General features: G+C 63.1%; 53 protein-coding genes and 2 pseudogenes (2 of these 55 cut by a window edge). 40 read left to right on the top strand and 15 right to left on the bottom strand.

Going from position 1 to position 56,086, the window contains the following annotated elements; genetic code table 11:
* The 10 genes in view from gspF to gspD are tightly spaced (at most 20 nt apart) and all read left to right on the top strand, a layout consistent with a single transcriptional unit that may run on beyond the window.
* Positions 1-43 carry the 3' end of a type II secretion system inner membrane protein GspF gene (gene gspF / locus DNK50_RS20770; RefSeq protein WP_112196084.1) on the top strand. 1,160 nt of this gene lie to the left of the window's left edge, so the window shows 43 of its 1,203 coding nt (coding positions 1,161-1,203); its start codon lies off the left edge, out of view; its stop codon occupies positions 41-43.
* A 20-nt stretch (positions 44-63) separates the two neighbouring features.
* Positions 64-480 (top strand): type II secretion system major pseudopilin GspG, encoded by a 417-nt coding sequence (gene gspG / locus DNK50_RS20765; protein ID WP_095185610.1) that lies wholly within the window; start codon positions 64-66, stop codon positions 478-480.
* Positions 481-483: 3 nt separating this feature from the next.
* Entirely contained in the window at positions 484-915 is a 432-nt protein-coding gene (locus DNK50_RS20760) for a type II secretion system protein (protein ID WP_112196083.1), read from the top strand.
* Complete coding sequence (locus tag DNK50_RS20755) at positions 912-1,274, top strand: prepilin-type N-terminal cleavage/methylation domain-containing protein (protein WP_099586538.1); 363 nt, start codon at positions 912-914, stop codon at positions 1,272-1,274. Before DNK50_RS20760 ends, DNK50_RS20755 begins: the two co-directional genes overlap by 4 nt.
* On the top strand, positions 1,271-1,900 hold the full coding sequence (locus DNK50_RS20750; protein WP_112196082.1) for a prepilin-type N-terminal cleavage/methylation domain-containing protein: 630 nt from the start codon (positions 1,271-1,273) through the stop codon (positions 1,898-1,900). Before DNK50_RS20755 ends, DNK50_RS20750 begins: the two co-directional genes overlap by 4 nt.
* On the top strand, positions 1,897-2,622 hold the full coding sequence (locus DNK50_RS20745) for a general secretion pathway protein GspK (RefSeq protein WP_112196081.1): 726 nt from the start codon (positions 1,897-1,899) through the stop codon (positions 2,620-2,622). Before DNK50_RS20750 ends, DNK50_RS20745 begins: the two co-directional genes overlap by 4 nt.
* Positions 2,619-3,638, top strand: coding sequence for a PilN domain-containing protein (locus tag DNK50_RS20740; RefSeq protein WP_112196080.1), 1,020 nt, complete (start codon positions 2,619-2,621; stop codon positions 3,636-3,638). The genes DNK50_RS20745 and DNK50_RS20740 overlap by 4 nt, the downstream gene beginning before the upstream one ends.
* Entirely contained in the window at positions 3,613-4,224 is a 612-nt protein-coding gene (gspM, locus tag DNK50_RS20735) for a type II secretion system protein GspM (RefSeq protein ID WP_112196079.1), read from the top strand. Before DNK50_RS20740 ends, gspM begins: the two co-directional genes overlap by 26 nt.
* Complete coding sequence (locus DNK50_RS20730; RefSeq protein ID WP_099586542.1) at positions 4,221-4,745, top strand: general secretion pathway protein GspN; 525 nt, start codon at positions 4,221-4,223, stop codon at positions 4,743-4,745. The genes gspM and DNK50_RS20730 overlap by 4 nt, the downstream gene beginning before the upstream one ends.
* The gene (gene gspD, locus DNK50_RS20725) at positions 4,742-6,949 is read left to right on the top strand and encodes a type II secretion system secretin GspD (protein WP_112196078.1); all 2,208 of its coding nucleotides are present in this window, start codon (positions 4,742-4,744) and stop codon (positions 6,947-6,949) included. The genes DNK50_RS20730 and gspD overlap by 4 nt, the downstream gene beginning before the upstream one ends.
* Before the next feature lie 264 nt (positions 6,950-7,213).
* Here gspD and DNK50_RS20720 read toward each other — a convergent pair whose 3' ends face one another.
* Together DNK50_RS20720 and DNK50_RS20715 are read right to left on the bottom strand one after the other, a co-directional pair.
* Positions 7,214-7,735, bottom strand: coding sequence for a GNAT family N-acetyltransferase (locus DNK50_RS20720; protein WP_112196077.1), 522 nt, complete (start codon positions 7,733-7,735; stop codon positions 7,214-7,216).
* A complete protein-coding gene (locus DNK50_RS20715) occupies positions 7,693-7,977 on the bottom strand; it encodes a DUF1778 domain-containing protein (RefSeq protein ID WP_099586545.1) in 285 nt (94 codons plus the stop codon). Before DNK50_RS20715 ends, DNK50_RS20720 begins: the two co-directional genes overlap by 43 nt.
* A gap of 582 nt (positions 7,978-8,559) precedes the next feature.
* Between DNK50_RS20715 and DNK50_RS20710 the strand changes: the two genes are divergently transcribed.
* The 6 genes from DNK50_RS20710 to DNK50_RS20685 are packed head-to-tail and all read left to right on the top strand — an operon-like array spanning position 8,560 to position 15,676.
* Entirely contained in the window at positions 8,560-10,953 is a 2,394-nt protein-coding gene (locus tag DNK50_RS20710; protein WP_112196076.1) for a TonB-dependent siderophore receptor, read from the top strand.
* A gap of 16 nt (positions 10,954-10,969) precedes the next feature.
* Positions 10,970-11,935, top strand: a complete 966-nt coding sequence (locus DNK50_RS20705; protein WP_112196075.1) for an amino acid ABC transporter permease — start codon at positions 10,970-10,972, stop codon at positions 11,933-11,935.
* Complete coding sequence (locus DNK50_RS20700) at positions 11,928-12,701, top strand: amino acid ABC transporter ATP-binding protein (protein WP_112196074.1); 774 nt, start codon at positions 11,928-11,930, stop codon at positions 12,699-12,701. The genes DNK50_RS20705 and DNK50_RS20700 overlap by 8 nt, the downstream gene beginning before the upstream one ends.
* An 18-nt stretch (positions 12,702-12,719) precedes the next feature.
* Positions 12,720-13,643, top strand: a complete 924-nt coding sequence (locus tag DNK50_RS20695) for an ABC transporter substrate-binding protein (RefSeq protein WP_099586549.1) — start codon at positions 12,720-12,722, stop codon at positions 13,641-13,643.
* A gap of 12 nt (positions 13,644-13,655) precedes the next feature.
* Positions 13,656-15,239 (top strand): FAD-dependent oxidoreductase, encoded by a 1,584-nt coding sequence (locus DNK50_RS20690; RefSeq protein ID WP_112196073.1) that lies wholly within the window; start codon positions 13,656-13,658, stop codon positions 15,237-15,239.
* An 11-nt stretch (positions 15,240-15,250) separates the two neighbouring features.
* Positions 15,251-15,676 (top strand): RidA family protein, encoded by a 426-nt coding sequence (locus DNK50_RS20685; RefSeq protein WP_112196072.1) that lies wholly within the window; start codon positions 15,251-15,253, stop codon positions 15,674-15,676.
* A 127-nt stretch (positions 15,677-15,803) separates the two neighbouring features.
* On the opposite strand, the gene DNK50_RS20680 is transcribed toward DNK50_RS20685, so the two are convergent.
* Both DNK50_RS20680 and DNK50_RS20675 read right to left on the bottom strand, forming a co-directional pair.
* A complete protein-coding gene (locus DNK50_RS20680; RefSeq protein WP_256592885.1) occupies positions 15,804-16,289 on the bottom strand; it encodes a hypothetical protein in 486 nt (161 codons plus the stop codon).
* On the bottom strand, positions 16,286-17,200 hold the full coding sequence (locus DNK50_RS20675; protein ID WP_112196071.1) for an NAD synthetase: 915 nt from the start codon (positions 17,198-17,200) through the stop codon (positions 16,286-16,288). Before DNK50_RS20675 ends, DNK50_RS20680 begins: the two co-directional genes overlap by 4 nt.
* 183 nt (positions 17,201-17,383) lie before the next feature.
* On the opposite strand from DNK50_RS20675, the gene DNK50_RS20670 reads away from it, so the two are divergent.
* Positions 17,384-17,872: a type VI secretion system tube protein Hcp gene (locus DNK50_RS20670; RefSeq protein ID WP_112196070.1), complete on the top strand. Its 489-nt coding sequence runs from the start codon at positions 17,384-17,386 to the stop codon at positions 17,870-17,872.
* Positions 17,873-17,939: 67 nt separating this feature from the next.
* Here the strand turns inward: DNK50_RS20670 and DNK50_RS20665 are convergent, their stop codons facing one another.
* The 4 genes and pseudogenes from DNK50_RS20665 to DNK50_RS20650 form a co-directional block, all read right to left on the bottom strand.
* Positions 17,940-18,446: a hypothetical protein gene (locus tag DNK50_RS20665; protein WP_112196069.1), complete on the bottom strand. Its 507-nt coding sequence runs from the start codon at positions 18,444-18,446 to the stop codon at positions 17,940-17,942.
* Complete coding sequence (locus DNK50_RS20660) at positions 18,443-19,357, bottom strand: NAD synthetase (RefSeq protein WP_112196068.1); 915 nt, start codon at positions 19,355-19,357, stop codon at positions 18,443-18,445. The genes DNK50_RS20665 and DNK50_RS20660 overlap by 4 nt, the downstream gene beginning before the upstream one ends.
* Before the next feature lie 158 nt (positions 19,358-19,515).
* Positions 19,516-20,979: an aldehyde dehydrogenase family protein gene (locus DNK50_RS20655; protein ID WP_112196067.1), complete on the bottom strand. Its 1,464-nt coding sequence runs from the start codon at positions 20,977-20,979 to the stop codon at positions 19,516-19,518.
* A 188-nt stretch (positions 20,980-21,167) separates the two neighbouring features.
* Positions 21,168-21,338 (bottom strand): annotated as a pseudogene (locus tag DNK50_RS20650) (sarcosine oxidase subunit beta); the annotation flags it as partial.
* Between DNK50_RS20650 and DNK50_RS20645 the strand changes: the two are divergent.
* Positions 21,318-21,551 (top strand): annotated as a pseudogene (locus tag DNK50_RS20645) (LysR substrate-binding domain-containing protein); the annotation flags it as partial. The pseudogenes DNK50_RS20650 and DNK50_RS20645 overlap by 21 nt on opposite strands.
* 8 nt (positions 21,552-21,559) lie before the next feature.
* Here the strand turns inward: DNK50_RS20645 and DNK50_RS20640 are convergent.
* From DNK50_RS20640 to DNK50_RS28840, 3 genes are all read right to left on the bottom strand, one after another.
* Positions 21,560-22,273 carry a cupin domain-containing protein gene (locus DNK50_RS20640; protein WP_112196066.1) on the bottom strand — a complete coding sequence of 238 codons (714 nt, stop codon included), beginning with the start codon at positions 22,271-22,273 and terminating at the stop codon, positions 21,560-21,562.
* A gap of 22 nt (positions 22,274-22,295) precedes the next feature.
* A complete protein-coding gene (locus tag DNK50_RS20635; RefSeq protein WP_112196065.1) occupies positions 22,296-23,147 on the bottom strand; it encodes a GNAT family N-acetyltransferase in 852 nt (283 codons plus the stop codon).
* Between the two features lie 304 nt (positions 23,148-23,451).
* Entirely contained in the window at positions 23,452-23,643 is a 192-nt protein-coding gene (locus tag DNK50_RS28840; protein ID WP_162633355.1) for a hypothetical protein, read from the bottom strand.
* Between the two features lie 585 nt (positions 23,644-24,228).
* On the opposite strand from DNK50_RS28840, the gene DNK50_RS20625 reads away from it, so the two are divergent.
* The 12 genes from DNK50_RS20625 (at position 24,229) to DNK50_RS20570 (ending at position 38,259) form a co-directional block, all read left to right on the top strand.
* Positions 24,229-24,897: a haloacid dehalogenase type II gene (locus DNK50_RS20625; protein ID WP_099586560.1), complete on the top strand. Its 669-nt coding sequence runs from the start codon at positions 24,229-24,231 to the stop codon at positions 24,895-24,897.
* A gap of 19 nt (positions 24,898-24,916) precedes the next feature.
* Positions 24,917-26,191 carry an FAD-binding oxidoreductase gene (locus DNK50_RS20620; RefSeq protein WP_112196063.1) on the top strand — a complete coding sequence of 425 codons (1,275 nt, stop codon included), beginning with the start codon at positions 24,917-24,919 and terminating at the stop codon, positions 26,189-26,191.
* A 95-nt stretch (positions 26,192-26,286) separates the two neighbouring features.
* Complete coding sequence (locus DNK50_RS20615; RefSeq protein ID WP_112196062.1) at positions 26,287-27,924, top strand: ABC transporter substrate-binding protein; 1,638 nt, start codon at positions 26,287-26,289, stop codon at positions 27,922-27,924.
* Between the two features lie 13 nt (positions 27,925-27,937).
* Positions 27,938-28,894 carry an ABC transporter permease gene (locus tag DNK50_RS20610; protein WP_099586563.1) on the top strand — a complete coding sequence of 319 codons (957 nt, stop codon included), beginning with the start codon at positions 27,938-27,940 and terminating at the stop codon, positions 28,892-28,894.
* Positions 28,891-29,766, top strand: coding sequence for an ABC transporter permease (locus tag DNK50_RS20605; RefSeq protein ID WP_112196061.1), 876 nt, complete (start codon positions 28,891-28,893; stop codon positions 29,764-29,766). Before DNK50_RS20610 ends, DNK50_RS20605 begins: the two co-directional genes overlap by 4 nt.
* 1 nt (position 29,767) lies before the next feature.
* Complete coding sequence (locus DNK50_RS20600; protein ID WP_099586565.1) at positions 29,768-31,609, top strand: ABC transporter ATP-binding protein; 1,842 nt, start codon at positions 29,768-29,770, stop codon at positions 31,607-31,609.
* Positions 31,606-31,914 (top strand): (2Fe-2S)-binding protein, encoded by a 309-nt coding sequence (locus DNK50_RS20595; RefSeq protein ID WP_099586566.1) that lies wholly within the window; start codon positions 31,606-31,608, stop codon positions 31,912-31,914. The genes DNK50_RS20600 and DNK50_RS20595 overlap by 4 nt, the downstream gene beginning before the upstream one ends.
* Positions 31,896-33,275, top strand: coding sequence for an NAD(P)/FAD-dependent oxidoreductase (locus tag DNK50_RS20590; protein ID WP_112196060.1), 1,380 nt, complete (start codon positions 31,896-31,898; stop codon positions 33,273-33,275). The genes DNK50_RS20595 and DNK50_RS20590 overlap by 19 nt, the downstream gene beginning before the upstream one ends.
* A complete protein-coding gene (locus tag DNK50_RS20585) occupies positions 33,272-34,426 on the top strand; it encodes an FAD-binding oxidoreductase (protein WP_112196059.1) in 1,155 nt (384 codons plus the stop codon). The genes DNK50_RS20590 and DNK50_RS20585 overlap by 4 nt, the downstream gene beginning before the upstream one ends.
* Positions 34,423-35,580: an acetylornithine deacetylase gene (gene argE, locus DNK50_RS20580; RefSeq protein WP_112196058.1), complete on the top strand. Its 1,158-nt coding sequence runs from the start codon at positions 34,423-34,425 to the stop codon at positions 35,578-35,580. Before DNK50_RS20585 ends, argE begins: the two co-directional genes overlap by 4 nt.
* A 118-nt stretch (positions 35,581-35,698) precedes the next feature.
* Complete coding sequence (locus DNK50_RS20575) at positions 35,699-37,159, top strand: NAD-dependent succinate-semialdehyde dehydrogenase (protein ID WP_112196057.1); 1,461 nt, start codon at positions 35,699-35,701, stop codon at positions 37,157-37,159.
* A 14-nt stretch (positions 37,160-37,173) separates the two neighbouring features.
* Entirely contained in the window at positions 37,174-38,259 is a 1,086-nt protein-coding gene (locus DNK50_RS20570; protein ID WP_099586571.1) for a tartrate dehydrogenase, read from the top strand.
* Positions 38,260-38,451: 192 nt separating this feature from the next.
* Here the strand turns inward: DNK50_RS20570 and DNK50_RS20565 are convergent, their stop codons facing one another.
* Positions 38,452-39,378, bottom strand: a complete 927-nt coding sequence (locus tag DNK50_RS20565; RefSeq protein ID WP_112196056.1) for a glyoxylate/hydroxypyruvate reductase A — start codon at positions 39,376-39,378, stop codon at positions 38,452-38,454.
* A gap of 194 nt (positions 39,379-39,572) precedes the next feature.
* Between DNK50_RS20565 and gabT the strand changes: the two genes are divergently transcribed.
* From gabT to DNK50_RS20550, 3 genes are read left to right on the top strand one after another with little or no spacing between them, the layout of a single operon-like run.
* Entirely contained in the window at positions 39,573-40,865 is a 1,293-nt protein-coding gene (gabT, locus tag DNK50_RS20560; protein WP_112196055.1) for a 4-aminobutyrate--2-oxoglutarate transaminase, read from the top strand.
* Between the two features lie 48 nt (positions 40,866-40,913).
* Entirely contained in the window at positions 40,914-41,558 is a 645-nt protein-coding gene (locus DNK50_RS20555; RefSeq protein ID WP_099586574.1) for a 2-haloalkanoic acid dehalogenase, read from the top strand.
* Between the two features lie 44 nt (positions 41,559-41,602).
* Positions 41,603-42,091 carry an Lrp/AsnC family transcriptional regulator gene (locus DNK50_RS20550; protein ID WP_010449292.1) on the top strand — a complete coding sequence of 163 codons (489 nt, stop codon included), beginning with the start codon at positions 41,603-41,605 and terminating at the stop codon, positions 42,089-42,091.
* 123 nt (positions 42,092-42,214) lie between these two features.
* On the opposite strand, the gene DNK50_RS20545 is transcribed toward DNK50_RS20550, so the two are convergent.
* Positions 42,215-43,426 (bottom strand): DUF1835 domain-containing protein, encoded by a 1,212-nt coding sequence (locus DNK50_RS20545; protein ID WP_112196054.1) that lies wholly within the window; start codon positions 43,424-43,426, stop codon positions 42,215-42,217.
* A gap of 175 nt (positions 43,427-43,601) precedes the next feature.
* Between DNK50_RS20545 and DNK50_RS20540 the strand changes: the two genes are divergently transcribed.
* The 6 genes from DNK50_RS20540 to DNK50_RS20515 all read left to right on the top strand — a co-directional run bounded on the left by DNK50_RS20540 (position 43,602) and on the right by DNK50_RS20515 (position 48,779).
* Positions 43,602-44,285, top strand: a complete 684-nt coding sequence (locus DNK50_RS20540) for an ATP-binding cassette domain-containing protein (protein WP_099586576.1) — start codon at positions 43,602-43,604, stop codon at positions 44,283-44,285.
* Positions 44,282-45,076 (top strand): iron export ABC transporter permease subunit FetB, encoded by a 795-nt coding sequence (gene fetB / locus DNK50_RS20535; protein ID WP_099586577.1) that lies wholly within the window; start codon positions 44,282-44,284, stop codon positions 45,074-45,076. The genes DNK50_RS20540 and fetB overlap by 4 nt, the downstream gene beginning before the upstream one ends.
* 105 nt (positions 45,077-45,181) lie before the next feature.
* Positions 45,182-45,814, top strand: coding sequence for a glutathione S-transferase family protein (locus DNK50_RS20530; RefSeq protein WP_112196053.1), 633 nt, complete (start codon positions 45,182-45,184; stop codon positions 45,812-45,814).
* Positions 45,815-45,971: 157 nt separating this feature from the next.
* The gene (locus DNK50_RS20525; protein ID WP_112196052.1) at positions 45,972-46,883 is read left to right on the top strand and encodes a LysR family transcriptional regulator; all 912 of its coding nucleotides are present in this window, start codon (positions 45,972-45,974) and stop codon (positions 46,881-46,883) included.
* A complete protein-coding gene (locus tag DNK50_RS20520) occupies positions 46,883-47,767 on the top strand; it encodes a LysR family transcriptional regulator (RefSeq protein ID WP_112196051.1) in 885 nt (294 codons plus the stop codon). The genes DNK50_RS20525 and DNK50_RS20520 overlap by 1 nt, the downstream gene beginning before the upstream one ends.
* A 79-nt stretch (positions 47,768-47,846) precedes the next feature.
* The gene (locus tag DNK50_RS20515) at positions 47,847-48,779 is read left to right on the top strand and encodes a pyridoxamine 5'-phosphate oxidase family protein (protein ID WP_112196050.1); all 933 of its coding nucleotides are present in this window, start codon (positions 47,847-47,849) and stop codon (positions 48,777-48,779) included.
* Positions 48,780-49,039: 260 nt separating this feature from the next.
* On the opposite strand, the gene adeC is transcribed toward DNK50_RS20515, so the two are convergent.
* On the bottom strand, positions 49,040-50,458 hold the full coding sequence (adeC, locus tag DNK50_RS20505; RefSeq protein ID WP_112196048.1) for an AdeC/AdeK/OprM family multidrug efflux complex outer membrane factor: 1,419 nt from the start codon (positions 50,456-50,458) through the stop codon (positions 49,040-49,042).
* On the bottom strand, positions 50,458-51,252 hold the full coding sequence (locus tag DNK50_RS20500; RefSeq protein WP_099586583.1) for a helix-turn-helix transcriptional regulator: 795 nt from the start codon (positions 51,250-51,252) through the stop codon (positions 50,458-50,460). The genes adeC and DNK50_RS20500 overlap by 1 nt, the downstream gene beginning before the upstream one ends.
* Before the next feature lie 488 nt (positions 51,253-51,740).
* Between DNK50_RS20500 and DNK50_RS20495 the strand changes: the two genes are divergently transcribed.
* A protein-coding gene (locus DNK50_RS20495; protein ID WP_112196047.1) for a non-ribosomal peptide synthetase crosses the window boundary here: on the top strand, positions 51,741-56,086 show its 5' portion. 1,918 nt of this gene lie beyond the right edge of the window; only the first 4,346 of its 6,264 coding nucleotides appear in the window; the start codon lies at positions 51,741-51,743; its stop codon lies off the right edge, out of view.

The raw sequence follows: 56,086 nt of genomic DNA, 5'->3' as shown, positions 1-56,086 counted from the left end.
GGCGATCATGCTGCCGCTGATGAGCCTGACCAGCAATATATGAACCCCCGAGGACCCACCCCCATGCGCTCAAAACCTGCACGCCGCCAAAGCGGTTTCACCCTGTTGGAAATGCTTGCCGTCATCGTGCTGCTGGGCATCGTCGCGACCATTGTGGTGCGCCAGGTCGGCGGTAACGTCGACAAGGGCAAATACGGCGCGGGCAAAGCGCAACTGGCCAGCCTGTCGATGAAAATCGAAAGCTACGGGCTGGATGTCGGCTCACCGCCCAAGACCCTGCAGCAGCTGGTCGAAAAACCCGGCAACAGCGCCGGTTGGGCCGGGCCATACGCCAAGCCGTCGGACCTCAAGGACCCGTTCGGCCATGCCTTCGGCTATCGCTTCCCCGGCGAGCACGGCGCGTTCGACCTGATCTTCTACGGCCAGGACGGCCAACCCGGCGGCGAAGGCTACAGCGCCGACCTGGGCAACTGGGAATAACCCATGGCCAGCGCCCAACGCGGCTTTACCCTGCTGGAGATGCTGGTGGTGATCGTCTTGATCAGCATCGCGGCCGGGTTAGTCGGGTTTGGCCTGCAACAAGGTCTGCGCGCAGCGAAAGAGCGCCAGGCGGTGGGGCAGATCGTCGAGGCGCTGCGCAGCACGCGGGCGCGGGCGATTGTCAGTGGCACCACGGAAAGTACCGTTTTCGATTTGCGCAACTTGAGCGTCCAGGCGCCCGGTCGCCCGAAACAGCACTGGCCGGCCGGTTTGCAAGTGACCCTGCACACCGCCGAGCAAGCGGGCTCGGCAGTGGATTTCTATCCCGATGGCAGCTCCACCGGCGGCAACCTGCTACTGGCCAACGGCAGCCGGCGTTGGCGCATCGACATTGGCTGGCTGACCGGCAGCGTCCAGTCCAGGGCCCTGCCATGAAGCACCAGCGCGGTTTCACCCTGCTGGAAATGCTCGCCGCGCTGACGCTGATGGCGATCTGTAGCACGGTGCTGCTGGTCGCCTTTGGCCAAAGTGCACGCTCGCTGTTGCAGGTGGCCCATAGCGACCGCCTCACCCATGCGGCCTTGAGCGTGATGGATCAGGAGGGCACGGGCCCGCTGGCGAGCGGCACGCGCCAGGGCGAAATGGACGGCGTCGCCTGGCAACTGCGCATTGCCCAACAGCCGAGCCGCATCGGCCAGGCGCACCTGTTTCGCCTGGACCTGAGCGTCAGCGAAGGCCCGCGCCAGGCGCAGTTCAGCACCCTGAAACTGCGTGCTGCCGGGGCCGGTTTGTGAAGCCTCGCCAGCAGGGTTTTACCCTGCTCGAAATCATGATTGTGCTCAGCCTGCTGGGGGTGTTGCTGACGTTGGTTGGCGGCGCGTTGCTCGGTGCCAATCGCGCGGTGCTCAAGGCCCAGCGTTACACGGTCAGCCTGGACGAAATGCGTGCCGCCCAGCAGTTTTTGCGCACCGCCATCAGCGAGGCGTTACCGCTGGATGTGACCGAGGACGACAGCCAGGTCGATGGTTTTTTCACAGGCGAGCCGCAGCGCATGCAGTTTGTCGCGACCCTGCCCGGTGTGCTCGGCGGCGGCATTCAGCGTTTCACCCTGCAACTGACCGGGCCCGATGCGCCGCGTGATTTGCAGGTGGCGTTCGCCCGGTTTGAGTCCCTGGCGCAAGTCAGCGTACCGGCCTCGCGCAGCGAGCCACAGGTGTTGCTCAGGGGCGTCGAAGACCTGCAATTGAGCTATCGCGGCCTGTCGCCCAAGGGTCAGGCCACCGGCTGGATCAGCGCGTGGCCGTGGCCCAAGCGCCTGCCCTACGCGGTGCGGATTGCCGCCCGGGTCAACGGTCCGGTGCCGTGGGTGACCCAGGTGGTGGCCTTGCGCTTGAACCTGTCCGGCGGGGCGCCCGAATGATCAGGCATCAACGCGGTGTGGCGCTGTTGCTGGTGCTGTGGGTGCTGGCCTTGCTCAGCCTGTTGCTCGGCGGATTGGCCGGCTGGGTGCAGTTGGAAACCCGCCAGGCCGCGTGGCATCGCCAGCATACCCAGGCGGTGCTGGCGGCAGAGGCGGGCGTGGCGCTGGCGATGCAAGCCGTGGCCGACCCGTCGCAGCGCAAGCAATGGATTGCCGACGGGCGTGAAATCCCGCTGGTGTTTGACGACGCGCAGTTGCACGTAAGCCTGCGCAGCGAGCGCGGTAAGTTGTACCTCAACAGCGCTGAGGTGGGCGATTTTGCTCGCCTGGCCCTGGCCTGCGGTGCCACCCAGGCCCAGGCCAAGCAATTGGCCAGGGACCTGGAGATGCGCCGCAACCAAGGCCTGGCGCCGTTTCGGGTGGTGGAAGAAGTCCGGCAGTTGCCGGGCATGACCCAGGCGCTGTACAGCGCGCTGGTGCCGGAAATCAGCCTGTGGAGTGGCCTGGACCGGCCCGACCCGGCCTTCGCCAGCCCGTTGATGCGCCACGCCCTCAACCTGCCACACGCCAGCGCGGTGGGTGCCGACCCCGGTGATGTGCTGGTGGTCAGCAGCCGCGCCCAACGCCCCGGCGGTTACCACGCCGAGCTGCAAGCCACGGTGTTATTGAGCCCCGCGCAAGGCAGCGCACAACCTTATCGAGTCCTACGTTGGCAAGAATGAATAAATACCTGGAGCCCGCCGTGCAGCGTTGGCAAGGCAGCCTGTTGCAACAGGGCTGGGACCTGTGGCTCAAGGAGCTGCGTGGCTGCCTGCCTGGCTGGTTATTGCCCCATGACATGCCCGAGCGCGTCTACCCGTGGCCGCTCACTGCGCCTGTGCAAAAGCTCCCTGGCGAGGCACGCCAGGTGTTGTTGCTGGCACCAGACGCGGTGCTGGTGCAGAGCCTGCAATTGCCGGTGGCCGCCGCGCGCAACCTGTCGACGGTGGTCGGTTATGAACTGGACCGCTTCACCCCGTTCGACGCCGCCCAGCTGTACTTTGTCGCCCGTCAGGAACGCCGCACAGCCACCCATCTGCAGGTGACGCTGGTGGCAATCCTGCGCGAGCGCCTGGACCAGATCCTCGACGACTGCGCGGCACTTGGCTTGCAACCCCACGCCGTGGATGTCTGCGACAGCGCCGGCGTGCCCATGGGCATCGACCTGCTGCCGGCGCCGTTGCGTCCGCGCCAGCGCCCGGCGGGCAAGGGCCTGCAACGCAGCCTGCCGTGGCTGTGCGGCGCCTTGCTGATTGCCGCCATGCTGCTGTGGCTCAACGATCGCCAGCGGGTACTCGACGCCATGCAACACAGCGTGCAGTCCCAGCGCGCCCAGGTCGCCGAAGTCCAGGCCCTGCGCCAGCAACTGCTCAATACCCGCGGCGCCGCGCAGTACTTGATCCGCCGCAAGGCCGCGCAGCCGCCCCTGGCCGCGCTGCTCAGCGAGCTGACCGCCTGCCTGCCGCCCGACACCTGGATCGACCAGTTGGAAGTCAACGACGGCGCCGACGTGTCCTTCTCCGGGCAAAGCGCCAAGGCCAGCGCGTTGATCACCCGCATCAAGAACTGCCGCAGCCTGGAAAACGCCCAGTTCGAAGGGGTGATCCAACCCGATGCGCAAACCGGCAAGGATCAGTTTTCCTTGCGCGCCCACCTGCACCAGGAGGCCGCCGATGCGCCGACCACTGACACCCCGTGAACGCCGTGGCGCCGCGTTGATCGCCCTCGCGCTGGTGCTCGGCGCCGCCTATTGGCTGTTGATCGACAGCTGGTTTGCCGGCCCGTTGCGCACCTTGGGCGAACAGGCCGAGCAACTGCGCGAACAGCAGCAGCGCTACGCCGGCGTGTTGCGCCAGGGCGACAGCCTGCGCCAGCAACTCGAAGAAGCGCGCCAGGACCCGGCCAGCAGCACCAGCCTGTTGCCCGGCGATGACCCCAGCGCGGTGGCCGCCGACTTGATGCAGCGCATCGCCGACCTGATCAACAGCCGCGCCGGCCTCGGTGGCGGCTGCAGCCTGACCCAGCGCATGCCCATCACCCCTGAGCAAGACGATGCCGAGCCCTATCGCCAAGTCAAAGTCAGCCTGACCCTCAACTGCGCCATCGAGCCCTTGACCGCGATCCTGCATGAGCTGGAATACCAGCGGCCGTTTCTGTTTGTCGATGAAATGAGCATCCGCCGCGCCCCGAACGCCCCCGCCAGTGGCGGCGCCGGTAAGCTGGTGGTGCACCTGTTGGTGCGCGGCTACCTGCAACCGGCCGCCGCCGCGCAGGTGCGCCGATGATCAGCACCTTGCGTCCCCTGGAATGGGGTTTGATCGGCGTGGCCGGGCTGTTGGGTGTGCTCATGGCCGGCATCCTCAGCAGCCTCGGCGACGCGCCGCAGTGGTTACCGCCGCCCGCGCCCGATAGCCGCGCCAATGCCTCGGCCAAGGTGCTGGTGGCCCCGAGCGCGACCCTGGACAGCCTGGCCGGTACGTGGCAGGCGCCGTTGTTCAGCCCCGACCGCAGCCCCGACCGCGCGGTGGGCCAAGGCGCTGTCTCCAGCCTGTCGAGCCTCACGCTGACTGGTATCGTCCTCGACGGTGACCTGCGCGTGGCGTTGCTCAAGCGCGCCGATGGCCCACCCTTGAAAGTCCACCAGGACCAGACCCTGCCCAACGGCTGGCGCCTGGAACACCTGACCCCCCGCGACGCCCGTTTCGTACTTGACGGCCGCAGCCAGACCTTGAGCCTGCGGGCCCTGCGTTTGCCGCCGCCGTCCAGCACACCGCCGATTACCCTTCCTCACGAGTCCACCCCTTGATCGATACTTTCCCTGGCGCCTTGCGCACCACCGCATTTTGCCTGGCCACCGCCGTCGCCCTCGGTGGCTGCGGGACATTCCCCGAGCACCTCGACCCGGACGACGCCCTGTTGCACGAAGCGATGCAGGGCACCGGCTCACAACGTCCGCCCGTGGACCCGGCCAGTGAACAGACCCCGGTCGACAACGGCCAGCCCCAGGCAAAAACGCCGCCTCAGCGCCAACTGATTCGCGGCAATCAGCAGTTCGTGCGCCAACCGGTTGCGGCGGCGTCTGCGAAGGAGGAGGGCGGCGGCGACATCGTGTTCAACTTTGCCGACCAGCCGATTGAAGCGGTGATCAACAGCGTGATGGGCGATCTGCTGCACGAGAACTACAGCATCGCCCAGGGCGTGAAGGGCAACGTCAGCTTCTCCACCTCCAAACCGGTGAACAAACAGCAGGCATTGTCGATTCTGGAAACCCTGCTGTCCTGGACCGACAACGCGATGATCAAGCAGGGCAGTCGTTATGTGATCCTGCCGGCCAACCAGGCGGTGGCGGGCAAGCTGGTGCCGGAAATGCGTGTGTCGCAACCGTCCAGCGGCCTGTCGGCGCGGCTGTTTCCACTGCGCTACATCTCTGCCACTGAAATGCAGAAACTGCTCAAGCCGTTCGCCCGGGAAAATGCATTCTTGCTGGTGGACCCGGCGCGCAATGTGCTGAGCCTGGCCGGTACCCCCGAGGAACTGGCCAACTACCAGGACACCATCGACACCTTTGACGTGGATTGGCTCAAAGGCATGTCCGTCGGCGTGTTCGGCCTGCAACGGGCCTCGGTGGCCGAGCTGATGCCCGAACTGCAAAAGATGTTCGGCCCCGACAGCGGCATGCCGTTGGCGGGCATGGTGCGATTCCTGCCGATCGAGCGCACCAACTCGGTGGTAGCGATTTCTTCGCAACCGCAATACTTGAGTGAAGTCGGCGACTGGATTCACACCATCGACGAAGGCGGCGGCAACGAGCCGCAAATGTACGTGTACGACGTGCGCAACATGAAGGCCAGCGACCTCGCCAAGTACCTGCGGCAGATCTACGGCAGCGGCGCGATCAAGGACGACACCCCGGCCAAGGTCGCCCCCGGTTTGCGCACCGCGACCTTGTCGTCGCCGGGCACCAACAGCACGTCCGGCAGCACACCGGGTGGGCTGAACACTACCCAGCCGGTGGTCGATGACGAAGCGCAGGAGCCCGAAGCCGAGGACAGCGCCGAACCGCAAACCACCGAAGGCGCCCCGGCCAAAAGCCTCGACGCCGGCACGCGCATTACCGCGCAGAAAAGCAGTAACCAACTGCTGGTGCGCACCCGTCCGGTGCAGTGGAAAGAGATCGAATCGGCGATCAAACGCCTCGACAATCCGCCGCTGCAAGTGCAGATCGAGACGCGCATTCTTGAGGTCAAACTCAGCGGTGAACTGGACCTCGGCGTGCAGTGGTACCTGGGACGCCTGGCGGGCAATTCCACCAGCACCACCGTGGCCAACGCCTCCGGCAGCCAAGGTGCACTGGGCGGTGGCGGGGCCGGGTTGGGGGCGGCGGATTCGTTGTTCTATTCCTTCGTCAGCTCCAACCTGCAAGTGGCGCTGCATGCCCTGGAAACCAACGGCCGCACCCAGGTGCTGTCGGCGCCGTCGCTGGTGGTGATGAACAACCAGCCGGCGCAGATTCAGGTGGGGGACAACATTCCCATCAGCCAGACCACTGTGAATACCGGTACTTCAGATACCACGTTGAGCAGTGTTGAATATGTGCAGACCGGGGTGATCCTGGATGTAGTGCCGAGGATCAATCCGGGTGGGTTGGTGTACATGGATATTCAACAACAGGTCAGTGATGCACAGGACCAGGCGTCCACTGGCAGCGATACGCCGACGAACCCGCGTATCTCCACGCGTTCGGTGTCGACCCAGGTGGCGGTGCAGAGTGGGCAGACGGTGTTGTTGGGGGGGTTGATCAAGCAGGACAACGCGGAGTCGGTGAGTGCGGTGCCGTATCTGGGCAAGATTCCTGGGTTGCGGTGGTTGTTTGGGAATACCAGCAAGTCCAAGGATCGGACCGAACTGATCGTTTTGATTACACCTAGGGTGATTACCAGCAGCAGCCAGGCCAGGCAGGTGACGGATGATTATCGGCAGCAGATGCAGCTGTTGAAGCCGGCTAACTGAAGGAACGTAGTCAAAAGTGTGGGAGGGGGCTTGCCCCCGATAACGGTGTGTCAGTTGATGCAGACGGTGACTGAACCACCGCTATCGGGGGCAAGCCCCCTCCCACATTTTTAACCGAGTACACCAGACACACACACGCGGCCTGACAGCCGACCAGGATGTTGGATCTGACCGAGTACATATCCGTTGCTGCGGTAACGGCTATCTACGGATTATCCTGATGAAGTTGCGTAGAGATCTATGTTGCGATGGCAATGTCATTGGCTAGCGAAGCGGCAACATCAACGTAATCGGCGATAGCCCTGGGCACGGTATGAACCCTGCGTACTTGGTATAAAAGCTCGAAAGGCGCTCGTTCAGTGGATGAACAATCAGTGCGCTGGACCCGATGGCATTCGAGGCGCTGATGGCGCGCTCAATGGCGTCCTGCAGCAGGTCGATGGCATAGCCCTGGCCTTGAGCCGCTTGAGTAATACCCATGCGCCCCAGCAGGGTTACAGGATGAACGCTTGGCGAATTGCGTTGATGGTTCTTCGGGGCGACATTCGCGCGGGCGATGGAACCACTCGAGAGCGTGTAATACCCCATGACAATCGAGGTGTCCTTGCGGCAGACGACGTAAACCACAGCTTGTTTGGCTGCCTGAGCCTTACGCGCCTGCATGTGCAGGTAATCGTCGATCGACCGTTCACCTGAATCGAATTGATCCAGGATGTGTTCGCCGTTCAGCTTTTCGGGGGCCCTCAGCTCCACCTTTTGGGTCTTTCGAGAAGTTGATGCAGGCATTCGTTACCTCGTATCGGGTTGGCATCCATGGCCTGTTCGAATGCGTCAAATGCGACGTCGTCAAGAAGGAACAGACGCTTATCCAGGATGACTTCTTCTGCTTTTTGGCAAGCAGCCTCCAGAATGAAGCTGGTCCGATCCCGACCGGACAGGGCCGCCGCCAGATCGATCAGGTTGCGCTTTCTTTCGTCCGCTCTCATGTTGATCGGAACGGGTTTGGGTTTTTCAATAATTGCAGCCATGCTGGGTTCCCACCTTGGAAGGGTTGTTTTCAGGTCTTAGCCTCCTCGGGTGGATAGTAAGGTGCCTGTGTATCTTATGTCTATACGAGTATATCTGTTGGATATACGTTTCTGCGTGTCAGATAGACGTTCAACTGCGCTTTCAATCCGCCGAAAACGCAGCAATTCTCCATAAACTCATTGCCTTTTCCTGATGGAATTCTCCCTTCAATGCGTTGTTGATCATGCTGGATCCCAAAAAAACATTATTTAAATGAATAAAAAATATAAAAAATAATAAAATTAGAGAATATTAGCTTATACCAAAACAGCATTATATTTCCCCAACCCATTCCGTTATGTTTGATCGCAACAGCCTACCCCTGACCTCGGATGGTACCCAGCGTAATCAAGATTCTGCGCGCCATAACCGGGTGATCATCCCCCGCAGCAGAATCGTTGGAAGGGAGTTCAACGTATGTTGCCAATTCAACCCCCGCACTCGCCCTAACCCCAAATCGCCGCAACACGCCCAAAAAAACCGAGCACCGCGCCCCGCCGCGTGAGTGCCCGACTTCGCGATTTGGAAAGACAGGCACGCCCATGAAACAAACGCTGAAACCCACCACCCTCCTGACACTGGCCGTCCTGGCCAACGCCGCCCACGCCCAGGACGACAGCACCCTGTCCACAGTGGTGGTCACCGGCAACCGTGGCGCCGAGCAGCGCACGGTCACCAGCAGCCCGGTGCCGATTGATGTGGTCAGCGCCAAGCAACTGCAAAGCACCGGCAAGCCCGGTTTGATGGAGGCGTTGAGCGCGGTGATCCCATCGCTCACCCTGCCGGAAAAAACCGGTTGGGACGCCAGCGGCATTGCCCGCGCTCCCAACCTGCGGGGCATGAGTGCCGCCGAAGTGCTGGTGCTGGTCAATGGCAAACGTCGCCACACCGCGGCCACGTTGAACATCAACGGCATCAACACCGGCGCCGCGCCGGCCGACCTGGACCTGATCCCCATCAGCGCCATCGACCATGTGGAAGTGCTGCGCGACGGCGCCGCCGCGCAGTACGGCTCCGACGCCATTGCCGGGGTGATCAACGTGATCCTCAAGGCCGATACCAGCGGCACGTCGGTGACCAACGCGGGCCTTGGCTACGACGGCAAAAAGCAGACCGTGCAACAAAGCCTCAACAAGGGTTTTGAAATCGGCAACGGCGGCATCGTGCAACTGGCACTGGATGCGCGCAGCCAGAACGATGACAACAAGGCCAGCGCCAACGGCTACACCTATGCCCAAGCCTATGAGCAGGCGGGGCGTTCCACCTATGGCGGCTACGGCACGCCGAAGACCAACCTGCTGACCCTGGGCTACAACGCCGAGCTGCCGATCGACGACGATTTGAGCCTGTATTCGTTCACCACCTATTCGCGGCGCAAGGCCGAGCAGGGGCAGAATTTCCGCCTGCCGACCATCACCAACACCATCACCACCGGGCCCAATGGCTACCCCGGCGGCTACACGCCGACCTGGTACATCGACGAAGACGACTTCCAGGCCGCGTTCGGCGGCAAAGGCACCGTCGGCGAGTGGGACTGGGATTTGTCCACCACTTACGGGCGCAACGAAGCGGAGCAGGGCACCACCCATAACCAGAACCCGTCGTTGGGCGAGGCCACGCCGAACAGCTTTACCTCCGGTACCTGGATCAGCACCGAGCTGACCACCAACCTCGACTTCAAGCGCGGCTTCGATATCGGCCTGCAAAAGCCGCTGGATGTGAGCTATGGCTTCGAGCATCGGCGCGATACCTATGAAGTGCAGGCCGGTGACTACGAGTCCTACGCCAACGGCGGCTACTGCGTGGCGCCGGGCAATTGCGCCTCAAGCGGGGCGCAGGTCACCAACGGCATTTCACCGGATGAAGAAAGCAGCGCCTCGCGCAACAGCCTGGCCAGCTACGTCGACGTGGGTTTCAACCCGGTGCCGGACTGGTACGTGGGCACCGCGTTTCGCTACGAGCATTACAACCAGGGCGTCGGCGCCACCCGCAGCGGCAAGTTGACCACCCGCTACGATTTCACACCGCAATTCGCGGTGCGTGCCACGGTAAGCAATGGCTTCCGTGCGCCGTCCCTGGCCAACAGCCTGTTCAGTGCGCGTTCCACCACCTATGGCGTGGTGGACGGGGTGTATCAGTCAATCAACTACGGCGTGCTGCCCACCGGCTCGGCGGCGGCCCAGGCCCTGGGCGCCCAGGATCTGAAGCCCGAGCGCTCGACCAACTTCAGCCTCGGTTTCACCCTCACGCCCACCGACCGCCTGAGCTTCACCGCCGACGCCTACGTGATCAACCTGCGTGACCGCATCACCCTGACCGGCACCTTGCTCGGCTCGGAAATTACCCAGGTGCTGCAAGGCAACGGCATCACCTCCACCTCCGGCGGCCAGTACTTTATCAACGGCGCCGACACCCGCACCAAAGGCCTCGATCTGGTCGGTAACTACAGCCAGGACCTGGGCCAATACGGCGCGCTGAAGTGGACCGCAGCGTTCAACTGGAACCAGACCAAAATCCTCAACTACAAGGAATCCACCACGATCCTGGGCACGTCCTACGACCTGATGGATCGCCAGGCACGCAACCTGATCACCGGCGTGCAGCCCAGCACCAAGCTGATCCTGGGCGGTGACTGGAGCTTCGGCCGCTTCAACCTCAACCTGGCCTTGACCCGCTACGGCGCCTACAAAGAGGTCAACGTCTCTGCCGACCGCAGCCTCGACCGGGTCTACGCGGCCAAATGGATCACCGATCTCGACCTTGGCTACAACCTCACCAAAGACCTCAACGTGGCCATCGGCGCCAAGAACCTGTTCGACGTCTACCCCAAGAAACAAGGCGTGCCCAGCAGCACCATGGTCAGCAGCTACGGCACCTATTCGCCCTACGGATTCACCGGCGGGTACTACTACACCCGCTTGACCTATGCCTTCTGAGGCCGAGGAATACACCATGCCTATCGTCGCCAAACCCTATGACCTGATTGACCCACCCCGCGTGGTTCGCCAGGCCCGTGTCTCCACACCGATCAAAGCCCTGCGAGTGGTGCCCGCCCGCCATCCGTGGCGTTGGGCCGGGTCGATCTTTGCTGCGCTGGTGCTGCTCGCCATTGCGCATTCCCTGGCCACCAACCCGCGTTGGGAGTGGGGCGTGTTTGGCCAGTGGTTCTTCTCGCCGTCGGTGCTGCGCGGGCTGGGGCAGACGTTGTTGCTGACGCTGCTGAGCACGGTGTTCAGCGTGATTCTCGGCACGGCGCTGGCCCTGGCGCGGCTGTCGGGCTCGCCGCTGCTGGCGGCACTGGCCTGGGGCTACATCTGGTTTTTCCGTTCGATGCCGGCGTTGCTGGTGCTGATCATCCTGTACAACTTTGCCTACCTGTATGACCACATCGTGCTCGGCGTGCCGTTCACGGGCGTGGTGTTTGCCGAGTGGTCGACGGTGGACGTGCTCAGCCAGTTCACCACGGCGGTCCTCGGTTTGAGCCTGATGCAGGCAGCCTACGCGGCGGAGATCATTCGCGGCGGCCTGATCGGTGTCGACGGCGGCCAGCATGAAGCGGCGGCAGCCTTGGGCTTGCCCGCATCACGACGCATCTTCCGGATCATCCTGCCCCAGGCGCTGCGTTCGATCCTGCCGTCGGGGTTCAACGAAATCATCGGCCTGGTCAAGGGCACGTCCATCGTCTACGTGCTGGCCTTGCCGGAGCTGTTCTACACCGTGCAGGTCATCTACAACCGGACCCAGGCGGTGATCCCGCTGCTGATCGTGGCTACCGTGTGGTACCTGATCATCACCACCGTGCTCACCAGCGCCCAGTATTACGTCGAGCGGCATTTCGCACGGGGCACGGCACGGGTGTTGCCGCCCACGCCGTTGCAGCGCCTGCGCGGCTGGCTCAAGGAGAAATCCCATGAGTGAAGCGCGCGCAGGACGTATCCAGATCCAGGGCGTGGGCAAGCGCTTTGGCAGCCAGCAGGTGCTCAAGGGCATCGACCTGACCATCGACCCGGGCAAGGTCACGGTGATTCTCGGGCCGTCCGGCTCGGGCAAGTCCACCTTGCTGCGCACCATCAACCACCTGGAGAAAATCGACAGCGGCCACATCACCATCGACGGTGAATACGTCGGCTATCGGCGCAAGGGCGACCTGCTGTACGAACTCAAGGAACGCGAGATTCTCAAGCGTCGCATCGACGTGGGTTTCGTGTTCCAGAACTTCAACCTGTTCCCGCACCTCACCGCCTGGGAAAACGTTGCCGAAGCGCCTTTGGCCCACAAACGCTGGAGCAAGGCCGAGGCGCTGGCCAAGGCGGCTGAGCTATTGGCCAAGGTCGGCCTGGGGGACAAGGCCGATGCCTATCCGCGCCAGCTCTCCGGCGGCCAGCAACAGCGCGTCGCCATCGCCCGCGCCCTGGCGCTGGACCCGAAGGTGCTGCTGTTCGACGAGCCCACGTCGGCCCTCGACCCCGAGCTGGTGGGTGAAGTCCTCGACGTGATCAAGGGCCTGACCCAACTGGGCGTGACCCTGGTGATCGTCACCCACGAGATCGGCTTTGCCCGCGAAGTGGCCGACCACGTGGTGTTTCTCTGCGACGGCCAATTGATCGAAGAGGGCCCGCCCGAACAGATCTTCCGCCAACCCCGACATCCCCGCACCCAGGCCTTTCTCGGCAAGGTGCTTTAGTTCAAGGAGTGACTGCCCATGTTTATCACCACTGCTCGCGTGGCCTTGTTGGCGCTTGCCGTCAGTACCGCGCAAAGCGCGTTTGCCGTGCAACAGGTCGACCTCAGCCCCGACCGCGTGCGCATCCATGTGCCACGCAACGAGGCGGCTATCGCGCAGATCCCGCCGGGCTTCAAGTTCGCCCAGCCGGGCAAGTTCACCGTGGCCGTGTCCGGCGTGGCCGGGCCACCCCTGGCGCTGCTGGCCAGCGATGACAAGACCACCATCGGCAGCGAAGCCGACACCGCGCAACTGGTGGCTGACAGCCTCGGCCTGCAACTCAACGTGGTGCAGACCAGTTGGGAGGATTGGCCGCTGGGCGTCAGCTCGGGCAAGTACGACGCGGTGATCAGTAATGTCACCGTGACCGAGGCGCGCAAGAAGCGTTTCGACTTCGCCACTTATCGCCAGGATGTGCTGGGGTTTTACGTAAAGGCCACCAGCAAGATCACCGAGATCAAACAGGCCGAGGACATCGCCGGGCTGAAGATCATCGTCGGCTCCGGCACCAATCAGGAAAAAGTCCTGCTGGCCTGGAACGAAGCAAACGAAAAGGCCGGCCTCAAGCCCGCGCTGTTGCAGTACTTCGACGACCAGGCTGCCGCGCAATTGGCGGTGCAGTCCGGACGCAGCGACGCGCTGTTCGGGCCTAACTCGGTCTACGCCTATTCGGCGGCAATCACCGGCGGCATCAAGCGTGTAGGCACGGTCAACGGTGGCTGGCCGTTGCAGGCCGATATTGCCGTGACCACGCGCAAGGACAACGGCCTGGTCAAACCGATCCACACCGCCCTGGAAGGCGCGATTGCCGGCGGCCAATACGAGCAGGTGCTGCAACGCTGGGGCCTGGACGTGGAGCGCGTCGACAAGTCGCTGATCAACCCACCGGGCCTGCCGGATTAAGGAGCAATCGACATGGGACTGACACGACGTGAAGCGCTGTCGAGCATTGCGGCGGTAGGCGGCGAAACAGCCGTCAAGGATGCACTGGCGGTATTGGGATTGGGGCCGTCATCGCACCGCCGTCCGCAACCGTTGAAGTTGAAGGAAGGCCTGGGGCAGGGCACCCGTGTGCTGGTGCTGGGCGCCGGGATCGCCGGGCTGGTCAGTGCCCTGGAGCTGATCCGCGCCGGGTTTGACGTGCAGGTACTGGAGGCCCGCGAGCGGGTCGGCGGGCGCACCTGGACCCTGCGCCATGGCGACCGCGTGGACTACAAGGATGGTCGCACGCAAACGGCGGCTTTCGACCAGGGGCATTACTTCAACGCAGGTCCTGCACGAATCCCCAGCCAGCACCGTACGATCCTCGACTATTGCAGCGAACTGGGCGTACCCCTGGAAGTGCTGGTCAACAGCAGCCATGGCGCACAAGTGCGGCCCGATGTGCAACAGCCGGCGTTCAGCGTCGGCCAGGCGATCAACGATGCGCGCGGGCACTTGTCCGGTTTGCTGGCCAAAGCGGTGCAGCGTGATGCCCTCGATGATGTGCTGAGTGCTGAGGAACGCACGCGGTTGCTGGCGTTTTTGCGGGTGTATGGCGACTTGTCCCAGGAATTGGCCTTCGAGGGCACGATCCGTTCGGGGCACCTTGAGTCTCCCGCACATCCGGGCGCTTTGCCCGCCAGTCGCAGCCCGTTGTCGCTGGACCAACTGCTGCACCCGGAGCTGTGGGGCGCGTTGCTGCACACCGAGTTTCCGGAGTTTTCGGCGACCATGTTCCAACCGGTCGGCGGCATGGACCGCATCACCGACGCCTTCTACCTGCGCGTGCGTGACCATGTGCAGCCAGGTGCCGTGGTCCGCCAGATCCGTCAATTGGAAGACGGCGTAGCGGTGACCTATCACGACCGGCGCAGCGGCCGCGAACAGGTGGTGCGCGCCGATTATCTGATCTCGACCCTGCCGTTGCCGCTGCTGGCCAAACTCGACACTGACTTCAGCGACCCGATCAAAGCCGCGCTGCGCAGCACCCGCAGCGACCAGGCAACCAAAGTGGCGTGGCAATCCCCGCGCTTCTGGGAAACCGACTACCGCACCTACGGCGGCCTGTCGTGGATCGAGCATCCGGCGCGCCTGCTGTGGTACCCGAGTAACGACCTCAACACCCGCGAGGGCCTGCTGGTGGCGGGCTACGTGACGGGCGAGGGCGCCGATGTATTTGGTGCCAAACCCTTCGCCGAGCAGTACGCCGCGTCCAAGGAATCCGTGGAGCTGCTGCACCCCGGCTACTCCAAACACCTGCGCCACCCCCTGGCGGTGACCTGGGAACAGATCCCCTTCAGCGAGGGCCCATGGCTGCAACGCGAACACTTCCCGGCCGACGCCAGCAGCCTGCTCGAAGCCGGCCACGGCCGCGTGTATTTCGCCGGTGATGGCCTGGTGCAAAGCGGGGTTGGCATCTGGCAGGAATCGGCGGCCAACTCGGCGCGGCATGTGATCGCGCAACTGGCCGAACGCGTTACCCAACAACGACAGGTCGCGGCACTCGCCGCCTCTTAAGGAGACACACCATGAGCGACAGCATTCAACGCACCAGCGTCGGCGATTTCCCGATCTCGCAGACGGTCACCGTACCGGCGTCCGCCAGCCTGGTTTTCGTCAGCGGGACCTTGCCGGACCTGGCTGATCCAACGGTTCCAGGGGTGTTTGGCAACACCGAAGCGCAGACGGTTTCGGTGTTCAACAAGCTGCGCCAGATCCTGCGCCAGCAAGACCTGGACCTGGGCGACATCGTGCAGTTGCGGGTGTTTCTGGTCGGCGCCGAAGAGACCGACGGCAAGCTGGATTTCGCCGGGTTGCAGCGCGGGTATACGCAGTTCTTCGGTACGCCGGAGCAGCCGAACAAACCGGCGCGCACGGCGTTGCAAGTCGTCGCGTTGCCCTTGCCTGGTGCGCTGGTGGAAGTCGAAGCCATCGCGGCCCGTACAGCCGATTAAAACTGTGGGACATGGATATCTACACAAACATCAAAGGCTGAATCATCACTCTGTGGTGAGCGGGCACCTGGGGCTGCCGGTGCCGGTGAAGCGGCATACGGCGGCACGGAGTGCGGCGGCTTGAGGATCACCACCATTTCCAGCGGCCCTGTTGTTTCAGAGTCGCGATAACGCCCTTGCGTTTATGCCTGATTTCCAACATCTCTCGGCGCATTTGTCGCTGGCGTTTGCTGTTCAGGCATAGAAGCCCGATCAACGGACTTAGTAAGGCAAGGGTAAAAAGGAGGTGATCGGGGCTGTATAGAATTGTTGGCATTACGAGCAGCAAGTCGATGATGAACACACCAACCTGAAGCCACACCCATCGTGGATAACCATGAAGGACCAAGCTCTGCGCGACGCCGAATAGCACACACGCAATCCCGCCTGTGATGAAGAACGCATCACGGGTCAGTTCATCGGATGCGTGGGCGAAGTAGGTGAGATTCATCAGCGTGGCGGTGCTGGCAATCGAAACGCACAAGGCTATTAAACCGCCAAACAACGCCAGTCTGTGACGAGCCCAAAGAGGACGAGGATCTATAAGGTAAAGGGGCTCCTGGCGGTTCTTCATTCGCTGAACTCTTCGTAGATACCGATGGCCAGCGTCTTGGTGTTTCCGGACATACCGCTGCTGGCGAGGCCCAGTGCTGCTGCAATGGAATCATTGCGATGGGTCGCGATGATTGGTTTTATCTGTGTTGCTGGAATGCGTTTTGGCGCGTTACGTGCGGCTTGCTTGAGCTTGAGGAGCTTGGGTGTCAGGCGCGGGTCTTGGATTCGCAGGAGTTCATTCGTTAACTTTGCCCGTTCCTGTCGACTCAGTCCGCGCAATACTTCTCGTAGTGGTTTACCTGTGACGCGCTTGGACAGGTTGATTACTTTCACCGTCGTTACGGCAGAAGAGGCGACACCAAGTAAAGACACAGCATCCAAAGCTGCCATCATTCCTTCGTACCAAGCAGTACTGTCCAGGTCGTCATTCATCTGCGGATCCCAAACTTCGTTTACCGTTCGATAGACTCCGGCGGCGCACTGGAACAACCCCGCTACTGCTGCTGCAGTGCCAATGAATGAGATAACAACACTTGCGCCACCCGTAAAAGGCATCAAGGCGATTCCGCTGTAAATAACATGCCAACTCAACAGCGCCCCGGTACACGTCACCGCCGTCCTCAAGGCCTCCGCTGCCCATTCCGACTCCCGAGGCTCATGCTTCAACATCCGCTTGAACTCCATCGGCCCCACATACCTCGGCGCTTCCCGCAGCACCAGCTTGATCGGCTGCACCCTGCAAATCGCCTGGAACTCACGCAATACCACCACGTTGAAATCCCCATCGATATACACCACCCCCGCACCGATCAACGCCGGGTCGGCGTCTATGGCGAAGAACAATCGCCGCAGGTCGAGGCTGTTTTCAATGTGTTGGCGTGTGGTGCGGTGGGCTGAGGGGAATCCATCCTTGAACAGGGCGACGGTCATTCCTTAACTCCTTTTTTGGGAGCTGAGAGAGTAAAGACGCTGCAACTGAGATGAATGTCGGAAGCTTCGCCATTTGCAGTCGGGCACTTCCTGAAGCGGTTTTGACGTCTTGTAAGCCCGCTCCCGATTGAGGAAAAGTGCGCCCCACGTCACTTGCGACGTACCACAGGACAAGGAGCCAACATGGCAGTCGATATGTTTTTGAAACTGGGCGATATCAAGGGCGAATCGCGGGACCAAGCTCATCGTGACGAGATCGACATCACCAACTGGGGCTGGGGTTTGTCGCAAACCGGCTCGATGCATTCCGGTACGGGAGGCGGCTCGGGCAAGGCCGACTTTGCCAACCTGAACCTGACCAAACCCCTGGATAAATCCAGCCCCAACCTGATGATGGCCTGCGCCACCGGCAAGCATTACCCCGAAGCCAAGTTGGTGGTGCGCAAGGCCGGTGGAGCCAGCCCGGTGGAGTACCTGGTGATCACCTTGAAGGAAGTCATGGTGGTGTCCTACAGCACCCGTGCTGAAACCGCCGATGATGTGTTGTACGACAGCATCGCGTTGAACTTCGCCACCGTCGACGTTAGCTATCAGCCGCAGAAGGCGGACGGCACCAAGGACGGCGGGGCTGTGAAGTTTGGCTGGAATATTCGGCAGAACGTCAAAGCTTGAGTAGGTGAGCCTCAGGGAGAGCGCTGTTGTTGTCGACAGCGCTGTTTCAATGGGTGCGGTAGAAAGATCACCACCATTTCCAGCGACCCTGTTGTTTCATAGTTGCGATGATGGTTTGGCGTTTGTGGCGCAGTTCGAGAGATTTGTGTCGTAGTTCGCGGCAGCGTTTGCTGTTGAGAACGAGCAGGCCGAGAAGTGGGCAGAGCAGGGCCAGTGCGTACAGATAGGTGTTGGGGCGCCACAATATGGCGGGTAGGGATATCAGCAGGCAAAGTAGGTAGATCGCAACGTTTATCCAGACCCAGTGGATACGGCCGTAGAGCACTTCGTATTTGGCCAGGGCGAATACTGCGCCCAAGCTCGCGGCGCCGAAAAAGCATGTTTTGGCGACAAACTCTACGGGGTGATTAGGCAAATACGTAAGCATCACCAGGATCGTCGTCAACGCGATCGAGAAACACCCTGCCAATGCATCACCTCCAATCACGGGCATGAACCGTTTGAGGAGTTGCCAAGGATCCTCAATAAAGAGTGATGAGTAATATTGACCTTTTATCTTGCGTTGTTGGCTCACAGGTTAACTTCCTCGTAGATGCCCAACGCCAGAGTTCTTACGTTCCCAGAGACTGTGCTGCTGGTAAAACCGAGCAAGGCCGCAGCTATGTCCATTTTGTGTGCGGCAGTTGCACGCTGCATTTGAATAGCGCTGATACGTTTGGCCACATTGCCGGAGGTTTTTTCCAGCTTGAGTAACTTGGTCGTTAGTCTTGGATCTCGGATTTTAAGCAGCTCATTGTTCAATTTTGCCCGCTCTTGCCGTGTCAGGCCTCTAAGCACTTGCCTAGCTGTTTTTCCGGTTGCTTTTGTGGTCGTTGTGACGACTTTCACGGTGACTAATGCCGAGCTGGCAACGCCCATCAAAGCAATACCGTCCAACACCGCTGTTGCGGCCTCATACCACGTCTCGTTATCCAAGTAGTCATTAACCTCCGCAAAGGCTAACTCTGATGCTGTCCGTAGAGCGCCACCGATGCATTGAACTGTACTTGCAACGGCAGCAGCTTTACCGATAAACGAAATTATCGAGCTAGCACCAGCTGTAAAAGGCATCAGCGCAGCCCCACTCGCGATGACCATCCAACTCAACACTACTCCGGTGCACGCAATTGCCGTATTGATAGCTTCCGCCGCCAACCTCGACTCCCGAGGCTCATGCTCCAACATCCGCTTGAACTCCACCGGCCCCACATACCTCGGCGCTTCCCGCAGCACCAGCTTGATCGGCTGCACCCGGCAAATCGCCTGGAACTCACGCAATACCACCACGTTGAAATCCCCATCGATATACACCACGCCCGCGCCGATCAACGCCGGGTCGGCGTCTATGGCGAAGAACAATCGCCGCAGGTCGAGACTGCTTTCAATGTGTTGGCGTGTGGTGCGGTGGGCTGATGGGAATCCATCCTTGAACAGGGCGGCGGTCATTCCTTAACTCCGGAGTGTGCGGGAGTCGAGAGGGTAATGATGTCGTGGAGAAAATTAATGTCGGACGTTTCGCCTTTTCGAGACGGCCACTTCTCGAACCGGTCTGACGGCTTGCCGCCAGGTAAAGGGAGCGCCGTTGCGACGCTCCCCTCGGTGGTTTACTCACCAAACCCGACAATGGCCTTGGTTTCCAGGTATTCCTCAAACCCATGGACGCCGTATTCCCGACCATTGCCCGAGCGCTTGTAGCCACCAAACGGCGCCATCGGGTTCCACGCGGGGTAGTTCAGGTGCACTTGCCCGGCGCGAATGCGCGATGCCACGGCACGTGCCTGTGTCAGGTCCTGGGCCTGGACGTGGGCGCCCAGTCCGTAGACCGTGTCGTTGGCGATGGCGACGGCTTCATCCAGCGTTTCATAGGCGATGATGCACAGCACCGGGCCGAATATTTCTTCCTGGGCAATGCGCATGGCGCTGCCCACTTCGGAGAAAACCGTCGGCCGGGTGTAGAAACCCTTGTTGAACCCCGCCACCCGACCAGGCCCGCCGCACACCAGTTTGGCGCCCTCGTCGAGGCCGGCGTGGATCAGGGTCTGGACGCGATTGAATTGGGCTTCGTTGGCAATCGGGCCCAGTTGCGTATCTTGCGAATTCGGGTCGCCCACGATCAGTGCATTGGCGGTGGCCGCCGCCAGTGCTTCGACTTCGGCCAGGCGGTTTCTTGGCACGATCATGCGCGTCGGCGCGCTGCACGATTGGCCGACGTTGCGAAACGCCGACATCACCCCCAGCGGCACGGCCTTGGCGAAGTCGGCGTCGGGTAGCAGCACGTTCGGGGACTTGCCGCCCAGCTCCTGGGTGACGCGCTTGACCGTAGGCGCCGCCGCCTGGGCCACCAGCGCACCGGCGCGGTTGGAGCCGGTGATTGAAATCATGTCGATATCCGCATGGGCCGCCATGGCAGCGCCCACCTCGGCACCGCTGCCGTTGACCAGGTTGAACACGCCCGGCGGCAGGCCCGCGTCGTGCACCAGTTGGGCAAACAGCAGGGCGCTCAACGGCGACAGTTCGCTGGGTTTCAACACCACGGTGCAGCCGGCGGCGAGGGCGGGGGCGACTTTTGCGGTGATCTGATACAGCGGCCAGTTCCACGGTGTGATCAGGCCGCACACGCCGATGGGTTCGCGCTCGATGGCGGTGCCGCCTTCCACCGTCTGGAAGCGATAGCTGGACAGCAGGTCACGGGCGACCCGCACGTGCTCGGCCGCCAGCGGCACTTGCATCGCCCGGGCAAAACCAATGGCAGCGCCCATTTCCAGGGACAGCGCCTGGGCCAGTTGCTCTTGGCGTTCAAGGATCAGCGCGTGGATGTTCCCCAGCACCTGCGCTCTTGTTTCAGGCGGGGTCGTGGACCACCCGGCAAACGCAGCGCGTGCAGCGGCGACGGCGCGGTCGACATCCTCGGCCGACCCGCGCGCGACATGGGCAACCACCTCCTCGGTGGCCGGGTTGACCACCGGCAGGCTGGCCGCAATGGCAGGGGGAACCCAGCGCCCGTCGATGTAAAACTGCCGGGACGTGTGCGGGTCAATGCTGTAGCTGTTCGAAGGGTGTGTGGTCATCCAACTGGCTCCCTGGAGCGGTAATAGGCACTGCGAACAGCACGGCCCTGTGTCTGGATAAGCTAACAAAAGGCACCTGCCCTAAGATGCCGTTATTCAACGCTGCAAGGGATAATCTGCTGAATCTCGCGGGCTGGCTGTGCGACCTGACCGATTGCTTGCGTGACCCGTGCAAATTGGCTGATGCCGCCGTTGGGCTCCAGCGGCACCGGCTCGCCGAAGCGTTCGGATAAGCGGGCGGCCCAGGCGCCGGCGGTAATCAACAGTTGCTCTGCGACAAACAATTGCCCGTCGGCGACTTCGGTTTTTTCCTCGATTCGCGCCCCGAGGCGCTGGGCTTGTTGAGCAACGATGGCAGCGTCGCCCGGCGTTGGGCCGAGCAGGGCTTGGGGTTGGTGCTGCGTTCGCAGTGGGACGTCGGTGATGCCGTGGCCAGCGGCAGCCTGGTGCGCGTGTTGGCGGACTGGAGCTTTGACAGCGCACCGATCCTTCTGCTGGTGCCGTCGCGCAAGCTTCGCAGCCCGCGCGTACAGGCATTGGTGGCGTTTCTTGAGGACGCGCTGAAGGCCTGATCCGGGCCTTATTGAACGGCGTAGACCTTGCGCACATACACCGTGCTGGTCCAGGCGCACGGCGCGCCCTTGGCCACGAATACGGTATCGCCGGTATTGACCGTGACCTCGCCACCTTCGCTGTCCTGCAGCGTGACGCTGCCTTCAAGCAGGTGCATCAATTCATGCAGTTTGTGCGGGCGGCCATGGCGGGCGTAGGGGGTCGAGTCCCAGATACCGATGCGCAACTCGGTCACGGCATCGTCGAACAGATTGAGGGCACGGCACTGTGGGGTAGGGCCGATCAGGATCTGCGGTTCCGGTGCCGCAGAAGGGTTGAGCAGGGTGTACCGGTCGAGCAGGGTCAGGCCCGGACACGCGGGGGCATCGGCCCGGTCGACCGCGCAGAACGCCCAAACGCTGCCGGCGCTCGCCCGCACGGTCAAGCGTGTGCCACGGCCGATCACCGCGCTGGTGCCGACGTCCAGTTCCAGTGTCTGGTCAGCGCTGCTGAGCACCACATGCCCGGCGTGCACCACCAGGGTTTCGCTGTGGGGGAAGTCTTCAATCACGGCTTCGCCGCTAAATGGCACCAGGCCTGCGGACACGCCGTCGTCGCCTCGCCAGGCGAGCTGGCGGAGGTCGCCGAACGGGTCCGGCGCGCTCAGGGCACCCGTGTTGAAGGACGTAGCAACGCGGCTGCCGTCGGCGCGCGCCAACAGCAGGATCTGGGGAGATGACATGAGGAGTGCTCCGGTAGAAAAGTCAGCCGATGGCCTGGGTGATCAGGGCAAAGGGGTATACCCCCTGGCTGGCCTGGGGCGGCGTGCCTTTGGCCATCTGCGCGACGGTGTCGATGTTCTTCAGGCCGGCCTGTTCGAGCCAGTCGCTGAGACCGCAGACGACGGGAATGTCGATGCGTACAAAGGCGTCCGGTACCTGGGCGAGCAGGGTGGCGATCAGGTGCTTGGCCTGATCGATGGTTTCGGCGACCACCGGGCCGATGCAGCGTCCGCGCCCAAACGGTCGCAGCAGGGCGAAGCCGCGCAGCTGGCCGTCGCGCTCGATACCCACGGCGTGTTCTACCTGCAGGTCGCGCAGCACGTCACGCCGGTCCAGCCCGCTGGCGGCCTTGGCGAGCGCAAGCAGGGCAGTGTGGTCATCAGCATTCAGTGCACGACAGCTTTCGCCCTCGGCCAGGGTTGGACGCTCGGGCACTTGTACCTGACCCTGGTGTTGTTGCACGTGACCGAACTCGACAAAGCCTTGGCTGGCATACAGCGGCGCACCCGCGAGGGTCGCATTGAGCACCGGCGTGCGTGCCCCGCAAGCGGCAATGGCCTGTTCCATCAACCGGCGACCGATGCCCTGGCCCTGGTAGTCATTGCTGACGATCACCAGGCCAATGGTGGCGTAATCGCCCTGGGGGCAGGTGAACGCGCTGCCAATCAACCGCTCGCCGTCGATTACCACGAAGCCATCGCTGACCCGTTGCAACATCGCCCAGTCTTCCAGGCGGTGGGGCCATTTGAGTTGCACCGACAGGGCGTGGGCGGCTGGCAGGTCGGCCACGGTCATCGGGCGGTAGACATAAGCGGGGTGTGGCAGGGCGGACATGGCGAGCCTCCATAGAGCAGTGTGTGTGCGGTGTCAGGTTGCTTGTATCCCACCTGGGTTGGAGGCTGGCAAGGGGGCTGGAGATATTCGGTAGATTCCTTGGGCGGGGAGGGGGTTGGGCCACAGGTCGTACTTAATTCTTGTGGGGTGGCGGTAGTAAATGCCATGGGGTTCCGGTCATCGTGGTTGACGGGGCGATTCGAGATCAAAAGCAAGAGCGCGGCAGCTTTAGAGCCGACCGGGTTTTTAAGTCGAACTCGGTCCAAATGTGGGAGGGGGCTTGCCCCCGATAGCAGTGGTTCAGTTACAGATGCATCAACTGACACTCCCTCATCGGGGCATAGGTATCTACACAACTGCTTGCTCTTACGCTGTTGCTGTTGCTGTTGCTGTTGCTGTTGCTGTTGCTGTTGCTGTTGCTGTTGCTGTTGCTGTTGCTGTTGCTGTTGCTGTTGCTGTTGCTGTTGCTCTGGCTTTTGATCTTGATCTCGGGCACACCGAGCCTAAGCGAGGTGCCGAGTGTTGGGGCGAAGGCCTTTTGGTGGACTTTTGTGCCTTTACAAAAGTGACACGCCGTAAGGGCGTAACCCTAAGTAGCCGTTACCGCAGAAACGGATATGTACTCGGTCAGATCCAACATCCTGGTCGGCTGTCAGGCCGCCATCGGGGGCAAGCCCCCTCCCACATTTTGATCTCCATACATCAGGCAGATAGTTCATAGCCTGCTTTGATCTGCGCTTTTGATTGTGATCTTGATCTCAGGCGCCCGTTAAACACGCTGGCCGCACGCAGGCTTGAATTCGTGGACCACACTTTCTGCCGCCCCCAACCCCCATCCCAAAGCCCCGCACCCCGCAAAGCCCCCTAAAAGCGCACAAACACAGGCCCCGCCCAAGCCTGGCACACACCGCAAACTCTGCTGAGCCCAACCCCCAAAACGGTGGTTTGTATTGAGCACAGCCTGTTTTAGACGGCATATGCTGATTTCACAGTGGTGTAATGAACCTGTGCTGCAACGAGGCCGACGCGCCGCCAGGGCAGTGAACCCTTGTCACACTCAACGAACTTCAGGACCGCACTCATGAGCTTTCTTCGTCCCAAATTCATTACGTTCGACTGCTACGGCACGCTGACCAACTTCCATATGGGCACCATGACCCGCGAGCTGTTCGCCGATCGCATCAAACCCGAGCAGATGGACCAATTCGTCAAGGACTTCTCCGCCTACCGCCTCGACCAGGTCATGGGCGACTGGCGCCCCTATGACGAAATCCTCAAGACCGCCCTGGCCCGTACCTGCAAGCGCTGGGGCATCGACTACCGCGAAGAAGGCCAGCTCTATTACGACGCCGTACCCACCTGGGGCCCTCACGCCGATGTGCCGGCCGGTCTGTCGAAGATTGCCGACAAGATCCCCCTGGTGATTTTCTCCAATGCCAGCGACAGTCAGATCATGTCCAACGTCGACAAGCTCGGCGCGCCGTTTCACAAGGTGTTCACCGCCGAACAGGCCCAGGCCTACAAGCCACGCCTGGCGGCTTTCGAGTTCATGCTCGATAACCTCAACTGCGGTCCGGAAGACATCTTGCATGTGTCTTCGAGCTTCCGTTATGACCTGATGCCGGCCCATGACATGAAGATCAAGAACAAAGCGTTTGTTGCCCGGGGCCATGAAGTGCCGGGCAACGCGTTCTACGGCTATCAGCAGATCACCGATATCGGTGGGCTGCCGGCGCTGGTCGGCCTGTAACGCACACAAGGGGCAAGACATGGGCAGCGAATCCTATTGGCTCGACACCGCACCGGCGTTTACCGGCGCCCAGTTGGGTGACTTACCCAAGCAGGTCGATGTGGCTGTGGTCGGCGGCGGTTTCACCGGCCTTGCGGCAGCGCGGGCGTTGGCGCTCAAGGGCGCCAGCGTGGTGGTGCTGGACGCCGGACGGGTGATCGGCGAGGCCTCGGGGCGCAACGGTGGGCAGTGCAACACCGGCGTGGCCCAGGATTATGCCGGGCTGCACGCCAGCCTCGGTGCGGCCAAGGCGCGAGCCTATTACCAGGCCTACGAAAGTGCGGTGCAGAGCGTGGTATCGCTGGTCGAGCAGGAAGGAATCGCCTGTGATCTGGTGCGCAACGGCAAGCTCAAGCTGGCGGCCAAGCCTATGCATTACGAAGGCCTGGCCCGCACCTGTGAGCTGATCCGCCGCGAGGTGGATGCCGAGGTCGAGTTGCTCAATGCTGAACAGACCCGTGCTGAAGTCAGGTCGACGCAGTTCCATGGCGGCTTGCTGCAACGCAACGGCGTGCAGATGCATGTCGGTCGCTTCGGTGTCGGCTTGGCCGAAGCGGCGGCGCGGCGTGGGGCGATGATCCACGAGCACACCGAAGTCAGGGACTGGAAAGCCCAGGCCGGCGGTTATCAGGTCAACACCGCCAAGGGCTCGCTGCACGCCGGGCAAGTCCTGCTGGCGACCGGCGCCTGCCAGCACGGCGACCTGGGTTGGTACCGCCGGCGCATCGTGCCGGTAGGCAGTTTTGTCATCGCTACCGAAGTCTTGCCCCAGACGCTCATCGACCAGTTGCTGCCGCAACACCGGGCGTATGTGACCAGCCGCATGATCGGCAACTACTTTCGCCTGACCCCGGACAACCGCCTGCTGTTTGGCGGGCGTGCGCGGTTTGCGATGTCCGACAGCGTCTCCGACGCCAAGAGCGGCAAGGTGCTGCAAGCGGCGATGTTGAACATGTTCCCGCAGTTGGCGCACGTGAAGATCGACTACTGCTGGGGTGGCCTGGTGGACATGACGTCCGACCGCCTGCCCCGTGCCGGCCAGCATGGCGGCGTGTTCCATTCCATGGGCTACAGCGGCCATGGCGTGCAGATGTCGGTGCACATGGGCCAGGTGATGGCCGAGGTCATGGCCGGCAATGCCGCCGCCAACCCGTGGCGCGAACTGGAATGGCCGGCGATTCCCGGGCATTTCGGCAAGCCCTGGTTTTTGCCCTTTGTGGGCGCCTACTACCGCTTCCAGGACTATTTGCACTGAGTTGCCGTTGTTGCGTCACCGTCGTTTGCGTTTCCAGGACGCTCCGGACATCCGTGAGCACTCGATTCTTCCGATTATCGACAGGTAGCCTTGCTATGACTGACAACAAAAACACCCCCGACCTCATTTCCGGCCAGGACAGCCTGCGGATTTTCGAAGGTCTCAATCGTGGCATGTCGCGCCGCAACGCCCTGCAGATGCTCGGCGTGGCCGGTGTGGCCGCCGCCGGGGCGGCTAGCCTGTTCGGTGCCGCCGGCAAGCTGTTTGCCGATGAAGGCGCGGTGGACGGCAAGGGCAAGCCGGGCGGCAAGATCCGCGTGGCGGGTATGTCCAGTTCCACCGCCGACACCCTCGACCCGGCCAAGGGCGCGCTGTCCACCGACTACGTGCGCCATTTCATGTTCTACAACGGCCTGACCCGCTTCGATAAACACCTGGTGCCGCAACTGGAGCTGGCCGAGCGCATCGACAATGTCGACGCCACCCAGTGGACCATCACCCTGCGCAAGGACGTGACCTTCCACAACGGCAAGCCACTCACCGCCGCCGACGTGGTGTTCTCCCTGAGCCGCCAGAAAGACCCGATCACCGGTTCCAAAGTCATGGCCCTGCTGGAGCAGTTCACCGAGATCAAGGCCAGCGGGCCCAACGAAGTGCAGATCCGCCTCAGTGCACCCAACGCCGAGTTGCCGTCGATCCTCGCCGTGTCGCACCTGCTGATCGTTCCCGAAGGCACCACCGACTTCAACAAAGGCATCGGCACCGGGCCGTTCACGGTCGGCGAGTTCAAGCCGGGCGTGCGTTCGATTGCGGTGCGCAACAAGAACTACTGGAAACCGGGCCTGCCGTACCTCGACGAGATCGAATTCATCGCCATCGGCGACGAGCCGTCGCGGGTCAACGCGCTGCTGTCCGGCGACGTGCACATGATCAACGAGGTCAACCCGCGCTCCACCACGCGCATCAAGGCCAGTGCCAAACACCGCGTCGTCGATGCGCCGTCGGGCAACTACACTGACTTGATCATCCGCCAGGACCAGATGCCCGGCAAAAGCCCGGAATTCACCCAGGCCATGAAACTGCTGCTGGACCGTGAACAGGTCAAGTCCGCAGTGTTCCGTGGCTTTGCCGTGGTGGGTAATGACCAGCCGATTGCGCCGGGTTCGCGTTACTTCAACACCGACCTGCCGCAGACGGTCTACGACCCGGAAAAGGCCAAGTTCCTGCTGAAAAAAGCCGGTATGGAAAGCATCACCATGCCGCTGATGGCGTCGCCCGCCGCGACCGGTTCGGTGGACATCGCCGTGTTGTTGCAGCAATCGGCGAAACAGGCCGGGCTCAAGCTCGACGTGAACCGCCTGCCCAGCGATGGCTACTGGTCCAACCACTGGATGAAGCACCCGTTGAGCTTCGGCAACATCAACCCACGGCCCAACGCCGACGTGATGTTCTCGCAGTTCTTCCAGTCCAAGGCGCCGTGGAACGAGTCCGGCTGGCAGAACGATCAGTTCGACCAATTGCTGATGCTGGCACGCGGCGAAACCGACGACGCCAAGCGCGCCAGGATGTACGCCGACATGCAGACCCTGGTGCATGACCACGCGGGTATCGGCATCCCGGTGTTCATCAGCAACATCGATGGCGTGGACCAGCGCATCAAGGGCTACGACAGCAATCCGCTGGGCGGCTTCATGGGCTACATGTTCGCCGAGCAGGTGTGGTTGGACGCTTGAGGAGGGCGGTGCGATGAACAGCAATACACTGTGGTTGATCGGCCGGCGCCTGGGCGCCGGGGTCGTGACCTTGTTGATCGTGTCCATGGTCGTGTTCGCGATCACGGCGGTACTGCCAGGGGACGCGGCGCAACAAGCCCTGGGCCAGTTCGCCACCCCGGAACAGGTGGCGGCGCTGCGCCTGCAACTGGGGTTGGACCAGCCCGGTGTGTTGCGTTACCTGCACTGGTTGATGAGCCTGCTCACCGGCGACATGGGCGTGTCGGTCTCCAACGCCATGCCGGTGGGTGAACTGATGGCGGGTCGGGTGCCCAACACCTTGATGCTGGCGGGCGCCACGGCGCTGGTCTCGGTGCCGGTGGCACTGATACTCGGCATCGGTTCGGCGATGGGCCGGGGCGGGCGCATCGACAGTTGCCTGAGCTTCGTCACCCTGGCGATGGTCGCGGTGCCTGAATTTCTGGTGGCAACCCTGGCGGTCCTGATTTTCGCGGTCAACCTCGGTTGGCTGTCGGCACTCTCGTATGCCAGTGACATCAGCTCACCGCTGCAATTCATGCGCACCTATGCCTTGCCGGTGATGACGCTGTGCTGCGTGATCATCGCGCAAATGGCGCGCATGACCCGCGCCGCGGTGATCGACCAACTCGACAGCCCCTACGTGGAAATGGCCCGCCTCAAAGGCGTCAGTCCGATACGTATCGTGCTGCGCCATGCCTTGCCCAATGCCATCGGGCCGATTGCCAATGCCATCGCCCTGAGCCTGTCTTACCTGTTGGGCGGTGTGGTGATCGTCGAAACCATCTTTAACTACCCCGGCATCGCCAGCTTGATGGTCGATGCTGTAACCAACCGCGACATGGCGCTGGTGCAGGCGTGCACCATGTTGTTTTGCGCGGCCTACCTGGGCCTGGTGCTGCTCGCCGACCTGTGCGCGATCCTGTCCAATCCGAGGCTGAGAAACCAATGAATACGCTCATTGCGAAGTCCAAGCCCCTTTCCTCTGCCCTGGCGCTCGCCAAGGTCTCCAGTGGCCCGTCGTGGCTGGGGCTGGTGGGCGGCGTGGTGTGCGTCACCTGGCTGCTGGTGGCACTGCTGGGGCCGTGGCTTGCCCCTCATCCGGTGGGTGAGGTGGTGTCCGATAACATCTTTGAAGGCTTCAGCCTGGCGCACCCGTTCGGCACCGATTACCTGGGCCGCGACATGCTCAGCCGGGTGCTGGTGGGCGCGCGGTTCACCGTCGGGCTGGCACTGGTGGCGGCATTACTGGCCAGCACCTTGGGCACCGGGTGTGCGCTGTTGTCAGTGGTCTCGCCCAAGTGGCTGGACGAAATCATCAGCCGCATCATGGACGCCTTTATCTCGATCCCCAGCAAAATGCTGGCGTTGATCATGGTCTCGGCCTTTGGTTCATCGGTAACGCTGCTGATCTGTACGGCCGTGATCAGTTATATCCCCGGCTCGTTCCGCGTCGCCCGCAGCATGGCGGTCAACATCGAGGCCCTGGAGTATGTGCAGGTCGCGCGTACCCGTGGCGAGAGCCGGTTGTATGTGGCGTGCATGGAGATCCTGCCGAATATGCTCAACCCGGTATTGACTGACCTGGGCCTGCGTTTCGGCTACATCGTGCTGTTGCTCAGCGGCATGAGTTTCCTCGGCCTGGGCGTGCAACCGCCCGATGCCGACCTCGGCTCCCTGGTGCGGGAAAACATCGGCGGCCTCAGCCAGGGCGCGCTGGCCATCATCATTCCGGCGCTGGCCATCGGCACGCTGACCATCGGCGTGAATCTGCTGATCGACTATCTGTCGTCCCGACATAGTCGACGCTCGGGAGGCCATTGAAATGACCGAATTGATTCGCGTCGAAGACCTGCGCGTGGTCGCCTGTGGCGAGCGCGGCGAGGTGGAGATCGTCAAGGGCGTGAGCTTTGCCCTGCAAAAAGGTGAAGTGCTGGCGCTGATTGGCGAGTCCGGCTCGGGCAAGACCACCATCGCCCTGGCGTTGCTGGGGTATGCGCGGCGTGGCTGCCGGTTGTCCGGCGGAGTGGTGCAGGTCGGTGAACACGACATGCTCGCCCTCAGCGAAAAACAGCTGCAAGGCCTGCGCGGCAATCGCGTGTCCTATATCGCGCAAAGCGCGGCAGCGGCCTTTAACCCAGCGAAAAAGCTCATCGACCAAGTGGTGGAGGGCGCCCTGATCCACGGCCTCGGCACCCGCGCCGACTTGCAGGCCAAGGCCATCGGCCTGTTCCACGACCTTGCGCTGCCGGATCCCGAACACATCGGCCAGCGCTACCCGCACCAGGTCTCCGGCGGGCAACTGCAACGGGTGATGGCCGCGATGGCGCTGATCAGCGATCCGCTGCTGGTGGTGCTCGACGAGCCGACCACGGCGCTGGACGTGACCACCCAGATCGACGTGCTGCGCGCCTTCAAGCGCGTGGTGCGCGAGCGCGGCGCCACGGCGGTGTATGTGTCCCACGACCTGGCGGTGGTGGCGCAGATGGCCGACCAGATCGTGGTGCTCAACGGCGGCCAGATCCTCGAACAGAGCGCCACCGCGCCGCTGCTCCAGGCCCCGGCCCACGCCTATACCCGCAGCCTGCTGGCGGCGGCGCGGCCCGACACGACGATTCGTCCGCCTTGCGGGGTGGCTGAAGACGCGCCTTTGCTGACCATCAGCGGCCTCACCGCTGGCTACGGCAACAAGAACCTGCACGGCATGCCGGCGATCCGCGTGCTCGAAGACATCGACCTCACCGTGCGCCGTGGCCAGGCCATCGGTGTGATCGGCGAGTCGGGCTCGGGCAAGTCGACCCTGGCGCGGGTGGTCGCCGGGCTGTTGACCCCGGCCCTCGGCGGTCTGACCTTTGACGGACAACCCCTGGGCGCCAGCCTGTCCGCACGCACCCCGGAGCAATTTCGGCGGATCCAGATGGTGTTCCAGAACGCCGACACCGCGCTCAACCCGATGCACAGTGTGGCAACCATCCTCAGCCGACCGCTGAAGATGTACTTCGGCCTCAAAGGCGCCGCGTTGCAGGCGCGCATCGGCGAACTGCTCGACCTGGTGCGCCTGCCGCGGGACCTGGCCGAGCGGCGCCCCAACGAACTGTCCGGCGGGCAAAAACAGCGGGTCAACCTGGCCCGGGCGCTGGCGGCCAAACCGGATCTGATCCTGTGCGATGAAGTCACCTCGGCCCTCGACACCGTGGTCGGCGCGGCGATCCTCGAACTGCTGCGCGACCTGCGCCAGCAACTGGGCGTGTCCTACCTGTTTATCAGCCACGACATCTCCACCGTGCGGGCGCTGTGCGACGACATTGTGGTGATGTACAGCGGCCATAAAGTGCAGGCCGGCAGCCGCCAGTCGTTTGCCGAGGCACCGTTCCATCCCTACACCGACCTGTTGATCCACTCGGTGCCCGAGTTGCGCCAGGGTTGGCTGGAAAACTGTGGCACGACGTGCAGCGAGCTGCCGCCGATCGGCGCGCGGGCCAATGTGCCGGAACTGTGTACCTTCCTCAACCGCTGCCCGGTGCGGATCGACGGCCTGTGCAACCGCACCGCGCCGAACCGTCGCCACCTTGACAACGGCAGTGAAATCCTCTGCCACCATGACAGCGCCCACTTGCTGAACACCCAGCAGGGCGTCACGACCATGACCTTGGGAGCTTATGCATGAACGGGCGTTTTGTGAGGCTGGCCGAACAGGGCCGGCCGACGGTCAGCCTGACCGTGGATGGTGCACCTATCGAAGCGTTGCAGGGCGATACTCTGATGGTCGCGCTGCTGACCCGGGGCACGGCCTTGCGCCAGTCCGAATTCGACAGCGGCCGCCGCGCCGGTTTCTGCCTGATGGGCGCCTGCCAGGACTGCTGGGTGTGGACCCGCTCGGGCGAACGTCTGCGTGCCTGTTCCAATGAAGTCCGTGACGGGCTGGACATTGTCACCACACAACCGGAGGCGACATGGCCACTGCACGGGTAGTCATTGTGGGTGCCGGACCTGCCGGCGTGCGTTGCGCCGAAACCCTGCTGGCCGCCGGTATCCGCCCGATTGTCATTGATGAAAACCGCCGCGACGGCGGGCAGATCTACCGTCGCCAGCCCCAGGGCTTCACCCGCGACTACGCCACCTTGTACGGCAGCGAAGCGGCCAAGGCGCAGGACCTGCACCAGAGTTTCGACCGCCTGCGCGACGCCATCGACTACCGCCCCGACACCCTGGTGTGGAACCTCACGCCGGGGCAATTGTGCTGCGTCAGCCAGGGCCGCCACAGCACCGTGGACTACGACGCGCTGATCCTCTGCACCGGCGCCACCGACCGCTTGATGCCTATCGACGGCTGGCAACTGGCGGGCACCTACAGCCTCGGCGGCGCGCAGATCGCGCTGAAAAACCAGGCCGTGTCCATCGGTCACCGCGTGCTGTTCATGGGCAGCGGGCCGCTGCTGTATCTGGTGGCAAGCCAGTACGTGAAAGCCGGTGCCACGGTGGCGGCGGTGCTGGATACCGCGCCGATAAGCCTGCGGATCAAGGCCTTGCCCAAGCTGCTGGCGCGGCCGGGATTGCTGTTCACCGGGATCAAATTGTTGGCGCAACTGTATCGGGCCAAGGTCGCGGTGCACGTGGGAATCAAGCCGCTGCAGGTGCTGGGCGATGCCGCCAATGGCGTGATGGGCGTGCGCTTCAGCACCGGTAACGGGCGGACCGAAACCGTGCAGGCCGATGCCGTGGCGCTGGGGTATCACCTGCGCCCGGAAACCCAGTTGGGCGACCTGGCCGGCTGCGCCATGGCTTTTGATCAGGCGTCGAGCCAGTGGTGGCTGGCCACCGACGCCGCCGGGCGCACCTCGGTGAAAGGCGTGTATGCGGCCGGCGACGGCTCGAAAATCCGTGGCGCCGACGCCGCCGAGCACGCCGGACGCCTGGTGGCGTTGGCGCTGTTGGAGGATTTACAGCAACCGGTGGATAAGGTGCTGCGTGAGCAACAACAGCAGGCCCTGGCGGTGATGGATCAATTCCGTCTCGGCCTGGCCCAGGCGTTCCCGTGGCCCAGCGAACAGGCCAAGGCACTGCCGGACAGCGCCATTGTGTGCCGCTGCGAAATGATCAGCGCCGGAGAGTTGCGGCGTACCGTGAACGAAAAGGGCGCCTGCGAAGTCAACCGTGCCAAGGCCTTTAGCCGGGTCGGCATGGGCCGCTGCCAGGGCCGTTATTGCTCCCAGGCGGGCGCCGAAGTGATCGCGGCAGCGGCGGGCGTGCAGGTGCAGGACGTCGGCCGCCAGCGCGGCCAGGCGCCGGTCAAACCGCTGTCGATGCTGATCACCGAGGAGGTATCGCTATGAGTGTGCAAAAAGCCGATGTGGTGATTGTCGGCGGCGGCCTGATGGGCTCGGCGACCGCGTTTTTCCTGCGCCGTCGCGGGCAGTCGGTGATCCTGCTGGAGCGCGACCAGATCGGCCAGTACGCCAGTGGCGTCAACTTCGGCAACGTGCGCCGCCAAGGGCGTTTCCTCGGGCAACTGGCCTTGGCCAACCGCTCCTGGGCGCTGTGGAAACGCCTGCCGGAACTGATCGACGATGACTTGGAATTCATTCCCAGCGGGCATATGCGCGTGTGTTATCGCGAAGACGAAATCGCCGAGCTGCAAGCCTATGCCGCCGCGCCGGAAGCTGAACAACTGGACCTGAAGATCTATCGCGGCGCCGAGTTGCGTCAGCGCTTCGGTTTCCTGGGCCCGGACGTGAAGGGCGGCTCCTACGCGCCCCACGACGGCCATGCCAACCCGCGCCTGGCGGCACCGGCCTTTGCCCGCGCTGCCATTCGCCTGGGCGCCCGGATTGAAGAGCGCACCGAAGTCGCCGAGGTGCAAAAACTCGGCGCAGATTTCCATATCACCACCACCGACGGCCGCCAGTTCCAGGCCGCGCAACTGCTGATCACGGCCGGCGCCTGGGGCCAGAAACTCTCGGCGCAGTTCGGCGAACCGGTGCCCCTGGACACCCACGGCCCGCAGATGGCGGTGACCGAACCGGTGCCCTACGCCTTGCCCACAGTGATCGGCGTGTACACCAAGATCCCCGAGGAAGTGATCTACTTCCGCCAGATCCCACGCGGCAATATCGTCATCGGCGGTGGTTATCGCAGCAAACCGGACATGCAAAACCGCCGCGCCTATGTGGAGCCGCGCAGTATCCTCAACCAGATCAGCCAGATGCGCCGCTTGCTGCCGGGCGTTGGCAACCTGAATATCATCCGCGTGTGGAGCGGCATCGAAGGCTACCTGCCGGACTCGCTGCCGGTGATGGGCCCCAGCGGCACCGTCGACGGGCTGTTCTATGCTTTTGGTTTTTGCGGCCATGGCTTCCAGCTCGGCCCCGGCGTCGGTGATGTGATGGCCGAACTGCTCGCCACCGGCAGTACCAGCACGCCGATTGCGCCGTTTTCCATCAGCCGTTTTGCCTTACCTGCCGAACAACGGAGCCAGGCCTCATGAAACCCCGCGTACTGGACATCCTGAAAACACTCATGGCCTTCGACACGGTGTCGTCCGAGTCGAACATGGCCCTCATCGAGTATGTGCGCGACCTGCTGCTGACCAAAGGCATCGAGTCGCTGATCGTCAAGGACGAGAGCGGCAAGAAGGCCAACCTGTTTGCCAGCACCGGGCCCAAGAACCAGCCTGGCGTGTTGCTCTCCGGGCACACCGACGTGGTGCCGGCGGCGGGGCAGGCGTGGACCTTTCCCGCGTTCGCCGCCACCGTGCAGGACGGGCGCATCTACGGGCGCGGCAGTTGTGACATGAAGGGTTTTATCGCGCTGGCCATCGACGCCATGCTCGACGCTGCCGAGCATCCCTTGAACCGCCCGCTGCAACTGGCCTTGTCCCATGACGAGGAGATCGGCTGCGTCGGCGTGCGGCGCTTGCTCGATGTGCTGCATCTGGCGCCGGTGCGACCGTTTCTGTGTGTGATCGGCGAGCCGACCAATATGCAGTTCGTGCTCGGGCACAAGGGCAAGGGGTCCTACCGCACCTACTGCCGTGGCCTGGAGGCGCATTCGTCGCTGGCGCCGCGTTCGGTCAATGCCATCCATGTGGCCTGCGACTTTATCGCCGCCCTGCGCGACAGCCAGCAGCAACTGCAACGCCATGGCGCCCAGGATACCGACTACGACGTGCCCTACAGCACCGTGCACGTGGGACAGATCGTCGGCGGTAAAGCGCTGAATATCGTGCCTAACCTGTGCACTCTGGATTTCGAAGTGCGCAACTTGCCCGCCGATGACCTGGATCAGTTTCTGGAGCAGATGCGCGAGCGCGCCGAAGTCATCGTGCGGGAGGCGCAGAAGCTGTCCAGCGTGGCGGCCATCGAGATTGAAACCGTCAACGTCTACCCAGGCCTGGATACCCACCCGAGTGTCGAAGCGGTGCGTTTTCTCAAGCAATTCGCCGCGCCGGACACCGGCACGTCCAAGGTCTCGTTCGGCACCGAGGGCGGCCTGTTCAAGCAGCGCCTGGACGTGCCGGTGGTGGTCTGCGGGCCGGGCTCCATCGAGCAGGCGCACAAGCCCGATGAGTTTATCGAGATCAGCCAGATGAACGCCGGCGAGCGCTTTCTGCAAGGTTTGCTCGGCTCGTTGAAGGCCTAGCAGAGCCTGCCGTCCTGGGCGTAATTTCAGCACGGCACGCTGCTGTATCCGCGCTTTCGGCATCCTCGCCCGTGGCACCTCCCTAGACTGGAGCGTGTCTCGGATCAGGATCTCGACCATGCTCACCACCCGCTTGCAAGACCCCAGCCTGTTGGCTGAACTCGCCTATGTGGACGGCCAGTGGATCGCCGCCGACAGCGGTGCCACCCTGGACATCCACGACCCCGCCACCGGCCACCTGCTGGCACGGGTGCCCGCCATGGACGCGGTGGACACCCACCGCGCCATCGCCGCCGCCGAACGGGCCTGGCCCGCCTGGCGCGCACGCCCGGCCGCCGAACGGGCGGCGCTGCTGGAGCGCTGGTACCAGGCGATGCTCGACAACCTCGACGACCTTGCGCTGATCATGACCTGGGAACAGGGCAAGCCGCTCAACGAAGCCAAGGGCGAAGTGCGCTACGGCGCCGGGTTCGTCAAATGGTTCGCCGAGGAAGCGCGCCGGGTCTACGGCGAAACCATGCCGGCGCCCGGCGGCGATCGCCGTCTGTTGACGTTGAAGCAACCGGTGGGCGTGTGCGCCGCCATCACCCCATGGAATTTCCCCAACGCGATGATCACCCGCAAGTGCGCCCCGGCGTTGGCCGCCGGGTGCCCGATCATCGTTAAACCCTCGGACCTCACACCGCTGTCGGCCCTGGCCCTGGCGGTACTGGCCGAGCGCGTGGGCATCCCCGCTGGCGTCTTCAATGTGATCACCGGGCTGCCCGCCGGCATCGGCGAGGCCCTGACCGGCAGCCCGGTGGTGCGCAAGATTTCCTTCACCGGCTCCACCGCTGTCGGCCGCTTGCTGATGCGCCAGAGCGCCGAGCACATCAAGCGCCTGAGCCTGGAACTGGGCGGCAACGCACCCTTTGTGGTGTTCGATGACGCCGACCTGGAACAGGCGGTTGCCGGGGTGATGATCAGCAAATTCCGCAACGCCGGGCAAACCTGCGTGTGCGCCAACCGCATCCTGGTGCAGGACGGTATCTACGCGCGTTTCGCCGCGCGTCTGGTGGAAGAGGTAAGCAAGCTCAAAGTCGGCAATGGGCTGGAAGACGGCGTGACCATCGGCCCGTTGATCAACCCGGCGGCGGTGAACAAAGTGGCGCGGCACATCGACGATGCCCTGAGCCAGGGCGCGACCCTGCTGTGCGGCGCGATCCCCACGGGCGACAGCCAGTTCGTGCAACCCACGGTACTCGGCAACTGCCACGCCGAGATGCTGCTGGCCAATGAAGAAACCTTCGGCCCGGTGGCGCCGCTGATGCGCTTTACCGACGAGGCCGAGGCGCTGGCCCTGGCGAATGCCACGCCCTATGGCCTTGGCGCCTACTATTTCACCCAGGACATGCAGCGCTCGTGGCGGTTCGGTGAGGCACTGGAGTTCGGCATGGTCGGGCTCAACACCGGGATCATTTCCATGGAAGTTGCGCCGTTCGGCGGCATCAAACAGTCGGGGCTGGGGCGTGAAGGCAGCAAATACGGGCTGGATGAGTACCTTGAGGTCAAGGCTTTCCACATTGGCGGGTTGAACTGAAAGGGGTATGCAGCATGACTAAAGCATTCAGAATCGCCGCGATTGCCGGCGACGGGATTGGCAAGGAAGTGTTGCCCGAAGGGCTGCGGGTATTGGAGCAAGCCGCCAGAATCTGGGACTTGAACCTGAGCATCGACGTGCTCGACTGGGCCCACTGTGATTACTACCTGGAACACGGGCAGATGATGCCCGATGACTGGTTCGAACAGCTCAAGGGCTTCGATGCGATCTACTTCGGCGCGGTGGGCTGGCCGGATAAAGTCCCGGACCACATCTCGCTATGGGGCTCGCTGCTCAAGTTCCGCCGCGACTTCGACCAGTACGTCAACATCCGCCCGGTGCGGCTGTTCCCCGGCGTGCCATGCCCGCTGGCCGGGCGTGAACCGGGGGACATCGACTTCGTGGTGATCCGTGAGAACACCGAGGGCGAGTATTCGTCGGTGGGCGGCAAGATGTTTGAAGGCACCGACCATGAGTTCGTACTGCAGGAATCGGTGTTCACCCGGCGCGGTGTGGACCGCATCCTCAAGTTCGCCTTCGACCTGGCCCAGACCCGCCCGCGTAAAAAACTGACGGCGGCGACCAAGTCCAACGGGATTTCCATCAGCATGCCGTATTGGGACGAACGCACGGCGTTGATGGCGGCGAACTATCCCGAGGTGAGCTGGGACAAGCAGCACATCGATATTCTGTGTGCGCGGTTTGTGCTGCAGCCGGACCGGTTTGATGTGGTAGTGGCGTCGAATCTGTTTGGCGACATCCTGTCCGATTTGGGCCCCGCGTGTGCGGGGACGATTGGCATCGCGCCGTCGGCGAACCTGGATCCGGAGCGCCGGTTTCCGTCGTTGTTCGAGCCGGTGCATGGTTCGGCGCCGGATATCTATGGGCAGGGCATTGCGAATCCGATTGCGATGATCTGGTCGGGGGCGTTGATGCTGGATTTTCTGGGGAATGGCGATGCGCGGTACCGGGCGGCGCATGATGGGATTTTGCGGGCGATCGAAGAGGTGATTGCTTCCGGGGTGGTTACGCCGGATCTGGGGGGCGTTGGCTCGACTCGGGAGGTTGGGGTTGCGATTGCCGGGGGGCTGGTTGAATGAATACATATCCGTTGTTTGGGTAACGGCCAACCCGGCGTCCTCGGTTAAAAATGTGGGAGGGGGCAAGCCCCCTCCCACATTTGAATCTCCATTTTCAGGAAGATGTGATTCGGCTCTGGCTTGTGATCTGCTTTTGATTCTGACCTCAGGCGCCCCGTCAAAAAACACGCTGGCCGCTACCTAAATAACGGATCAATACCCCCGTACCCGATCCACCTCACCCAGCATATCCTGCCCCCGTTGATGACGCCGAATATCCTCCAGCAACCCCCAAAACGCACTCGCCGGCTGGGTCATCGCCGCAATATGCGGCGTCAGCACAATCTGCGGATGATCCCAGAACGGATGCTCGGCCGGCGCCGGTTCCTCTTGCAGCACATCCAGCACCGCACCACTCAATTGCCCACTCCCCAGCGCCTCCAGCAAATCCGCTTCGACCAGATGCCCTCCACGGCCCATGTTGATCAGCGCCGCACCTCGGGGTAGTTGCTCAAACAGGCGGCGATCCAGAATCCCTCGGGTCTGCTCCGTCAATGGCAGCACACACAACAAAATATCGCACTGGCCCAGAAACGCCGGCAACTGCGCCTCGCCCGCATAACATTCCACACCCGCCAGTTGATGAACGCTGCGCGCCCACCCCGACAGCGCAAACCCCAGTGGCGCCAACGTCGCCAGAATCTGCTGCGCCTGCGCCCCCAGCCCCATCACCCCCACGCGCCGGTTCGCCGCCGGCTGCAACAGGTGCCCCTGCCAGCAACGCGCAACCTGCTGCTGACGGTAACGCAGCATGTCCCGGTGCACACTGAGCACCGCCCAGCTGGCGTATTCGCACATGCCACGGGTGATACCCGGATCCAGCAGGCGCACCACCGGGAGTTCCGGCGGCAGGCGGGACAGGTCGAGTTGATCGACCCCGGCCGACAACGCAAACAACACCTTCAGGTTGGGCAGCAATTGCGCCACATCGTCCGGCGCTTGCCAGGCAGCGAGGTATTCGATGTCTGCGGGGTTGCCGATGTCGGGCCAGGCGCGCCACTCGATGTCGGGGGCGTGTTCGGCGAACAGTGCCTGCCAGTGTTTGCCGCGCACCGGGTCGGCTTTGTAGAGCAAGGCCATGGGGAGTTCCTGCTGGATAAAGGAGACGCTCATGATCGCCCAAAGCCCGGCGCAGGATCTGTTGAAAGGCCAGGGCAAAACAGTGGATCCGCATTTCTCACGGGCCAAGTTCGGCGTAGTTGGTTGCCCGCACGCCGTACTCTGAACAGCATCGCAATCACCTTCCGGTTGCCGCACTCACGATGGGAAAAGCCATGAACAGCAAAGTCGACGAAACCCCTCATTTGCTCCGTCAGCGCGAGCAATTCGTGCCCCGTGGGCTGGTTACCGCGCACCCGCTGGTGATCGACCGCGCCCAGGGCGCCGAGTTGTGGGACGTGGATGGCAAGCGCTATCTGGATTTCGTCGGTGGCATCGGCGTGCTCAACATCGGGCATAACCACCCCAAGGTGGTGGAGGCGGTGCAGGCGCAGTTGCAGAAAGTCTCCCACGCGTGTTTTCAGGTGGTGGCGTACAAGCCTTATCTCGACCTGGCCCAGCGCCTGTGCGAAATGATCGGTGGGCAGGAGGCCTATAAGGCGGCGTTTTTCACCTCCGGCGCCGAAGCGGTGGAAAACGCGGTGAAGATCGCCCGCGCCCATACCAATCGCTCGGCGGTGATTGCCTTTCGTGGCGGTTTCCACGGCCGCACGTTGCTGGGCACTACGCTCACCGGCATGAGCCAACCTTACAAGCAGAACTTCGGGCCGTTCGCGCCGGAGGTGTTCCACACGCCGTACCCGAATGCCTATCGCGGCGTGACCAGCGAGCTGGCGCTCAACGCCCTGCACGAGTTGCTCGCCACCCAGGTGGCGCCGGAGCGCGTCGCGGCGATCATTATCGAACCGGTGCAGGGCGATGGCGGCTTCCTCACCGCGCCGCCCGAGTTTCTCCAGGCCTTGCGCGCACTGGCCGACAAGCACGGCATTGTGCTGATCCTGGATGAGATCCAGACCGGTTTCGGCCGCACCGGCAGTTGGTTCGGTTTCCAGCACGCCGGTATCCAGCCGGACCTGGTCACCGTGGCCAAGAGCCTGGCCGGTGGCTTGCCGTTGTCCGGCGTGGTCGGCAAGGCGCAGATCATGGACGCACCGCTGCCCGGCGGGCTGGGCGGCACTTACGGCGGCAACGCCCTGGCCTGTGCGGCGGCATTGGCGGTGATCGATGCCTTCGAGCACGAGCAATTACTGGCCCGCAGCCAAGTGTTGGGTGAACGCCTGCGCCAGGGCCTGCTTGGTTTGCAGGCGCGCTACCCGCGCATCGGCGACGTACGCGGCACCGGTTTTATGCTGGCAATGGAGTTGATCAAGGATGACCCGGCGCGCACCCCGGATGCCGACCTCAACCAGCGCGTGATCGATGAAGCCCGCGCCGGTGGTTTGCTGGTGATCAAATGCGGTGTGTACCGCAACGTACTGCGCTTCCTCGCGCCGTTGGTGGCCACCGAGGCCCAGGTCGACGAAGCCCTGGAAATCCTCGACGGCGCGTTGGCACGGGTCTTGAACTGAGCCTGTGCCTGTTCAGGGTGAACTGCATCATTGGAGGCTTGACCCCACATGGGACTGACAGATTATCGAGCGTTGCTGATCGATTGCGATGAAGTGCTGGTGGACCGCGATTCGGGGGTGTGGGCGGCGCTGCAACCGCTGCTCGACAGCCGTGGCGGGCAGTCGTCCAGGGAGCAGGTGTTGACCGAGTATGGCGCGGTGGTCGCAGCCTTGTACCCGCGCTTCGCGGAGTTGGGCTTCAGTGGCGTGCTGTGTTTTGCCCACCGTCAACTCGCCGAACGCTGGGGTGTGCACGCCAGTTGGGAGGAGGGCATGACCTTCGCCCGTTCGGCGGGCAATTGGTCACTGTTCGAGGACGCGCCAGGGGCTATGCTCTACTTGCGCAAGTTCTACCGCTTGCGGGTGCGTGGCGACCGCGATGCCGAGGATCGTGGCGTGTTGTGCGAGCGGCTGGGCATTGCACCGGAAGATTTCATTTCCCTGGCTGATGACCCGCAATGGCTCAACGAACAGGCAGCAGAGATGCAACCGGTGCTGCATGTGACGGGCCCGTCGGTCGGCGCAGAGGGTGCGCTGGACCGCTGTTTGATCGGCCGCCAGCGGGCCCGGCAGCCTTCGCCGTGCGCGGCGGAGTATTGCATCAACAGCATGGCGGATCTGGTGGCGCAGCATCAGCTGTCTTTACGGCGCTGATTTTGCTAGAAGATTGCTTACAAACGGCAGTCAAGAGGTAGGCAATGGAAGGGCAAGTCAAGCTGGACCGTATCGACATCAGCATTCTGGTCGAACTGCAAAAGGACGGCCGGATGACCAACGTCAGCCTCGCCGACGCCGTGGGCCTGTCGGCCAGCCCGTGCCTGCAACGGGTCAAGCGGCTGGAGTCGGCGGGGTATATTTCCAGCTACAAGGCGCACTTGAACCTGGCCAAAATCACCGACTCGGTCACGGTGTTCACCGAGATCACCCTCAGCGACCACAAACGCGAAGACTTCGCCAAGTTCGAATCCAATATCCGCCTGGTGGACGAAGTGCTCGAATGCCATTTGATCAGCGGCGGCTACGACTACCTGGTGCGCTTTATGACCCGCAGCATCCAGCACTATCAGGAAGTGGTGGAAAGCCTGTTGGACAAGAACATCGGCATCTCCAAGTACTTCAGCTACATCGTGATCAAGTCGCCGGTGCTCAAGGATGGCGTGCCGCTGCGCAAGTTGCTGCGGCACTGAGTCCGGTTACTCCTGCAAATCCAACGTCTGTTGCTTGAGCTGGCGTTTGCGTTCGAAGGGCAACTGTTCATCATCCCGTAGGTTGGGTTGGGTTGGGTTGGGTTGGGTTGGGTGCAGCAGGAATCAGGTAGGGCTGCGCCAGTGCGGATGCGCATGTTCATCAATCATCCAGTGCGGCTGGCCGGGGGTGATACGCACGCCGCCGACCCAGCGCTCCTGCGTGGCGTGGTCGGGCCAATACGCTCGGCCATGGAGCACGTCCTGGCCCAATGCGGTCAGCGCCAACAGGCGCTGCGGCCAGGGTTTTTGTGGGTCGGTCTCGGTCAGCAACGGGTGCTCTGTATCAATCAGCGGCCGCATTAACGCGTGAAACATCATGTCCCCCAGAAACGGCAGCGGCTCGCGCTTGGCCATCAACTCGGCGAACACCCGGCCAAACGGCGTGGGTCCGGCTTCGGCGAGGTAGGTGAGGGCCAGGCGCTCGGTCAGTGACAGACCATCGTGTGTTCCCGGCAATTCCTGCAGCTGGCGCAACAGCGCCGGGGCCAGCAAGGGCAGGGCGGTGTGCTTGCCGTGGGCCAACTCGGCCCATGCTATTGGCGAGCTGTCGCAATAGGCCGACCAGGCCTGTTTGGCCAAGTGCACTGCGTCGTCTGCGATTGGCTTGCGCTGTGGCCAAAGCCAGGCGAGCACATCAGGCGCCAGCTGGCCGATGCCGATAAAGCGCTCGACGCCGGGGATGCGGTCCACCTCGATCAACTCCAGCTTGCGCGGCGCCCGCTCAAGGCCGGCCAGTGCGCGGATCAGGAACAGTTGGTCATACGCATCCGCCTCGCACCACAACACGCTGTGTTCGGCGCTGGCCAGGGTGTCGAGGTGGTTGTACTCATCGTCGACGCGGCGCGCTGCATCGGCGGGGTCGATGCTGAACGACTGGCTGATAAACGTACTGCGCATGGCACGGAATGCCTGGCTCGGCAGGTCACGCACCGGGCCCATGCACAGCGGGTCGCTGAGCATCTGGAACCGGCCCTTGAACCCCGCCACTTGCAAGCTATGGGCGATGTCATTGCCGCAGCGCCAGTGGGTGGTGCGGGCTTCATCGCTGGCGTCGAAACCAGGGTGGCGGGCGGCGAAGTCGAGGGCGTCGATATGGGCCTTGAGCTTGGGCCAACTGCTGAAGCCGAGCTGTTTGGCGATCTGCCATTGAGCCTTGGACAAAGTCGCAGTCGGGTCCTGGGCTTTGAGGCGCGCCAACAGCTCCTTGGCGCGCTTGCGCTGCTGCTCAAGGTTGAGACGGCCATCGGTGTTGGAAGATAAGGGGCGTTGCGACATACGATCTCCTTGCACAAACCTTTTCCGCTTTCAGGTTGGGAGTCGTAGAAGTGTGATATTCAGTCAAGGATCCTGGGCGCAGCCCTTTCCGCGGAAGGTGGCGTAGACAGCGCCAGGCACGGAATATAGGCAGCGAGGCAGTGGATTGCAAGCCGTTCAACCGAGTAAAGAGTGCATGACTGACACCCCTTTGATACAGACCCGCGGCCTGACGCGCATGGACGAGCGCCGCCAGGTGGCGTTGCTGCAGCCCACGGATTTCACCCTCAAGCGCGCCGACCGCGTGTCTATCACCGGTTCATCCGGTTCTGGAAAAAGCGTGTTCCTGCGTGCGCTGGCCTTGCTCGACACGCCGAGTTCCGGGCAAGTGCTGTGGAACAACCAGCCGATCGCCAACGCGCAGATCCCCCATTACCGCAGCCATATCAGCTACCTGTCCCAGCGCCCTGCGCTGCTTGAAGGCACGGTGGAGGACAACCTGCGTTTCCCGTTCAGCCTTAAGACCCTGCGCCAACGCCAGTTCGACCGGAATGCGGTGACGACCTTGCTGGGGCATGCCGGCAAGGCGGCGGATTTTTTGAGCAAGAACGCGTTGGACCTGTCGGGCGGTGAGTCCCAAGTGGTCTCGCTGATCCGCACCCTGCAACTCAATCCTGAAGTGCTGTTGCTCGACGAACCCACCGCCGCCCTCGACCCTGCGTCATCGCGCGATGTGGAAGCGTTGATCGATGCCTGGTTCGCCGGCGACAAGGCCCGTGCCTATATCTGGGTGTCCCACGATCTGGAACAGGCCCGGCGCATGAGCGACATCCACCTGCACATGAGTGCCGGTGTCCTCAGCGGAGCGGCCCAGCCATGAACTATCAAAACCTTACCGCGCTGGACATGGGCATCGCCGCGTCGCTGATCCTGATCAACGGCGCGTTGTCGTTGCTGCTGCGCCTGGGCCTTGGGCGCCAACTGTTGTGGGCGGCCGTGCGCACCGTGGTGCAATTGCTGGCCATCGGTTATCTGCTGGGCTGGGTGTTCGAGTTCGCCTATTGGTACGTGGTGCTGCCCTTGATGTGTGCGATGACCTTGATCGCGGGGTTGTCGGCGGCGGGGCGTGGGCGCAGGACTTACCGTGGGCAAAAGGTCGACAGCATCCTGTCGGTGTGGGGCAGTTCGTGGCTGGTGACGGCGGTGGGCCTGTTTGCGGTGATCCGCATTCACCCCTGGTACGAGCCGCAATACGCGATCCCGATCCTGGGCATGATCCTCGGCAACACCCTGACAGGCGTGTCCCTGGGCATCGAACGCATGACCCAGGAACTCACCTCGGGCCGCAACACCATCGAAATGATTCTGGCCCTCGGCGGCTCACGCTGGGAAGCCGCCCAGGAAGCCATCCGCCAAGCTGTGCGCGCCGGCATGATCCCGACGCTGAACCAGATGACCGTGGTCGGCATCGTCAGCCTGCCCGGCATGATGACCGGCCAGGTACTGGCGGGGGAAAGTCCGGTGGACGCGGTGCGGTATCAGATCGTGATCATGTTTTTGATCGCCGCATCGTCGGCGTTGGGCACGGTAGGTGCCGTGTTGCTCACCTATCGACGGTTGTTTTCGGTGAGTCATCGGTTTTTGCGTGATCGGCTTGAAGAGCGTGCGTGATTGTTTCGCCAGGTGAAATACTGGATTGTAGTTCCTGGTGATTCCAACGATCAGCGCAGCGGCGGACGATGCTGGTCGTCGATACCCCACTTTTTGGAGCCGTTCATGTCCCCGTCCGCGATCAAACTCTATGGTTTCCCGCTGTCCGGCCACTCCCATCGGGCTGAGTTGATGCTCTCCCTGTTGGGGCTGCCCACGGAATTTATCCTGGTTGACCTCAAGCAAGGCGCGCACAAATCCGCCGAGTTCACTACGACGATCAACCGCTTCGGCCAGGTGCCGGCGATTGACGACAACGGCACCGTGCTCGCCGATTCCAATGCGATCCTGGTCTACCTCGCCACGAAATACGGCAACGGCCAATGGCTGCCGAGTGATCCGGTGGGGCAGGCGCGGGTCCAGCGTTGGCTGTCGGCAGCTGCCGGGCAACTGCATGCCGGGCCCGCGACAGCGCGGTTGGCGACGGTGTTTGGCGCTGACGTGGATGCGGCGGCGGCCATCAGCCGTGCCCATGCCTTGTTGGTATTGCTGGAACAGCAACTGAGCGAAACCCGCTTCCTGGCCGGCGAGCAACCGAGCATTGCCGATATTGCGTTCTATACCTACGTCGCCCACGCGCCGGAAGGTAATGTGTCGCTGGCCGACTACCCTGAAGTGCGTGGCTGGCTCGCGCGCATTGAGGCACTTGCGGGTTTTGTCGGCATGCCGCGTACGGCGGTGGGGTTGCAAGCGGCATGATATGAACCCCTGTGGCGAGCGAGCTTCTGTGGTGAGCGAGCTACTGTGGTGAGCGAGCTTGCTCGCGCTGGAGTGCGCAGCGCTCCCGGCTTTTCAGTTCCGCTGCGCAACCCAACGGGAGCAAGCTCCCCCGCCACAAAAAACTACAGGAGCCCCGATGGACCGATTTCACGAAATGCAGGTGTTCCTGGCCGTGGCCGAGGAGGAGGGCTTCGCCGCCGCCGCTCGCCGCCTCAATACCTCGCCACCCAGCGTAACCCGTGCGATCGCGGCCATGGAGCAACGCATCGGCACCCAATTGCTGGCGCGCACCACGCGCAGCCTGCACCTGACCGAAGCCGGCCAGCGCTACCTGGAAGACTGTCGGCGCATCCTCGCCGAGCTGGACGAAGCCGAGGAAGCGGCGGCGGGCAGTTATTCCATCCCCTGCGGTCAGCTGACAGTGACCGCACCGGTGCTGTTTGGCGAGCTGTATGTGGCGCCGGCGCTGGGTGACTATCTCGACCGCTTTCCTCAAGTGAACATCAATGCCTTGTTGGTGGACCGCGTGGTGAACATGACGGACGAGGGCGTCGACGTGGCCGTGCGCATCGGCCATCTGCATGAGCCGGCGCAGCAGGCGATCCGGGTGGGCGAGGTGCGCCGTGTGGTGTGCGCGTCGCCCGGCTATCTCGACGAGTACGGTCGGCCCGAACACCCCGACCAATTGCGTGGGGCCAGGATCATTTCCTTATCCTCTGGCGGCCAATCGGTAAGCGAGTGGGCGTTTGTCCAGGGCGACCAGACGCTGACGGTGCCCATCGAACCGCGCCTGGTCGTCTCGGCGAACAACGCGGCGATCAGCCTGGCGCGCCTGGGTTGGGGCATGACTCGTGTGCTGTCGTACCAAGTCGCGGCGGCAGTGGCGGCCGGTGAATTGGAGATTGTGCTGGAGGCCTATGAACCGGCACCGCTGCCGATCCAGTTGGTGTTCCAGAACAGCGGCCGTGTCCCGGCCAAGGTCAGCACCTTTGTGGATTTTCTCAGCCAGCGCCTGGGCCAGGACGCGGCGCTCCAGCGGCGCGGCTGATGGAGCGTTATCGCGATATGCAGCTGTTCGCGGCCTTGGCCGGTCAACCGAGCCTGGCCTCGGCGGCGCGCCGTGCGTGTGTCTCCGGCCCGACCCTGGTGCGCGCAATCGCCCGGTTGGAAACGCGACTGCACGTGACGTTGCTGCAACGCAGCACCCAAGGCGTTAGCCTGACCGACGCCGGCAGCACCTACCTGGCCGACTGCCAGCGCCTGCTGGCCAGTGTGGACGCCGCCGAAGCCTCGGCCAAGGGGTTGCACGTGCAGGCCCAGGGCACTCTGCGGGTGTTTTTGCCGTTATTGTTCAGCCGTTACCTGATGGCGCCGGTATTGGCCGACTACCTGGAGCGTTACCCCAACGTGCGCGTAGTGGCGGGTTATCACGACTACGACCCCAACCTGCACGAAGATGGCCTGGACCTGGCGATCCTGGTGGGCGCGCTGCCCAGTTCTGCGCTGATTGCGCGGCCGCTCGGGCACGTGCGGCAAATCCTCTGCGCCAGCCCCGATTACCTCACCGCCCACGGCGAACCCCGGCACCCGAGCGAGCTCAAGCAGCATCAGTTGATCGCCAGTGCCGATCAGGTGCGGTGGGAGTTTCCCGGCTATTTGCTCAAGGCCCGTGCGCGGTTGGGTTGCTCCACGGTGCAAGGCGCGATCAACGCAGCCGTGCAGGGTGCCGGTGTGGTGCGTTGCCTGAGCTATCCGCTGCACGAGCCGCTGCACAGCGGGCAATTGCGCCGGATCCTGCCGGCCTTTGAAGGGCCGCCGCTGCCGGTCAACGTGGTGTATCGCGAGGGCCGCAATGCGCCGATGCGCGTGCGCAGTTTTGTCGACCATTGTGTGGCGGCGTTGCGCGGTCATCCGGCATTTCAGCTGGCGTAACAGTGGATTGCCTGGCGTGGGTATTCTCTCGCCGCCGTGCAGCGCGCAGCATCGATACATCCCATTGGAGGTGCTCGCCATGAACCCTATCGAACAGTCCCCCTGGCATGCCGGTGAACGGCAGATGCAGGAAAGCGCCGGCGTGGCCGAACGCATGGCCGTGGTTGGCCCCAAAGTCATTCGCGATCATTTGCCGGAGCAGCATCGGGACTTTTATCCCTGGTTGCCGTACCTGCTGCTCGGCGTAGTGGATGAGCAGGGCCTTCCTTGGGCGACGCTGGTGGAAGGCGCGCCGGGGTTCGCCCACTCGCCCGACCCGCACAACTTGCAGATCGACAGCCTGCCGTCTGCCAGTGATCCCGCCCGCACGGCCTTGCGCCTCGGCGCTGCGGTGGGTGTGCTGGGCATCGACCTCAACACCCGCCGCCGCAACCGCATGAACGGCCACATCGGCGCCCTGGATCACGCGGGGTTTTCGGTAGACGTGGTGCACACCTTCGGCAACTGCCCCAAGTACATCCAATTGCGGCCTGTGGAGGGCGTCGCACGCAAACCCGGTACCGTGGCCGAACGCAGTGCCATCCTGGACCTTGACGCACAAACGATGATTCGCCAAGCCGACACCTTCTTCGTCGCCAGCTATGTGGACGCGGATGGCGAACGCTCGGTGGACGTGTCCCATCGCGGCGGCAACACCGGCTTTGTGCACGTCGATGGCAATGTTCTGACCATCCCCGACTTTGCCGGCAACCTGTTCTTCAACACCCTGGGCAATCTGGCAGCCAACCCGGTGGCAGGGCTGCTGTTCATCGACTTTGAATCGGGTGATGTACTGCAGGTTGTCGGGCATACCACGCTGATACTCGATGGCCCCGAAGTGGCGGCGTTTGAAGGTGCGCAGCGGTTGTGGACGGTGACCGTGGAGCATGCGGTGTGGCGCCCGGCGGCCTTGGCGTTGCGCTGGGCGTTTGCGGGTTTTTCGCCGTTCAGTCTGGCTGTGGGGAAAGAGTAGGCCGGGTGGTGCTGTAGGCCACTTCAGGGAACAGCTGGTTGGTCATTTCAATGATCTTGCTCTGCGCATAGCGAGCTTGCTCTATGTGGTGAGCGGGCTTGCCCCGCGCTGGGCTGCGCAGCGGCCCCAACATCATTCGCCACAAAGTCTCGGGTGCGCGGGGTTGTTGAGTAATGGGGACGCTTCGCGCCCCAGCGCGGGCAAGCCCGCTCACTACAAAAAGGTAGCCCGCCACAGGGATGCTGCCCACGGGCATTGCTCTAGCGCTGCGTCGTCAGCACTGCCCCATCCCCCCACGCCCCACCCAGCGCGGTGTACAGGTTCACCTGCGCAACCAACTGTGCCAGCCGATCCACGATCAGTGCCTGTTGCGCGCTGAACAGCGAGCGCTGGGCGTCGAGGAAGGTCAGGTTGCTGTCCACGCCGCTGCGATAGCGGTGTTGGGCCAAATCGTAATACGCCTGGTTGGCGGCGACGAAATCCCGTTGTGCATTGAGCTGGTCGGTATAGGTCTGCCGGGCCGCCAGGCCGTCGGCGACTTCCTGGAAGGCGGTCTGGATGGATTTTTCGTACTGCGCCACCGTGATGTCCTTTTGCAGTTTGGCGTAGTCGAGGCTGGCGCGCAGGCTGCCGGCGTTGAAGATCGGCAGGTTGATTTGCGGCTGGAACGTCCAACTGCCAGAGCCGCCCTTGAACAGCCCCGACAGTTCGGTGCTGGTGCTGCCGGCGTTGGCGGTAAGGCTCACCGACGGGAAGAACGCGGCGCGGGCGGCGCCGATATTGGCATTGGCGGCGCGCAGTTGGTACTCGGCCTGGAGGATGTCCGGGCGGCGCTGCAGCAGATCCGAGGGCAACCCGGCGGGCACGCTGGCCACTAGGTCATCCGCCAGTGGACGGGATGGCAACGTTTGATCCACCGGGCCACCCACCAGCAGCGCCAGGTTGTTGAGGTCTTGCGCCACCTGGCGCTCATACCGGGCCACGCTGGCGCGGGTGCTTTCGACGCTGGTGCGCGCTTGCACCACGTCCAGGGCTGACGCTTTTCCCGCGGTTTTACTCCGGCTGGTCAGGTGCAGGCTGTGGTCGTTGGCCGTCAGGGTTTGCCGGGCCAGGGCCAGCAGTTCCTGGTCGGCGCGCCAGGTCAGGTAGGCATTGGCGACGTTGGCCACCAGGCTCAATTGCGCGCTGCGCCGCGCCTCTTCGGTGCCCAGGTACGTGAGCATTGCCTGCTCGCTGAGGCTGCGCACGCGGCCGAAAAAATCCAGCTCATAGGCGCTGATGCCAAGGGTGGCGGAATAGGTGGAGGTGATCGCCGACTTACCGGTGCCATTCACCTCCCCAGGCACACGCTGGCGGGTGCCGGCACCGGTGGCGGACACCGCCGGGAACAGGTCGGCACGCTGGATACGGTACTGCGCCTGGAAGGCCTCGACGTTCAACGCGGCCACCCGCAGATCACGGTTGTTGACCAATGCTTCGCGGACCAGCTGTTGCAGCGCCGGGTCATGGAACAGTTGCTGCCAGTCCGAGGAGGGCGCCAGCGTGCCGGCCTGCGCCAGCGCATACACGCCCGCCTGCGGATATTGTTCAGGCGTCGGCGCCACGGGCCGCTGGTACTCAGGGATCAGCGAGCAGCCAGCGAGCACGAAGGCCATGCCGGCGAGAGAGAGTGTTTTCATCAAGCGCCCACCATCCACTTCGCCAACCCATGTCGGCCACTCACACCCAGCTTGGCGGCGGCGCGCTTGAGGTAGGTCTCGATGGAGCTGTTTTTCACGCTGAGCTTTTCCGCCATCTGCGGCACGGTGCCGCCGGTCAACAGGCCGAGGCACACTTCCTGCTCACGGGCCGACAGGGTGATGTCTCCAAGGGACAGACGCTTGTAGAACTCGCGTTGCAATTGCGATTGCTCAAGCAGCGTATAGCTCGGCTCCGCCTGGGCCTGCGGCGCCTGGCGCAGCACGTTGGCGTGGCGTTCGATCAGCGGCAACAGGGTGTCGGACAGGCACTTGAGAAACGACAATTGGGCCAAGGAAAACCCGCGCTCGCTCGGCGGCCGGTAGAACGAAATCACACAGCGCCGGTTGCCCTGGCGCGACACCAGGTTGCACTGGTGCGAGGTGCCGCGAGGGTGGGCACTGTTGGGTTTGGCGCTCATCTGGATCAGCAATGGGTCCTGCATGCTGAGCATTTGCTGCAGCAGCGGGTGGTCGTCCAACGGGCGTACGGCCAGAGGCGCAGGCAAGTCCTGCTTCTGGCCAGCGCTGCCAAGGAGCTTGATATCGAGCACGCGGTCGCGCAGCTCGTCGAGGGTCCATTCACTGAGGTCCACCAAGTGGATCGGTATCCATTTGCTGACCAGATGCAGCATATGGTCGGCAAACGCCTCATGGCCGCTGTGTGCAATCAATTCACCCATTTCAGCGTAGAAATTCGGGCTCTGTGTGTTACCCATGCTGCGCTTCAAACTCATAGCCATCTCATCCTTGATGTCGAAAACCGTCAACGAACTCCCTGGGCCTCTGGGGGGCGATCCGTTCCTCATGAACGAGAGTCGGCACTCGAGATTTTATTTAGCCAGGGGATTTGTCCTACGTATGTAGCGGAAACGAGGGACACAAGCTGCCATAAAAACCACGTCATTAATTCGACGTTTCTGAAAGCTGTTTCCGGTCAAGAAAAACGCAGCGCAAATCTGATGACCGCTTAAGTTAATGATTTGTATGGAAAATAGTTATTTTAAAGGGCCGTTGTAAAAAACCAGCAGCGACCAGATGTAGTCGATGTCCTACAACTCTTTAATCGTTTCAGCAGTGAACCTTCAGCCAACCCGGATCCATCCATTTGAATGTCCGGGTTTCGGGTGACAGACAGCCCCCGACCCCCATGCTCAAATCCGGCAATTTCGCCGTCATGGGGCTCCCTGCGCGGCCAGCGCCTGACACCCATGAGAAGGATCTTATGCAGCAATTTCCCAACCTGCCGGCCAGCTTCCCCCTCACCTCGGCCCAACAGGACATCTGGCTCGATCAACTGCGGATGGGCGACTCACCGCTCTATAACATCGGCGGTTATGTCGACTTCGAAGGTGCGGTAGCGCCTGAATTGATCCAGCGCGCCGTCGAGCAGTTGGTGGCCCGGCACGACGCGCTACGCACTCAACTGCACAGTGATGACCACGGCCTGCCTCGACAAACCTTCGCCCCTGCGTTGGTGACCGAAGTGGCACAGCACGATTTCTGCGCACTGCGCGACCCGCATGCAGCGAGCCAGGCCTTGATGCAGGCGCACATGGCACGGCCGTATCCACGGGAGGGCGCGCCACTGTTCCATTTTTTCCTGGTCAAGCTCGCCGACAACCACTACCGGCTCGGCACCCAGGCCCATCATGTGATCCTCGACGGCTGGGGTTTTGGACAGATGCTGCAATCGTTGGCGCACCTGTATACCGCTCTTGAACAAGGCTACCCACCCGAGCCACCGGCGCCGTCCTATATCGACTTTATCGACGCCGACCAGCGCTACCGCGACTCAACACGCTTCGCCCGCGATCGCGCCTACTGGCTGGATAAATACCAGGTACTGCCGGAGCCTTTGTTCCCGTCGAAGTACGTCGCCAACACGCCCAGCAACACCCTGGCGCAACCCTTTCCCATCGCCCTGCTCAAGCGCATGGAACAGCTGGCCAGCCGTTACCAGGCCTCGGCGTTCCATGTGCTGCTGGCGGCGATGTATGTGTATTTCACCCGCACCGCCCAGCGCCCCGATTGGGTGGTAGGGCTGCCGATCCTGAACCGTTCCAACGCGCGTTTTCGCGCCACCGTGGGCTTGTTTGCCCAGGTCAGCGCAGTGCGTTTGCAGTTCGATGAACACCTGCCGTTCGGTGCCTTGGTGCGCGGCGTGCGCGACCAGCTCAAGCAGGATTTCCGTCACCAGCGTTTCCCGTTGAGCGAGATGAACCGCGAGCTGGGCCTGCACCGTGCCGATCGCGCCCAACTGTTCGACCTGTCGGTGTCCTTCGAGCAGGACGCCCATGAACTGCGCTACGGCGCCACCCAGGCCCGGGCGATCAAGGTGTCCAACCACCATGAAGCGCTGCCGCTCGCCTTCCACCTGCGCAGCAACCGCCACCAGGACACCGCAAGTCTGCATTGCGTCTACAACGAAGCGTACTTCCAGCACGACGAGGTGTTCGCCTTGACCCAGCGCTTTACCTGGTTGCTGGAGCAGGGGCTGGATAACACCGAGTTGCCAGTCGGCGCGTTCTGCATGGTCACGCCCGCCGAACAGACCCGACTGCAGCAGTGGAACGCCACTGAACAAGCGCACGCGCAGCCACACACCCTGCACGCCCGCATCGAAGCCCAGGCCGTGCGCACGCCGGACGCTGTTGCTGCGATTTACCAGGGCCACCCGTTGACCTACGCCCAACTCAATCAAAAAGCCAATGGTTTGGCCCATCAACTGATCGAGTTGGGTGTGCAACCCGATGACCGTGTGGCCGTCCTGGCGCGGCGCGGTCTGGACACGCTGGTGGGCCTGCTGGGGATTCTCAAAGCTGGCGCCTGCTACGTGCCGGTCGACCCGGCCCATCCCGCCGAACGCTTGAGCTATCTGCTGCAAGACAGCGCGCCGGTGGTGGTGCTGACCCAGCATGATTTGCTGCAGCGCCTGCCTGCCCAGGCGGCGCCGGTGATCGAGCTGGACCGACTGACGCGCCAGTTCGGTGCCAACCCGCACGTGGCGGTCAAGCCGTCGAACCTCGCCTATGTGATCTACACCTCGGGCTCCACCGGTTTGCCCAAAGGCGTAATGGTCGAACACCACAGCGTCTGCAACCTGGTGGACTGGCACTGCCAGGCCTTCAACCTGCACGCGGGCAGCCACACCGCCAGCGTTGCAGGCTTTGGTTTTGACGCGATGGCCTGGGAAGTCTGGCCGGCGTTGTGCGTGGGCGCCACCTTGCACCTGCCACCGGCCCATGACGGCGCGGAGGACATCGACGCGCTGCTCGGTTGGTGGCGTGCGCAGCCGCTGGATGTGTGCTTCCTGCCGACACCGGTGGCTGAATACGCCTTCAGCCAGCGGCTGGAGCACCCGACCTTGCGCACCTTGCTGATCGGCGGTGACCGTCTGCGCAGCTTCTCGCGTGCGCAGACTTTCGATGTGATCAACAACTACGGTCCCACCGAGGCCACCGTGGTTGCCACCTTCGGCCGCGTCGAGGCAGGCCAGCCGTTGCATATCGGTGCGCCCGTCGCCAACGCGGCAATCTACCTGCTGGATGAGCGGCAGCGCGCTGTTCCCATCGGCGTGGCGGGGGAGGTTTACGTCGGCGGTAAAGGCGTGGCGCGCGGCTACCTGAATCGCCCGGAACTGAGCGCCGAACGTTTTCTCGACAACCCGTTTGCGCCGGGCCGAATGTACCGCACCGGCGACCTCGCGCGCTGGTTGCCCGACGGCAACCTTGAATACCTGGGCCGCAATGACGACCAGGTGAAAATCCGTGGCATGCGCATCGAGCTGGGGGAAATCGAATCGGCCCTGGCCACCCATGCGGATGTCCAGGAAGCCGTGGTGCAATCTCGCGACGGGCAATTGCTCGCCTGGTTTATCCCACGCCAGCCCGTGGACATCGAAACCCTGCGCGCCCACCTGCACGCCTCATTGCCGGACTACATGCTGCCGGCGGCCTACATGCCGCTGGAGGCGTGGCCCCTGACCGCCAACGGCAAACTCGACCGCAAGGCATTGCCGGCGCCGACCCAGGTGGCGTTCGTCACTCGCCGGTTCGAAGCGCCGCGAGCCGGTGTGGAAACCGTCCTCGCCCAACTCTGGGCCGAGCTGTTGCAGGTGCAGCAAGTGGGCCGTCACGACCATTTCTTTGAACTGGGCGGGCACTCGTTGCTTGCCGTGCAATTGGTGCAGCGCATGCGCCAGGCCGGGTTGCGCGCCGATGTGCAGGTGCTGTTCGGCCAGCCGACGTTGGCGGCGCTGGCGGCGGTGAGTGAAGGCAGCGACGTGGAGGTGCCGGCCAATCGCGTCCCCGCTGACTGTCGCCATATCACCCCGGAGTTGCTGGCGCTGGCCGAGCTCGATCAAGCCAGCATTGATCGTATCAATGCCGGTATTCCCGGCGGTGCGGCCAACGTCCAGGAAATCTACCCCCTGGCGCCGTTACAGGAAGGTTTGCTCTACCACCACCTCACCGACGAGCATGACCCGTACCAGCAACAGGCACAGTTCAGCTTTGCGCGGCGCGACCAACTGGACGCCTTTGCCCTGGCCCTGCAACAGGTAATCGACCGCCACGACATCCTGCGCACCAGCCTGGCCTGGGATGCCCTGGAGCAGCCGATGCAAGTGGTGTGGCGTGCGGCCCGCCTGCGTGTGGAACCTTGGCGTGACGGTGACAGCCCGTTGGACTTGCGCCAGGCACCGTTGATGGCGCTGGACTATGCCGAAGCGCCCACGGGTTGGGTGGCCCGGCTGCGCTTTCATCACCTGGTCAACGATGCGACGTCCACCACGATTCTGATGCAGGAAATCCGCGCTCACCTGCTCGGCCAACAGGCGCAATTGCCGGCACCGGTGCCGTATCGCAATGTGGTGGCGCAGTCCCGCTCACCGGCGCGCCAGGCGGCCCATGAGGCGTTTTTTCGTGCGCAACTGGGCGATGTGGATGAGCCCACGTTTGCCTTCGGCGTGCAGGAGCGCCAGGCCAATCGGGCGGATACCGAAGAAGCGCAGCGTGCACTGAGTGACGACCTCAACCGGCGCTTGCGTGCCCAGGCCCGTGGTGTGGGCGTCAGCGCCGCCAGCCTGTTCCACTTGGCCTGGGCCCAGGTGCTCAGCCGCGTGGCGGGCCGTGATGACGGGGTGTTCGGCACCGTGTTGCTCGGCCGTTTGCAGGCGGGCGAGGGCGCCGATCGCGCCTTGGGTATGTTCATCAATACCTTGCCGTTACGCCTGCACCTGGCCGGGAAAAACGTCGCGGATGCGTTGCGTGACACCCATCACCAACTCAGCGCCTTGCTCGCCCATGAGCAAGCGTCGCTGGCCTTGGCCCAGCGTTGCAGCGGCGCGGCGCCGCTGTTCAACAGCCTGCTCAATTACCGTCATACCGATACCGAGCGCGACCTCGTGCTGGTGCCGGGCATTGCTCTGGTCAGTGCCGAAGACATCCTCAGCTACCCGCTGATGCTCAGCGTGGACGATACCGCCGGCGGTTTTAAACTCAAGGCCAAGGCCCCGCGCACGGTGGGCGCCGAACGTACCCTGGACTACCTGGAAACCACGCTGATCAA

The sequence above is a fragment of the Pseudomonas sp. LG1E9 genome (genome assembly GCF_003290225.1).
In the GTDB taxonomy this organism is placed as follows: domain Bacteria; phylum Pseudomonadota; class Gammaproteobacteria; order Pseudomonadales; family Pseudomonadaceae; genus Aquipseudomonas; species Aquipseudomonas cyclaminis.
This window is presented reverse-complemented; position numbering and strand designations above follow the sequence as displayed.

What these genes read in the sequence shown, in the direction of transcription:
- gspG (WP_095185610.1), top strand. Translation starts at nt 64, where the DNA reads ATGCGCTCAAAACCTGCACGCCGCCAAAGCGGTTTCACCCTGTTGGAA.
- DNK50_RS20760 (WP_112196083.1), top strand. Translation starts at nt 484, where the DNA reads ATGGCCAGCGCCCAACGCGGCTTTACCCTGCTGGAGATGCTGGTGGTG.
- DNK50_RS20755 (WP_099586538.1), top strand. Translation starts at nt 912, where the DNA reads ATGAAGCACCAGCGCGGTTTCACCCTGCTGGAAATGCTCGCCGCGCTG.
- DNK50_RS20745 (WP_112196081.1), top strand. Translation starts at nt 1,897, where the DNA reads ATGATCAGGCATCAACGCGGTGTGGCGCTGTTGCTGGTGCTGTGGGTG.
- DNK50_RS20740 (WP_112196080.1), top strand. Translation starts at nt 2,619, where the DNA reads ATGAATAAATACCTGGAGCCCGCCGTGCAGCGTTGGCAAGGCAGCCTG.
- gspM (WP_112196079.1), top strand. Translation starts at nt 3,613, where the DNA reads ATGCGCCGACCACTGACACCCCGTGAACGCCGTGGCGCCGCGTTGATC.
- DNK50_RS20730 (WP_099586542.1), top strand. Translation starts at nt 4,221, where the DNA reads ATGATCAGCACCTTGCGTCCCCTGGAATGGGGTTTGATCGGCGTGGCC.
- DNK50_RS20720 (WP_112196077.1), bottom strand. Translation starts at nt 7,735, where the DNA reads ATGCCTGCATCAACTTCTCGAAAGACCCAAAAGGTGGAGCTGAGGGCC.
- DNK50_RS20715 (WP_099586545.1), bottom strand. Translation starts at nt 7,977, where the DNA reads ATGGCTGCAATTATTGAAAAACCCAAACCCGTTCCGATCAACATGAGA.
- DNK50_RS20710 (WP_112196076.1), top strand. Translation starts at nt 8,560, where the DNA reads ATGAAACAAACGCTGAAACCCACCACCCTCCTGACACTGGCCGTCCTG.
- DNK50_RS20705 (WP_112196075.1), top strand. Translation starts at nt 10,970, where the DNA reads ATGCCTATCGTCGCCAAACCCTATGACCTGATTGACCCACCCCGCGTG.
- DNK50_RS20700 (WP_112196074.1), top strand. Translation starts at nt 11,928, where the DNA reads ATGAGTGAAGCGCGCGCAGGACGTATCCAGATCCAGGGCGTGGGCAAG.
- DNK50_RS20695 (WP_099586549.1), top strand. Translation starts at nt 12,720, where the DNA reads ATGTTTATCACCACTGCTCGCGTGGCCTTGTTGGCGCTTGCCGTCAGT.
- DNK50_RS20690 (WP_112196073.1), top strand. Translation starts at nt 13,656, where the DNA reads ATGGGACTGACACGACGTGAAGCGCTGTCGAGCATTGCGGCGGTAGGC.
- DNK50_RS20685 (WP_112196072.1), top strand. Translation starts at nt 15,251, where the DNA reads ATGAGCGACAGCATTCAACGCACCAGCGTCGGCGATTTCCCGATCTCG.
- DNK50_RS20680 (WP_256592885.1), bottom strand. Translation starts at nt 16,289, where the DNA reads ATGAAGAACCGCCAGGAGCCCCTTTACCTTATAGATCCTCGTCCTCTT.
- DNK50_RS20675 (WP_112196071.1), bottom strand. Translation starts at nt 17,200, where the DNA reads ATGACCGTCGCCCTGTTCAAGGATGGATTCCCCTCAGCCCACCGCACC.
- DNK50_RS20670 (WP_112196070.1), top strand. Translation starts at nt 17,384, where the DNA reads ATGGCAGTCGATATGTTTTTGAAACTGGGCGATATCAAGGGCGAATCG.
- DNK50_RS20660 (WP_112196068.1), bottom strand. Translation starts at nt 19,357, where the DNA reads ATGACCGCCGCCCTGTTCAAGGATGGATTCCCATCAGCCCACCGCACC.
- DNK50_RS20655 (WP_112196067.1), bottom strand. Translation starts at nt 20,979, where the DNA reads ATGACCACACACCCTTCGAACAGCTACAGCATTGACCCGCACACGTCC.
- DNK50_RS20640 (WP_112196066.1), bottom strand. Translation starts at nt 22,273, where the DNA reads ATGTCATCTCCCCAGATCCTGCTGTTGGCGCGCGCCGACGGCAGCCGC.
- DNK50_RS20635 (WP_112196065.1), bottom strand. Translation starts at nt 23,147, where the DNA reads ATGTCCGCCCTGCCACACCCCGCTTATGTCTACCGCCCGATGACCGTG.
- DNK50_RS20625 (WP_099586560.1), top strand. Translation starts at nt 24,229, where the DNA reads ATGAGCTTTCTTCGTCCCAAATTCATTACGTTCGACTGCTACGGCACG.
- DNK50_RS20620 (WP_112196063.1), top strand. Translation starts at nt 24,917, where the DNA reads ATGGGCAGCGAATCCTATTGGCTCGACACCGCACCGGCGTTTACCGGC.
- DNK50_RS20615 (WP_112196062.1), top strand. Translation starts at nt 26,287, where the DNA reads ATGACTGACAACAAAAACACCCCCGACCTCATTTCCGGCCAGGACAGC.
- DNK50_RS20610 (WP_099586563.1), top strand. Translation starts at nt 27,938, where the DNA reads ATGAACAGCAATACACTGTGGTTGATCGGCCGGCGCCTGGGCGCCGGG.
- DNK50_RS20605 (WP_112196061.1), top strand. Translation starts at nt 28,891, where the DNA reads ATGAATACGCTCATTGCGAAGTCCAAGCCCCTTTCCTCTGCCCTGGCG.
- DNK50_RS20600 (WP_099586565.1), top strand. Translation starts at nt 29,768, where the DNA reads ATGACCGAATTGATTCGCGTCGAAGACCTGCGCGTGGTCGCCTGTGGC.
- DNK50_RS20595 (WP_099586566.1), top strand. Translation starts at nt 31,606, where the DNA reads ATGAACGGGCGTTTTGTGAGGCTGGCCGAACAGGGCCGGCCGACGGTC.
- DNK50_RS20590 (WP_112196060.1), top strand. Translation starts at nt 31,896, where the DNA reads ATGGCCACTGCACGGGTAGTCATTGTGGGTGCCGGACCTGCCGGCGTG.
- DNK50_RS20585 (WP_112196059.1), top strand. Translation starts at nt 33,272, where the DNA reads ATGAGTGTGCAAAAAGCCGATGTGGTGATTGTCGGCGGCGGCCTGATG.
- argE (WP_112196058.1), top strand. Translation starts at nt 34,423, where the DNA reads ATGAAACCCCGCGTACTGGACATCCTGAAAACACTCATGGCCTTCGAC.
- DNK50_RS20575 (WP_112196057.1), top strand. Translation starts at nt 35,699, where the DNA reads ATGCTCACCACCCGCTTGCAAGACCCCAGCCTGTTGGCTGAACTCGCC.
- DNK50_RS20570 (WP_099586571.1), top strand. Translation starts at nt 37,174, where the DNA reads ATGACTAAAGCATTCAGAATCGCCGCGATTGCCGGCGACGGGATTGGC.
- DNK50_RS20565 (WP_112196056.1), bottom strand. Translation starts at nt 39,378, where the DNA reads ATGGCCTTGCTCTACAAAGCCGACCCGGTGCGCGGCAAACACTGGCAG.
- gabT (WP_112196055.1), top strand. Translation starts at nt 39,573, where the DNA reads ATGAACAGCAAAGTCGACGAAACCCCTCATTTGCTCCGTCAGCGCGAG.
- DNK50_RS20555 (WP_099586574.1), top strand. Translation starts at nt 40,914, where the DNA reads ATGGGACTGACAGATTATCGAGCGTTGCTGATCGATTGCGATGAAGTG.
- DNK50_RS20550 (WP_010449292.1), top strand. Translation starts at nt 41,603, where the DNA reads ATGGAAGGGCAAGTCAAGCTGGACCGTATCGACATCAGCATTCTGGTC.
- DNK50_RS20545 (WP_112196054.1), bottom strand. Translation starts at nt 43,426, where the DNA reads ATGTCGCAACGCCCCTTATCTTCCAACACCGATGGCCGTCTCAACCTT.
- DNK50_RS20540 (WP_099586576.1), top strand. Translation starts at nt 43,602, where the DNA reads ATGACTGACACCCCTTTGATACAGACCCGCGGCCTGACGCGCATGGAC.
- fetB (WP_099586577.1), top strand. Translation starts at nt 44,282, where the DNA reads ATGAACTATCAAAACCTTACCGCGCTGGACATGGGCATCGCCGCGTCG.
- DNK50_RS20530 (WP_112196053.1), top strand. Translation starts at nt 45,182, where the DNA reads ATGTCCCCGTCCGCGATCAAACTCTATGGTTTCCCGCTGTCCGGCCAC.
- DNK50_RS20525 (WP_112196052.1), top strand. Translation starts at nt 45,972, where the DNA reads ATGGACCGATTTCACGAAATGCAGGTGTTCCTGGCCGTGGCCGAGGAG.
- DNK50_RS20520 (WP_112196051.1), top strand. Translation starts at nt 46,883, where the DNA reads ATGGAGCGTTATCGCGATATGCAGCTGTTCGCGGCCTTGGCCGGTCAA.
- DNK50_RS20515 (WP_112196050.1), top strand. Translation starts at nt 47,847, where the DNA reads ATGAACCCTATCGAACAGTCCCCCTGGCATGCCGGTGAACGGCAGATG.
- adeC (WP_112196048.1), bottom strand. Translation starts at nt 50,458, where the DNA reads ATGAAAACACTCTCTCTCGCCGGCATGGCCTTCGTGCTCGCTGGCTGC.
- DNK50_RS20500 (WP_099586583.1), bottom strand. Translation starts at nt 51,252, where the DNA reads ATGAGTTTGAAGCGCAGCATGGGTAACACACAGAGCCCGAATTTCTAC.